The following is a 54,489-nucleotide window of genomic DNA, read 5'->3' as shown; positions in this document are numbered from 1 at the left end:
TGATGCGTAGATACTTGTAGCGCTCATCAATGGTCATTTTCTCTTCGTTAGGCATAGTCCCTCCGGTGATATTATCATTTGAAAGAACTATACCTCTTTAGTGACATTTTAGATAAAAGAACACGAAACCTTGCCAGAATGGGTATTTCGTGGTAATATCCACAATAGTGGCTGCATTCCAGAAGAGGAGGAGATTGTTATGCCCGTATATCAAACACCGGATGAATTGAAACGAGTATTGGCCAAGATGGCTGAGTTGATGCAGTCTGATGCCGCACTCATCCAGGCCAGCAAGGGGAAGAACCTCTCCCTGAGCTACGAGTTCCCCGACCTGGACGTCTTCTTCTACACCCGTTTTTTGGATGGCAAAATCGAAGCGGGATTGGGCGAGCTCGAAGAATCGGACGCACAACTAACGATGGACAGCGACATTTTCGATGGCATGTTCACCGGCAAGGTGAACGCTGCCAAAGCGGCGATGAAAGGGGACCTGGCTTTTTCTGGCAATGTTGCCGCCGCGATGCGTCTGCAAAGCCTCATGGATGATTTTCAACGCATCTACCTGCAAGCAAAATCTGAAATAGGCTCATGAAGATTCTGATCACTGCTCAGTTCGACGAGGAGGCACTAGCCACCCTGCGCCGTTATGGGGAAGTGGAATACAGCAGCTATGGCGAACAGATGCAGGTCCTGGCTGGCTCCAAACTAGTCAAGGCGCTCGAGGGCGTGAACGTCCTGGTTACCGAGGTTGACCAGGTTCGCCGATATATCTTCTCCAAAGCACCTAGCCTGCGGGTTATTTCTTGTTGCCGTGGTGCACCAGTGAACATTGACATTGAAGCTGCTACTGAGTACGGCATCCCCGTGTTAATCACCCCTGGACGCAATGCCGATGCTGTGGCCGATCTGACGTTGCTGTTTATGCTCGCTCTGTTGCGACATTTCTTATCTGTGGCAAGCATTCTGCGTGAACCCGGTGATGGCATGGAGAAATTGGCTCGTGTCTTCACCCAGTACCGTGGCACGGAGCTCTGGGAAAAGACGGTTGGCCTGGTAGGACTAGGAGCAGTCGGGCGGGCTGTAGCAACTCGCTTGCGTGCTTTCGGAGCCCGCGTGGTAGCGTATGACCCCTACGTCGCCCGCGAAGAGGCCCTGGAGTTGGGTGTGACATTGTTGAGCTTGGAAGAACTGTTGCAGTGCTCTGACATCGTTAGTTTGCATGCACCTGTTACAGAGGAAACAACCGGACTGATCGGTGAGCGCGAATTCAGCCTAATGAAAAACGGAGCCTATTTCATCAATACCGCTCGCGCAGATTTGACAGATGAGACAGCTCTCTATCAAGCCCTACGCAATGGGCATCTGGGTGGCGCAGCCCTGGATGTATTCAAGGACGAGCCCCCATCTCCAGAGCATCCATTGCTGAGCCTGGAGAACGTCATCGCCACGCCTCACATTGGCGGAAGCACTGCCGAGGTAGTGACCCACCAATCGCGCATTGCCACAGCGGACTTGGTGCGGCTCTTCGAAGGACAGCGACCGTTGCACTGCGCCAATCCACAGGTGCTGGAGCGCTTCCAGTGGTAGCATGTCCATCTGTCTGAAATGCGCTTGTTGCGGGGTTATCACCACTGTGTGAGGTTGGCCATGAAAACTGATTGTGTAATCGCATTGGACGCCGGCAGCGGCTCTGGACGCAGTGCCATCTTCGACCTACAGGGCAATCTGATCTCTTCAGCAGCAGAGGACTGGTCTCCGCGCACTCCGGCAGATGAACCCCTGGGAGCGGAATTCGATCCTCAAGAGATGTGGGCTATCCTGTGTCGCACCACGAAGCAAGCCATGTCTCAGGCCAGCATCCACCCTCAGGATGTGCTTGGCATCAGTGCTACTAGTCAGCGCGATGGGGTTGTCTTTCTGGACGCAGGAGGTCGCGAACTCCACTGCAGTACCAATCGCGATGCACGCGGTGTCCTGCATGCCGAAGATATTGCCAACCAATTCGGCGAGATAGTTTACCGCATCGCCGGACGCTGGCCATTGGGTCTAGGCGCCGCAGAACGCTTATGGTGGTTTCGGATTCATCGTCCTGAGGTCTACGAGCGGGTCGCACGGGTCTTGATGATCAGTGATTGGCTGATCTATCGCCTCAGTGGTCAAATGTGTACAGAGCCGACGAATGCCAGTTCCTCCATGCTTTTCGATGTTGTGCAATGCACCTGGTCCTCTGAATTGGCTCATTGTTTAGGTTACTCCGAGCAACTCTATCCCCCTTGTCATCAGCCTGGGGAAACCGTAGGCGCATTGACCGCACAAGCAGCAGAGGCATTAGGCTTGCCAAAGGGCATCCCTGTTGCTGCTGGGGCCGGAGATTCGCAAGCTGCCTGCTTGGGTTGTGCTGCTTGGGAGGAAGGCGCAACCACGGTTATCGCGGGAACGACGATGCCAGTGCAAATGGTTCTTTCGCGGCCCGTTTTCGACGAACTGCACCGCTTGCATTTGGGAGCCTATGTCATCCCAGGTCGTTGGGTTTTGGAGAGCAATGCTGGGCTGGCTGGTAGCGCTTATCGTTGGTTTTGCCAGACCTTTGTCGGCGTTGGCAGGGCTGATTATTACAGACTAGAGAACGAAATGCAGCAAGCCCAGCCGGGAGAAGTATTGGCCGTGATAGGCCCACAGATTGCTGACTTCCGCGAACTGGCTTTCCCACCCAAATCCGTTTTTGTCTTCCCATTTCTAGGAGGCACAGAGCATCCGCCAACGCGCGGAGCTTTTGGCCGAGCTATCCTGGAAAACATCGCCTATGCAGTACGCGGCAATGTTGAGCAACTAGAGGCGATCAGTGGACAGAAGCTGAGCTGCTTGAATTTGTGCGGTGGTCTGGCCCATTCGGGCCTCTTTGCGCAGATTGTCGCGGATGTTTGCCAACACCCGGTGCAGGTACCGCGAGTGCACGAAGCTAGCAGTCTTGGTGCGGCAATCTGTGCTGCCGTGGGAGCGGGGCTATACCACGATTTACCTTCAGCCAGTGCAGCTATGGTGCACCAGGAAGCGCTGGTGGAGCCAAATGTCGAGAACGCGCGTGCTTACCGTGCGTTATATCGTAAATGGACTAGGCTATTTGAGCAGGCACGTGCGCTTTAGCATCTGAGCTAACGAAGGGGTTAAAGAGATGGCAACAGAGCAGGAATTGCGTCAGGAAATTGTCAGTGTTGTTGATGAGCTGTTTGCTATGGGGATGATTACGCCCACTGGCGGCAACATTTCGGTGCGTATCCCCGATGAAGAAGATGCCTTCCTCATCACGCCCACCATGCTCTACAAGGGTGGCCTCAAACCCGAAGACATGGTGAAGGTGAATAGCAAAGGCCGACCCTACGAGCGTCGTCAGCGCCCTTCGGTCGAGACCAGGGTGCATCTGGCTGTCTATGCCGCCTACCAGGAGATCGAAGCGGTTATCCACAGCCACGCTAGATTATGCACGGCATTGGGACTGATAAACGGCAGCATTCCACCCATCACAGTAGACGCGGTTCCATTTATCAATACACAGGTCATACCTTACTACGTATCAGGCTCAACGGAGTTATGCGAGGCGGTAGTCGCGGCACTGCAGCATAGCCCGGCGGTTTTGATGCAATGTCATGGCTTGCTGACTGTTGGCTGGACGCTGCGCCAGGCAGCGAACCGCACCATGGCCATCGAGGAGGTGGTTCAGGTTCTGCTAGCCTGCAAGCTTTTCGGCAAAGAGCCAGCTCACCTGCCACCCGAGATGGTGGAAATGTTACAGACAATGGGCATTGGTTAACCCACAGCAAGGGCATATGTTGAACGGATATTGGGGAAAGGTACTATTCGTTGATCTTTCAACTGGGCATCTTGAGGCACAAACGCTTCCAGATGAGATCTATCGCCAGTATCTAGGAGGATACGGACTGGGCGTGCGCGTGCTCTACGAACGCCTCCCAACCCACGCTGACCCTCTAGGCCCTGACAACATATTGGGATTCCTGCCCGGTCTGCTCACTGGCACCAACGCGCCTTTCAGTGGCCGCTTCATGGTGGTGGCCAAGTCGCCGCTCACCGGGGGCTGGGGCGATGCAAATGGCGGAGGCAGATTTGGCCCAGCCTTGCGCGGGGCGGGCTACGATGGCATCTTCGTTCGTGGCATAGCAGAGAGCCCTGTCTATCTCTACGTAGATGACCAGTATGCTGAACTACGCGATGCTGGTGAGCTGTGGGGTCTGGACACAGTCGCGACGGAGGAAGCCATCCGACACGCTACTTCGACAGATGTGCAGGTGGCCTGCATCGGTCCTGCGGGGGAAAAGCGCTCGCTCATCTCCGGGATTGTCAACGATGGCGGTCGGATTGCCGCTCGCTGCGGTTTGGGGGCAGTGATGGGCACCAAGAACTTGAAAGCCGTGGCTGTACGGGGTAAGGCAACGCTATCCCTTGCGCACAAGAACGCCTTTGAACAAAGCGTAAAAGGTTACCGCCAATTGTTCCGCCGGCAACCGGCCCGCTGGATACCCATTGTACCCAAGTTCCTCCATGTCTTTGCTCCTCTTTTGCGCCGTCTCAGTTTCAAACCCACTAGCGGCCCAGTACAGATGATCATTGACACCTATCGCTTGTACGGGACAGCATCAGCAACCGCTTTGCTGGTTGCTCTTGAGGATACCCCTATCCGCAATTGGACGGGTACAAGCGTACGGGACTACCCGGTCAGCATGGCTGAAAACATCAGCGATGAGGCGGTCATCCGCACCAAGATTAAACCATATGCCTGTCACAGTTGCCCGCTCGCATGTGGCGCAACCATCCGATTGCCAGACGGAGGCACTGGTCACCGCCCAGAGTACGAGACACTGGCTGCTTTCGGCCCATTGCTCATGAACGCTGATCTGGATACGGTGGTGGCCTGCAATGAAATCTGTAACCTGGCCGGATTGGATACCATCTCCACAGGCGTGGCTGTGGCTTTTGCCGTCGAGTGCGCTGAGCGTGGCTGTCTGCCGCCTGAACTAGCTGATGAACTTGACCTTCGTTGGGGAGATGGGCAAGCAATCATCGAGCTGACCAGGCGCATTGCTGCTCGTCAGCCAGGACTCGGGGAATGGCTGGCCGACGGTGTACGGCGAGCCGCGGCGAGGCTCGATCCCGCTGCTCAAGAGGCCGCTGTGCACGCTGGTGGCCAGGAACTGCCGATGCACCGCGGACTCTACGAGCCCATCGTTGCCGTTGGTTACCTGCTGGATCCGGCACCGGGTCGTCACACTGCTACTCTTAGCGGGATGACGGCTAATCCCACCATCGCGCGCTATCTCAAACTGAGTGGACTCCAGCCGGCTGACCGCTATGATTACGCTGCCAAGGGAGCAGAAGCGGCCGTGGCCATGCAAGTGGTGCGCGCCTTTGATTCCCTGGGCTTATGTCAATTCAGTTTGTTGATGGGTGAACCACCCGTTCTGGATTGGTTACGAGCTGCTACTGGCTGGGATGTGGACGAACTGGACTTGCTCCGCATCGGAAGGCGCATCCAGGCCCTGCGCCATGCCTTTAATGCCCGCGAGGGCATCTCGCCAAAGCAAGTTACGCTGCCAGCACGCGAGCGCGGAGAACCTCCTCTAGAGGTAGGTCCTCTGGCTGGTGTGACGCTGGATACAGAGGCGATGTCCAAGAGCTACTTCGAGATCATGGGCGTTGACCCAGTCACCGGTTGGCCTCTGCCGGAGACAGTGAAAACGTTGGGATTGAAAGCAGTGCTGTATAACCCCTATCCCTTATAGAAACCCTGGTTTCTTTTATGGCGCGTACCGGAATGGGTGGCGCACCGCTTGTCTCTCGTGTAGCATCTCTTCGAGCGTGGGACGCCCCTCAATGGCTTTGCGAATGGCGGCGCGCATCGCCTTATAGTTGTTCACCTCGATGCGCTTGCGGTTGGCTGCTGCAGGGTGAACGAATGCATTGGCAATCATGACCAGATCGTCCAGCGCCTCTTTAGGCAGGAAGCCATCGGCAATGCTGGCCTCGATAGCCTGCACAATGCCATTGGTGGCCCAAGTGTAAATGTGTTCTGCCTGCTTATCCGTGCGCAAGGTAACAGTTGGCACAAGCAACGTGCGCGGGCGTTCGTAAATGACGCGCACCTCGTGTCCAGGATGCGATACAGTGAGCGCCTGGTCAATAGCCCGGTCCACTGGCCCGCCTCGCTCGCCCAACAGCAGGTCAATATGTGCCAACTCGAAGAAAGGTGGTCCGGCAAAGCCCTCGCCAATCTTCAGAGCAAACCCATTGACCCGGTGCGGCGTTTGGGGTGTGGCAGGAACGGTTGTACGCACCGTTTTGCCGCGCAATTCATATTCCATTACCCGTAGCGGGATCTTGCCCAACTTTTCCAGTTGCCAGCGCAGGTCTTCGCGATCCTCGCGTCGGAAAGCATCGCCAGGCATCATAGGCAAGCGCGCATTGCCCACCTCGAGTCCCATCATCCATAGCCCCTCTTTGACCGCCTGAACAGAACCCTGTCTGGTGATGAGACGCACCAATATCTGGATCTTGGCTTGCAAAGCCTGCGCTTGGGCTAGGTCGCCATTCCGCACGGCAGCGTAAATCTGCTGCCAGACATCCGGGATAAGGTTGGCACTGGCAAGGATAGCGCCATCTGCTCCTGCTGCCAATGCCGCAGTAATGATTTCATCGTGGCCACAGAAAATGCCGACCAGCCCCTTTATTTTCTCAAACAGAGCCATCAAAAACGGCATGTCCCCGCTGGAATCTTTAATGCCAACCACGTTATCCAGTTGTGCCAATCCCTCCGCAGTCCACCATTCGTAATGGGTACCAGCGCATTGGGGGATGTTGTAGAGGATAATCGGCAGGCCGACTTTACTCACCGCCTCATAGTGCTCGTAGATCTCGTTGTAGGTAGGTTTGAGGTAATAAGGTGCCACGACAAGGGCTGCCTGCGCTCCAGCGTCTTTGGCGTAGCGCGTCAGGGCCACGGTATCGCGCGTGCTGGCACAGCCTGTGCCCGCAACCACCGGAACACGCCCTGCCACTTCATCCAGAGCGATGGCAATGGCCTGGCGTTTCTCATCCTCGGTCAAATAGACGAACTCGCCCGTTGTCCCTACCGGCACAACCCCATTCACATAGGGCAGGACAAAGCGAATCAAGGCACGGTACGCTGCCTCATCAATAGCCCTGCCATTTACAAATGGAGTTACCAGAGCCGGAAAGATCCCTTTGAACCACTCTGGTTTCTTGTTCATGTTTGCTCCTTTCACGTCAGAGAAGAAAGCCTCTTAACTCAGATCAGGAAAATGCAATCTCGTAATGAGCACCTCAGTGCTTCCACTCAGCGTTTGTAACACGCGACAAATCGCGCAATAGAGCGATCGTACGTGCGCTCTACCTCTGGCGGGAAAAGGCAGCCAGGTAGTTCACCGTAGCGACGGTGGTAGGCAATGCACTCACAACAGATGCCCTTACGCGGGCATGGTTCATAGGTACAGGTGCAGGTTTGTTTGTTCTTTTCTTGTTTGCATTCCATCTCAGAGTCCTCTATTGTATGCATTGTTCAGTGCCTCGTTCATCGCTCTATAGGCATTCCAATAAATCTGATGGCGGTCCAATGCCTGGGGATGCACGGTAACTTGCGCTAGCATGATCTCTCCCTCCATGGCAGATGTCGGTATCAACCCCGAAGCCAAGCCATCTACAACAGCTTTGCCCACTGCCGTCTGCGTAGGCCCGTAGATCATGTTGGCCTGGCGCAGATCCTTCAGTTCCACGACGGGCACGATGAGCGTAGCCGGGCGCACGGTCAAATTGGGTTCAAGGATGGCAGTCAAAGCCTCGTGCCCTTGGCGCGGGTAGGTGAGTTGCAGCGCATAGGCATCGCCAACTGGGCCATCTTTGGGGCCCGCCACTAGGTCAATCTGTACCCTTTCTACACCTTCGCCAACTACCGCAGTGCCCATGCGCACGCCATTCGATTGCAAGAGGTCGGCTGGCAATCCCAGAGAGGCAAACCGCTCCGGCAAAGGCGCACTCGGAGCCTCGATCTCCACCTCTGTAGCGCTGATCTTGCCCAGTTTTTCCAGCTCCAGGCGTATCTCAGCGCGCACCTCGTTGATGAGCACACCGCCTTGCCGAAGCAACGGACGGCGGGGGCCACCGACTTTGATGCCCATCATGTTCAGCGCTGCTTTGATGGCTACTCCGCCACCGTGCCGGCAGAAGATGCGCGCTAGCTTTTGCACGCTGAGTTGCAGCGTTCGTGCTGTCTCCAGGTCACCTGCCTGGACTGCAGCATACACCTTCTGCCATATCTCAGGAAAGACCTGCGCACTGGCCAGAATCATGCCACTGCAGCCCGCGGCCAGGGCAGGCAGAACCACTTCGTCATGTCCGATAAGCACATCTAGCCTACCCTTGGTCATTTCCAGCACCTCCATGGTATAGGTGAGATTGCCGGAGGAATCCTTCAGCGCGACGATGTTGGGGATATCGGCCAGATCCTCGATTACCGTGCGCGGAAGGTAGGCATCCACAGTCTGGGGGATATTGTACATGATGATGGGCAAGTCCACAGCCTGGGCAATCTCATAGAAGTGCTGATAGATGCCCTTATCAGCGGGATGTAGGAAAAAGGGCGTGACCACCAGGCAGGCATCAGCTTCCGCCTGCTGGGCGGCGCGTGCCAACTGCACCGCCTGCCGGGTCGAGGCAGCACCCGTGCCAGCGATTACTGGCACTCGTCCGGCTACTTCGTCTATCACAATCTCGATAATGCGCCTTTGTTCATCTGGGGTGAGATAGACGAACTCGCCCGTTGTGCCACACGGGACAACGCCATCCACATGGGGCAAGACGTGACGAACCAATGTGCGCAGACCGGCTTCATCCACCTCCTCATCGGCCGTGAAAGGAGTTACTAAAGCGGGCATGACGCCACGTGGTTTGAATGCGACGCTTTTCATTTCATTCTCTCCTTTGAGATAAGTTGGCAAGAGCCGCATCCTGTAGCGTGGTATCAAACTCACAGAAGGATGCGGCTCTTTTGCCCTATGGCTTGGGAATCGCCAAATCCGCCGGACCGATGCCTGACATAGTCGCCTCTGGGAAGTTCTCCTGGATCAGTTCGTGGATGATCTGCGCGTATTTGACCTTTTCGCGCGCTAGGAAAGCCAAGGCATCCACGCTCGTCCATGGTTTGTACAGCGCCCCAGGCCCTGCCGCACAGGCTGGCCCAGGCTCGATCTTGAAGTAGCAGGGAGCACAGAGACGAGCCATCTCAGGTCCTTCGTAGAAGCGGTTGTATCCGCCAAAGGACTCCGCCAGGTAGATGTGCAAATCCAGCGGGATGTTGCAGCCCTGACGGATGGACGCCAACTGTGGCAGCGAGAGATCACCCAAGGGATTGAATGTACTCGCGCCCAGTATCTCCAAGAGTTTGCCACCAGCGGCCGAGGCGTGCCCGGCATAGATAGAGACTTTGAACACCACATCGCGCGGTATGTCCCCGTTCTTCTTCATTTCGTTCAGTAGCCAGAGCAACCCTTCGTCTATGACCAGGAAACCGCGAAAGCCCAGGTCTATGCAGCGCATGATGTCGGCGATGACATAGCGCAACTGGTCAGAGCCGCGGAAGCGCAGGCCGGAAAGGCCACCCTCTGGGGTAACCAATTGGCGTCCTGTATCCCAAGCCGAGCGAGGGCCGGGGGTGAGGATCACCTCCATTTTGGCGTTGGCAGCGATTTGAGCAAAATCGCGCAGTTCCGCCTTGTCCAAGAGGGTGGCGCCCATCACCACGGAAATCAGGCGGTGAATGGGCATCTTGCGTTTTCCCGCTTCATCCACCACGGCTTCAAGCACTTGTGGGCGCTCGACTCCGGACACCTCCATGCGGTACCAAGCACCGTCTGGAAAGCGCTTCGTGCTCGTGGGCAAGTCATAGGCATCACGCCCTGGAATGCCCGCTTTCTCCATAGCTTTGATCACATGGTCGAACTTCATTGTTCTCCTCCTTCTTTGGAATGTGATTAGGCAAAGTACAAGATTCCTACTATTTGCTCCCTTTCACCTTTGCCCAATCTGCCAGGAAGCGCTCTACCCCAATGTCGGTCAGGGGATGTTTGAGCGCTTTCATCAGGACATCATAGGGCACGGTGGCGATGTCCGCGCCAGCCAGCGCTGCCTGCGTGATATGCAGAGGGTGGCGGATGCTGGCAGCGATGACCTGGGTATCTATACCATAGGTCTCGAAGATCTGGACAATATCGGCAACGACCTGCATGCCATCCTCACCGATGTCATCGAGCCGTCCCACGAAGGGCGAGACAAAATCGGCCCCAGCATTGGCGGCGAACAATGCCTGGTTCGGTGAAAAGACCAAAGTGGCGTTGATGCGGATGCCCCACGAAGATGCTAATTCTCGGGCAAGTTCAATGCTCGTGTCGCACTTCCCCAGCCATGGGCAACCTTGGCACAGCCGATCCAGGTCCACTTCCTCGCGGCTGATCATTTTCATTGCCTTGAGACCCTCGGCAATGGTAGGAACCTTGACCACGACGTGTGGCGACCAGGTGGCGATTTCCTTAGCCTCAGCCAACATCCCTTCTGCATCGAGGCTCACCACCTCGGCACTGATGGGATTCTGCACCAGGTAGCAGATCTCGCGTGTAACCTCTCTATAGTCTCCGCGCCCCGCACGCATCATCAGACTGGGATTAGTCGTTACCCCACTAATAATTCCTAGTTTCACTGCTTCGCGAATTTCGTCCAGTTTCGCGGTATCGAGAAAGATTTCCATGGCTCCTCCTTTGGGATGGTAGAGTGAGGAGTGAGGCGTGCTCCGGCTCCCAATCATCACTCATCACTCTTGGTATATTGTATCGCTGCTTCCACAAAGCCACTGAATAGGGGATGCGGTTTGCCCGGTCTCGATCGGAATTCAGGGTGAAATTGGCATCCCACCATCCAGGGATGATCACGCAATTCCACGATCTCCACCAGCCGTCCATCTGGCGAGAGCCCGCTGAACACCATACCCGCACTTGCCAACAAGTCACGGTATTGGTTGTTCAACTCAAAGCGGTGCCGATGCCGTTCGTACACCAGTGGCTCTCCGTATGCGGCAGCCACCTTGGTTCCTGGAACCATCTGGCACGGATAGACCCCCAGGCGCATGGTACCGCCCATATCCGTGATTGCCCGCTGTTCTGGCATCAGATCGATCACCGGATATTTGGTAGATGGGTCAAATTCCGTGCTATTGGGCTCATCACTGCCCAGCACATGGCGCGCCAGTTCGATGACCATCACTTGCATGCCCAAGCACAAACCTAAGTAGGGCTTCTTATGCTCGCGGGCATAACGGGCAGCGATGATCTTGCCTTCGATGCCCCGATAGCCAAAGCCGCCTGGCACGATGATGCCTGCTACCTGCTCCAGGCGCTCCAAGCCGCGCCCCCTCTCCAGGTCCTCCGAACTAATCCATTCGATGCGTGTGCTATAGCCATGAGCAAGCGCTGCATGGAATAAGGCTTCGCGCACGCTGATATAGGCATCCAAGAGCGCTACATACTTGCCTACGATCGCAATGCGTAGCTCGGGCTTAGGGCGCTCGATCTCAGCTACCAGATGACGCCAGAAAGTCAGATCAGGCTCTGAGGGCAAGCCCAGGCGCTCACTGATGAATTGTCCAAGTCCTGCTTCCTCCAGGATAAGGGGCACTTTGTATACGGTCTTGGCCGTAACCAGAGGGATCACGGCACGTTTTTCCACATCGCAGAAGAGGGATATCTTATCCTTCAAGGCCTCGTCTATGTCATAATCAGAGCGGCAGACAATCACATCGGGCTGGATGCCAAAACTGCGCAGTTGCATTACCGAATGCTGGGTGGGCTTGCTCTTCAATTCGCCAGTGGTGCTGATGTAGGGAACGTAAGTGACATGCACATAGAGCACATTTTCACGCCCTACATCTTTGCGCATCTGGCGGATCGCTTCCAGAAAGGGCTGGCCCTCAATATCGCCAACCGTACCCCCTACCTCGACAATAACCACCTCTGCCCCTGTCTCCGCTGCCACGCGGCCAATGCGGCGCTTGATCTCATTGGTAATATGGGGAATCACCTGGATCGTGCCTCCTAAAAAGTCCCCCCGACGCTCCTTGGCGATCACCTCGGAGTAGACCTGCCCTGTAGTCACGTTGCTTGACGCTAGCAGGTTCTCATCAATGAAACGTTCATAGTGGCCTAAATCGAGGTCAGTCTCGCTGCCATCCTGCAGCACAAACACCTCGCCATGTTGGTAGGGACTCAGTGTGCCTGGGTCCACGTTGAGATAGGGGTCCAGCTTCTGAATGGAGACGCTCACGCCGCGGCTCTTGATCAGCCGTCCAATAGAGGCTGCTGTGACGCCTTTGCCCACCGAACTAATCACGCCACCGGTAACAAAAATATACTTAGCCATTTTATCGCTAGTCCATTAGTCGTTTGATCATCGATCTTTTTCCATCGCCTCTCGTCCCGCCAGGAAGGCCCGCTCATTCAAATCGGCAAATCGTTGCGGAACACGCTCACGGACAGATTCCAGCCATACCGCGAGGGGAACATGGGGAAGGAAGTGGGATAAGGCACCCAAAAGCACGACATTGTTCACTCTGGCATTGCCTAGGCTCTCAGCCAACGCAATGGCCGGCACCCAATAATAGCGTGTGGTTACGGCGCTCAAGATCCGTTCGATGCGTGCGTTATCCGGGTAGTCGTCGTTGCCAGAGCTCACCGAAAGGGGCGGGATCGCATAGTCATTGACCAGCACCGTGCCGCCCGGACGCAGCATTTCGATGTGCCGCAGGGCTTCCAGCTTCTCAAAAGCGAGGAAAAAGTCCGCCTCGCCCAGCCCAATCAAGGGGGAATAGACCTTATCCGCCCAGCGCACCTGGCTGGTCACGCTGCCCCCGCGCTGTGCCATGCCATGCACTTCGGATTTCTTCACGTCATGACCGATGGACAAACCGACAGCAGCCAATATATCACTGGCAAGGATAGTGCCCTGGCCGCCTACCCCAGCAAGGAGGAAATTGATCGGAGTCTGCTCTGTGGATCGCTCGCTCATTGTTGCTGCTCCTTGTTCTCAATCAGTTGATGACGGAAAAGGATTGCCCGACGTGTACATACCTGAGCACAAATTTCGCAACCGGTGCATAGCAGTGGGTCAATGCGCGCCTTTGGACGGCCCGTCTTGGCATCCAGCTCGCCGCTCTTGACCACCGCGGGGCAGCCTATGCGAAAACAAAGTCCACAGCCATTACAGCGCTCAGCGTTCACTTGCAAGGGCATCCACTGTTTTCTTGCTTCAGGCATCAGCGCGCACTCGCGTCGAGCAACGATCAAGGCAGGTTCATCAGCCTCTAAGCAGTCCTTGAGCGCTGCCTCTACTGCCTTTAGATCGTAGGCATCCACCGTGTGAACGCGCTGAATGCCCATAGCGTGGGCCAACGCTTCAAATTCTACCTGCACCGTCTCCCTTCCTTGCAGTGTGCGTCCTGTACCTGGATGCTGTTGATGGCCGGTCATAGCTGTGGTGCGATTGTCGAGAATAATGGTGGTGACATTACTGCGGTTGTAAGCCACGTTGAGCAAGGCAGGCATGCCCGTGTGGAAAAAGGTGGAATCGCCTAGAGCAGCGATATTGCGCTGGGCAATGCCAGCTTTCGCCACGCCATGCGCTACGCCAATGCTTGCCCCCATGCAACCGCACGTATGCAGCGCACCCAGCGGTGGTTGAAAAGCCAAGGTATAGCAGCCAATGTCCCCGTTCACCACTAATCCAAGCTTCTTCGCCACATAGAGCGTGCCACGATGCGGGCATCCCGGACATAAAATAGGAGGGCGAGATGGCAGCGGCCCTTTCTCTGGCGTGACAACCGGGACACGCGCAGAAGGAGGCAACAATCCTGCTTTGATGGCACACTCGCGCACCACCTGCTGATCCAACTCACCGCAAATGGGGAAAATGCTCTTCCCCTCCACTGCTATGCCTAACAAACGAATCTCTTCCTCGAGGAATGGATCCAACTCTTCGATCACGATGAGGCGTTCCACCTGAGAAGCAAACTCGCGCAGCATCTTGGCCGGCACGGGGTAGGTCATGCCTAACTTGAGCATCGAGGCTTCTGGGAAGACCTCGCGCGCGTACTGGTAGGCCACGCCATTGGATACAATGCCCAATGCACGGTCCTTGAGTTCCATACGGTTGTAGGGAAATGTCTCAGCGAATTGGGCCAGCTTGGTAACCCGCTCTTCGATCACCGGATGGCGACGTCGTGCGTTGCCAGGCACCATGACGTACTTGGTCGTGTCAATACGGTAAGGTGGCTTTTCCGTACGTGCTGGAGGGCGTACGCCCTGCAATTCCACCAAGCTGCTGGAATGGGAGATGCGGGTGGTCAGGCGCAACATCACCGGCGTGTCGAATTGTTCGCTGATGTCCAAGGCAACGCCTACCAAATCATGGGCTTCCTGGCTATCGCTTGGTTCCAGGCAGGGTATGCGGGCAAATTTGGCATAACGGCGGTTATCCTGTTCGTTCTGCGAGCTGTGCATGAAAGGGTCATCGGCGTTGACGATGACCAAGCCAGCTTCCAGCCCAGTCATAGAAGCATAGAAGAAGCTATCCGCTGCCACGTTCAGTCCGACATGCTTCATCACCGCCATGGCACGGCTGCCGGCATAAGCAGCCCCCACTGCTACGTCGAGTGCGACCTTTTCATTGGGGGACCACTCTGCATATACATCGGGCATCGGCGCAAAGGTCTCCAGGATTTCAGTACTGGGTGTGCCAGGATAGGCAGCCGCCACGTGCACCCCGCTTTCCCATGCCCCCCAGGCTACAGCTTCATTGCCTGACAAGAACCTCTTCAATGCTCGACCTCCTTTGGTATCATTTGCTTACGAGCAGGCCATTCTCCTCCAGTGCCTGCAATACACTCTGAGCAACAAGGCGCTCACCAGCCGCTGTCAGGTGCACGCCATCTTCCGCCAGCAATGAGAGCTGTTCCGACTGATAGTTGCTGAAGATGCTGTGCAAATCCAGCAGGCAAACACCATGCTTTGCTGCGGTCTCTCGGATAATGCGATTGTATTCCTCATAAATGGACAATTGACGTTGATGCTGGACCGCGTCCAGGTAGGCATCGAATGCCTCCGTCACAGGAGTGGTCGTCATAAGGAACAGCGCAGTGCAACCATTTTGCTTTATTCCTTCTATCAGGCGCTCTTGGGCTATGGCAAACCCCTCACGCGAGACCCGTGGCTGGGGTTCACCCTCCATACGCACTTCTGGCAATCGCTCACGCCAGCCCAGCCGCAGCAGCAGGCGCCGGGTTCGGGCGCGAAGAGTCAGCCAAAGATGGCTACGCTGCAAAAGCGCCGCCACTCGTCCCCGCCATCCAGGACTGCCGCGCATCTGGCGTTCGCGAATCGGGTCCAGCGGCCAATAGCCCAACCGCCCATCGTTCAAGCCAAAAGCAATAAGGACGACATGTGGCTTGTACCATAGCACGTCGCGCTCCAGACGAGCCAGTCCTTGTACTGCGGTATGGCCCCGAACGCCGGAATTGATCACCACGACATCGAGGTTGGCATGCCTTTGCCTCAGCAAATCAGCCAGCACAGCGGGATAAGTTTGAGCATAAGGCAGGTCTTCGCCATACGTAATGGAATCCCCCAGGCAAACGATGCGATATTTGTCCTTGATCTCATCCCAGGTCAATGCGCGGGTTTCCTCGCGCAAGTCTATAGGGAGCCTCTGCCTTAACGTCTGCTGGTGGTACACACGAAGCAGAAGTTCACCGGCGAGGAGCACTAGAAGCACACAAAAGATGGCCATACACCTGGACATTATACTCACTCTACCCTCTTTTGACAAAGCCCTTGCAAAGAGCAGGCTCTATCAACGCTTCCCTGACCGCACCTGGCAATGCTGTCCATCTGCAATCACCTCCATGGTTCCTACTTGATCCGTGCGCAGGACCTGTATCCCCGCATGATCTAGGCACGACAAGGTCGTCTCTGCGGGATGACCAAAGCGGTTATCCGCTCCTACAGAGATAATTGCGATGTCAGGATGGATCGTAGCCAACAAAGCCTCGTTGATGGCCTGGTCGCTGCCGTGGTGAGGAACCTTAAGCACAGTGCAGTCCAATGACCACCCTGCATCCTGCAAAGCAAGCAGATGGTCAGCCTCCAGATCGCCCGTGAACAGAAAGGATATCTCTTGCCAGGCTAGGCGAGCGACAAGTGATGTCTGGTCGAGCTTATCGGCATCTCCATTGATAGGAGGCAATACCTCCATGGTTAGACCATCGCCCAGGTCTACTTGCATGGCCTGTTCGACCGTCATCACTGGGATATCCTTTTCTAGGAGGAGCTGCTGCCATTGCTCACACAGTGGCGAATTGCAAGTAGCAGTGCTGATCAACACCTGTCTGACCTGGTACCTTTCCACCACGGGTAGCAGCCCGTACAGATGGTCATCATGCGGGTGTGAAAGCAGGATAAGGTCTATCCGTCGGTCCCAGAAGGGCAATCGCCGTCCAAAAGCTGCAAGCAGCGCAGCGGGACTGGGGCCACCGTCTATCAGCAGGCGGTTGCCCGTTGGCGTTTGCACCAGGATGGCATCACCCTGGCCCACATCCAAGAACACCACGTGGAGTTTGCCATCAGGCAAATGGGCTACTTCCATCCACACTAGAATAGCGACAATGGCCAGGGCCGAGGCAGTCAGTTTGCGTGTCAACCCTTGGTGCAGCAGACGCCTCAGTACTGCCTTTACCGAAGCAAAGAGATTTGTTGCTGGCCTCAAACTGAGGAGAAGCAAAATGGCGTAGTAAGCCAAATAAACCGCAGGATTGACCTGACTTATCGTCCCAGAAATGTGCACCCACTGGGCCATGATCTCCACGACACGGATGGTGTAAGTCAAGAATAACCATGCTGCCCAGCCAAGCCATCTTCCCATAGGTAGCGACAACAGCCCGGCTATGGCAGCAGTGCTGCCGAGGTACATGATAGCAGGCTGCACTGGCAGGATAAGCAGGTTGGCAATCAAACTGAGCGGTGAGAACTGCTGGAAGTGATACATGAGCAGGGGCAAGGTCGTAATCATCGCGGCCAATGTGACCAACAGAGTGTCGTTGAGCAGCCGCGTTACCTGCTGGGCAGTTTCCACAGGGACAAACCGACAGAGTGCGTTTTCAAGCCCTCTTTGGAGCTTTTCAGCGTACACAATCAAGCCCAAGGTGGCGGCGAAAGAGAGCTGAAAAGCAACGTCCCACAAGAGAAATGGCTGCCATGCCGTCATCAACCAGGCTGCAGCGAACAGGCTCGTCAGGGCATGGCTTGGCCGTCCGACGATCAAAGCCAATGCTGCCAGGCCACCCATGATCGCCGCGCGCACCACTGGGGGATCAGCGCCGACCAGAACAGCATAAAGTGCAATCGCGCCTACTGCTATGAACAACGCCACATAGCGCGGCAGCATGCGGGTAAATACTTTGACCAATGCCGCGGAGATGATGGCAATATTGAACCCAGAGATAGCAATAATGTGCGCCGTGCCGGTAGCCTGGAACTTGTCCAGCAAAGAACGCGGGATGCCCTCATCACTGCCAAGCAAAATGCCAATCAGCAAAGACGCCTCTGGCTCAGGAAGAATGCTCGCGATAACGCTTTGCGTGCGCCGCTTTATGGCATAGAGCACAGCCGGCAGGCGCTTGCCTCGATCGCGTGCTAGGAGCGTGATGTGAGGATAGCTGAGCAGCGAATGGATGCCCTTTCTGGCCAGGTAGGTGCGGTAGGAGAAACCATCGGAATCGCTTGGCGTCTGGAGCTTGCCTTGGATCTCTAGTTCGTCGCCATAACGATACGTCTTATAGCTATGGATCTGCACTAGGACCTGATCCTGCATAGGCATCCACAAATCACCAGCCTTGAGCCTGGATACTGAGACTTGCAGCCTAGTTGAACGGTCACGGGCCACCGGCTCATTTACAACAATGCCCTGCAGCACGACCTTTTCACCTTCATTGTAGGCAGCCAGTGGTCCAGGTACCAGGGTGGGACGTGCCAGATCATAGCGCCAAATGCCCAGCAGTAGGATCAAGAAATAGATGCTGGCGAGCTGTATCGCTCTGGTTTGCGAAAGCTGCACACGGATTTGCCTGCGCAGAATAAAAAAGACCGCGAGGCATGCCCCGGCTGCCACTGCAATGCCCCACACGGGAGGGTGAATAAGAGAACTGAGATAAATACCCAGCAGCCAGGCACAGGCAAGGTAGAAAAGGGTCATCACGCCTCACAGGGTCCTTTGCTGGCTTGTTATTCTATCAGGCCTTCCTTACTTTGGCAAACGACAACGTCATCTTTTATGGTACTGCCAGCCGACTGAACGAGTTCTTACGAATATAAGAAGCAGGTTTTGGGTTTCTGTGTACTTGTACAGTATAATCAAGCCGCCAGGGCGGGTTACGAAGAGGCACGCCTGGCTATGAGAAAGAAGCTAGCAATCAAAGTTGAGGTAGGCGTGGAAACGGGCTGCTCTTCGACTTTCCTTATCAGGGATAACAATTAATGCCATATTACTACGCTCTGAGCATTCTTCTCTCTGCTTTTCTCCTCTTTCTGGTTCAGCCTATGATCGGAAAGGTTATTCTGCCCTGGTTTGGTGGCACGCCAACAGTATGGCCTACGGTGTTGCTTTTCTTTCAGGTCGTTTTGACCGGCGGCTATGCCTACGCCTATTGGCTGCTGGGACGACCGCGTAACCGCTTGCAAAGCATGATACACCTGCTTCTGCTGTGCTTGTCACTTGGCCTATTACTGGTTACGACGCTGGTTTGGACTTCTCCCCTTACCCCAGATGCCAGTTGGCGTCTGCAAGGCAATGCTCAGCCTATCCTGGGAATCCTGAAAGTTCTGGCGGTTTCAGTAGGTATCCCCTATTTTCTGCTTTCATCCAACAGCACTCTGATGCAGGGATGGTTCAGCAACGAGTATCGCGATCGAATTCCCTATCGCTTGTATGTACTGTCGAATCTCGGGTCGCTCCTGGCCCTGATCAGTTATCCCATCCTTTTGAACCCCATCTGACTATCCGAGCGCAAGCCTGGCTCTGGTCAGCAGGGTATGTCGGCTTTGTGCTCAGCGCAGCCTATATGGCATGGAGAACCTATCACCGGGTACCAGACATAGTGGCGCAGAAGGATAAGAGCGCTTATCCCGCTGCGGAGACGCGACCTGGCATAGGGTCCACATCCTTTGGATTGGCTTGGCCGCTTGAGCCTCGACTTTGCTGATTTCTGTGACCAGCCAGATTACACAGGAAGTGGCGGTTATCCCCCTCTTATGGATTTTGCCACTGACGATCTACTTACTGAGCTTTATCCTTGCATTTTCAGGAGGACGTTGGTATTCCCGTCGACTATATGGGATTGCCTTCTTTATCCTCAGCTTTGTCAGCCTGTGGATGCTCGTGAAATGGCCCCCATTCAGCATGATGACCCAGATCACTCTTTACGCACTGCTCTTGTTCGTCAGCTGTATGATCTGCCTCGGTGAGTTATTCAGGTTGCGACCACATGCGCGTTTCTTACCCCCGTTCTATCTAATGATTGCTATTGGGAGCGCGATAGGCGGAATTTACGTGAACTTACTTGCGCCGTATCTATTCGCCACCGGATTTTGGGAACTGCAATGGGGGTTGGTCGCTTGCGGGGTACTTCTCGTGATTGTCATGCAAACCGATCACGCGCCGGCACGTGCCAAACCACCAAGCAGAGCACAACGCAGACGGGCAGATAAATCCCAGCGGGCAGGCAGTCCACGGCGCTGGAGTTTGCGGTCAGTCGTCGCGGTCACTTCTCTGCTTATTGTAGTTCTGGTCGGCTTGATTGTCCTCATCATGCGTGCAATTTCGTCAGATGCGCTATTGGCAATGCGCAGTTTCTACGGCGTATCGCGGGTCTGGGAGATTAATGCGGAACATCCAGAACTGCATGCCTACCAACTCACCCATGGCAAGACTGTGCACGGCTTTCAGTTTGAGAATGAAGACTTACGCGATAGGCCAACAACGTTCCATGCTGAGAGCAGTGGGATTGGACTGGCGATCTCGAATCATCCGACTCGCCCTGGGAATTTGCGCATCGGCGCCCTTGGACTGGGCATCGGTGTCATCACCAGCTATGGGCAACCAGGGGATATCTTCCGTTTCTATGAGATTAACCCAGATGTCATTCGCATTGCGCAAGGCAAAGGAGGTTATTTCTCGTTTCTGGCAGACTCGCAAGCGCACATTGACATTATCCCAGGAGACGCACGTGTTTCACTGGAACGCGAATTGGTGGATGGCGGTTCACAGAATTTTGATCTGTTGGTTCTGGATGCGTTCAGCGGCGATGCTGTACCACTGCACCTGCTCACGAAAGAAGCCTTTGTGACCTATTTGAAGCACCTCAAGCAAGATGGTATTATGGCCATCCATGTTTCCAACCGTTACTTTAATCTCCATTGGGCGGTTTATCGAATGGCTGATGAGCTTGAGCACCGCTTTGATCGAGGACAAAGGTGATGGCATTCGTAGCTACGATTCTGTCTGGATGCTGCTTACGCACAAACAAGACTTTCTGGAACTGCCGGCTATTGCAGCGCGTATTTCACAACGCCCGCCCATCCCCACTAGCTTGCGCACATGGACGGATGACTTCAGCAACTTGTGGCAAGTCTTAAGGTAGTTCTGTTGATTGAATTCCCCGCAATATTCAAGGCATGCTTGGCACAGTAGCGCCTCTTATAATCTAGATTTCCGTGTAAGGCTCAGACACTAAAAGTTCACCCACTCTACAACCTACTCCATCAAATCTCCACAACTTCATGTTATGATTGATCAGAGGTGGACCAATTTGCATCTAGGTCACGCCAAATGCATTGCATTCACTGGCGGAACATAAAACAACTGCAATCCAGCGATATTAAAGGCTTGGGCATGAGGAGGATTTGTGATTAATATCCAAGAAATAACCAAAGTCTACAAATTGGGCAAGGTGGAAGTACACGCTCTGCGAGGCGTCTCTCTGCAGGTAGAAGCAGGGGAGATGGTAGCGATTATGGGTCCTTCCGGCTCGGGCAAGTCCACCCTGATGAATATTATCGGCTGTCTGGACCAACCTACGTCAGGCACATATTACCTGGATGGCTTGGAGGTAGGCCGGCTGGGCGACGACCAACTGGCAGAAATCCGCAACCGCAAAGTTGGTTTTGTCTTCCAAACCTACAACTTGCTACCCCGCACCACAGCCCTAGTCAACGTGGAATTGCCCTTGATTTACGCTGGAACCGCAAAGCGGAGGCAGCGAGCTCTAGAAGCTCTAGAGGCTGTAGGCTTGGCTGAGCGGGCCCATCACCACCCAAACGAGTTGTCAGGCGGTGAGCAACAGCGAGTTGCCATTGCGCGCGCTCTGGTCAACGATCCAGAGATCATCCTGGCTGATGAGCCCACTGGTAACTTGGATTCAAAGGCAGGTGCGGAAATCCTGGACATCTTTGAGACCTTGAACCGCGAACGTGGGATCACCGTGGTGATCGTTACCCACGATCCCGAGATAGGTGCACGCGCTCAACGCATCATCCGCTTGCGAGATGGAAAGATCGTCGCGGATTAGCTGAGAGATGAAACGCGCCAACTGAAGAGTGCAAACCAACCCTTTAGCTGGATTTAATCCGAGTACTACATACTCAATTCAGGAGGGAATGGCATGATGAAGAAAGTCGCAATGGCCTTGATCGTAGTGCTAGTTTTGGCTGCGGTGGGTGGCGGTGCTTTCTACGCTGGAACCAAGGTTGGAGAAAACCGCGTGATCCAGAACCCGGCACGCTTCTTTCAACAGCGGATGCGGGGAGAAGGTGGTCAATTCTTTGCTCCGTCCCAGACTCCACAACCTGGGCAAAGAATCACTCAAGGGACAGAGGGTGGCATCGCGGGCACCATCGAGGAGATCCAAGGCACCACTGTGCTCCTCAACACCGGACAGGAAACGATCCGTGTACAAACTACCGATACTACCCTGATTGAGAAATTCATGTCCGTCACTGTAGGTGACCTGAAGGTTGGTGAACGGGTGGTAGTTATGGGCACAAAGAACGATGATGGCTCTTATACCGCCCGCTCCATCCAGTCCATGCGCGCATTCCCATCTACGCCCTCCGGACAATAATAAGCGAGGTAAGAAAATGCAATCTTTCAAGCGTGTGTTCAAGTGGGGTTTGGCTGTAGTCCTAATTGGGATATTGGTTCTGGTGGGATTGCGGTTGAGGCGAGGCCAGAGCCAAGCGACAAGCTATACCCAAGTGGTCACGGTCGAACGAGGCAGCCTGGTAGCAGCCATCACTCCCACAGGTGAGGTCACTGCCAGACGCCAGGCGCAATTGAGTTTCGACGTTAGCCGTATTCCTCTGATTGAGTTGAATGTCACGCCAGGCCAAGAGGTGCGGGAAGGAACCGCCCTGGCGCGCATTGACTCCTCCTCGCTGCAGCGGGCAGTGGATCAGGCGAAGGCGGATTTGCTTTCGGCTGAGGAGGCACTGGAGAAAGCCAAGAACCCCTACACAGAATTAGACCGGCAGAAAGCTGAACTGGATGTGGCCTTAGCAGAAGCTGCCTTGCTGGAGGCCAAACGGGCTACCGCAGGAGAAGCTATACAAGAGGCAGAACGTGCACTGCAACAGACCAAGGGCAAGCTCGCCGCTTTGCAAAACGATCTTTCGACCCAAGAGCAGCTTGAGCGCCTACAGTGGCTGGCCAATGTTGCCGAGGTAGAGCACGGTAAATTATTGGAAGGTCCCATTACCACTGAGGAGGGCAAAGATCGCGAGGTCTTGGCCTACAACCGCATGATGGATGCCAAAGACAACCTTGAGACAGCCAAAGCCCGAGCAGCTCTGGATCTGCTGAATGCACAGAATCAGGTTGCCCAAGCCGAGGAGACGTTGGAACAGCTAAAGGCTGGTCTGGCCCAGGCTCAAGTGCGCAACAAAATCGCGCAAGCCGAGTACAACCTCGCCAAAGCTAAGGATACCCTGGCCAACATCCTCGCCGGCCCAGACCCCAAAACACTGCAACTGGCCCAGGCGCGCTACGACGCCGCCAAAGCCACCCTCGAAAAAGCCCAAGCCGCTCTCGAGGCCGCTACCATGATCGCTCCCTTCGATGGCACAGTCATCTCCGTTGGCGCTGAGGTTGGCGATCTGGTCTCCTCCAACACCACCATCGTAACCCTGGCCGATCTGTCCAATCTGCGCGTCATTGCCACGGTGGACGAGACGGACATCAGCAAAGTCGAAGTGGGTCAGCAGGCAGAAATCACCTTCGATGCCTTTCCGGGGCGCAAGTTTCGTGGCGTAGTGTTGGAGGTGCCTTTGGAGGGGCAGCTTGTACAGAACGTAGTGAGCTACAAGGTGCCGGTGAGTCTGGAGGGAGTGGAAGGAGTGTCACTGCGGCCGGGGATGACTGCGAATGTGAAGATCATCGTGGGGAGGCGTGAGAATGCGTTGTTGATCCCGGTGTTGGCGTTGCGCCAAGGGGAGGATGGCTACGTGGTGATGGTGCGGGATGCGGATGGCACGGCCATGGCGACGCGGGTGGAGGTTGGGTTGAGCGATGGGACGTATGTGGAGGTACTGCGTGGGCTGAACGAGGGAGATCGTGTGGTCATTGAATACCAGACTTCCACGCAACAGACCGGTACCTTCCGTGGCTTCGGTCAGATGATCCCTGGCGGTGGAGTAGTTATTAGGGAGATGAGGCCATGAACGTGGCGGAGGCGGAGGGCTGCCGCCAGAACTACCTGCGACGAGACCATAGGATAGTAGGAGGTCAGGCATGAAACATAGGAGATTTTGGGTGATCGTAGGAGTTATCGCCCTGGCCGGAGCTGTGGTGCTGGTGCTGCGCATGCGCAGCAATGCTGCTCGGGCAACTAGCTACACACAAGTGGTCGCGGTCGAGCGAGGCAGCCTGGTAGCAGCCATCACTCCTACGGGTGAGGTTATCGCCAGACGTCAAGCGCAACTGAGCTTCGATGTCAGCCAGATTCCCTTGATTGAGCTGAACGTTGCACCTGGTCAGGAAGTGCGGCAAGGAACCGTCCTGGCACGCATTGACCCCTCCTCGCTGCAGAGGGCAGTGGATCAGGCGAAGGCGGATTTGCTTTCGGCTGAGGAGGCACTGGAGAAAGCCAAGAACCCCTACACAGAATTAGACCGACAGAAAGCCGAACTGGAGGTGGCCTTAGCAGAAGCTGCCCTGCTGGAAGCAAAACAATCTACTGTAGAGAAAACTTTGCAGCAGGCTGAGCTCGACTTGGAAAGCGCCCGATTGAATTTGCTTATTACCCAGCATAGTTCGACGGTGGGCAAGACAGTACGCGATCTGGAATACACAGTAGCCTGGTATGAGCGTAAATTACGAGACCTCGAAGCACAGCGTCAGCAGGGCAAAGTCGAGCAGGCAGCAGTTGACGAAGCAGCAGAGGCGCTGGCTAAAGCAAGGGCTAAGTTGGAGGCAGCCCGGGCCAATGCCAACGCTGCCCTGACTGCTGCTGAGGACAAGGTTAAGAAAGCCGAGGAGACGTTGGAGCAGTTAAAGGCTGGTCTGGCCCAAGCTCAAGTGCGCAACAAGATCGCTCAAGCCGAGTACAACCTCGCCAAAGCCAAGGATACCCTGGCCAACATCCTTGCCGGACCAGACCCCAAAACACTGCAACTGGCCCAGGCGCGCTACGACGCCGCCAAAGCCACCCTCGAAAAAGCCCAAGCCGCTCTCGAGGCCGCTACCATGATCGCTCCCTTCGATGGCACAGTCATCTCCGTTGGTGCTGAGATCGGCGATCTGGTCTCCTCCAACACCATCATCGTGACCCTGGCAGACCTGTCCAATCTGCGCGTCATTGCCACGGTGGATGAGACAGATATCAGCAAAGTCGAAGTGGGTCAGGAGGCAGAAATCACCTTCGATGCCTTTCCGGGGCGCAAGTTTCGTGGCGTAGTGTTGGAGGTGCCTTTGGAGGGGCAGCTGATACAGAACGTGGTGAGCTACAAGGTGCCGGTGAGTCTGGAGGGAGTGGAAGGAGTGTCACTGCGGCCAGGGATGACTGCGAATGTGAAGATTATCGTGGGGAGGCGTGAGAACGCGTTGTTGCTCCCAGTGTTGGCATTGCAACAGGGGGAGGATGGCTACGTGGTGATGGTGCGGGATGCCGATGGCACGGTCATGGCGACGCGGGTGGAGGTTGGGTTGAGCGATGGGACGTATGTGGAGGTACTGCGTGGGCTGAACGAGGGAGATCGTGTGGTCATTGAATACCAGACTTCCACGCAACAGACCGGTACCTTCCGTGGCTTCGGTCAGATGATCCCTGGCGGTGGAGTAGTTATTAGGGAGATGAGGCCGTGAACGTGATTGAAAGCGTGCGTATAGCGCTGCGCTCTTTGGCAGCCAATAAACTACGTGCTGGGCTAACCATGCTGGGCATCATCATCGGCGTAGGAGCGGTGATCGCTCTAGTAGCAGTCGGCGCTGGAGCCCAAGCCCAGGTGCTGGAACGGTTTCAAAGTCTGGGTTCCAACTTGCTCGTCGTTTCTCCGGCGAGGATGGTCTTCCGTGGTGTTGCCATGACCACCACAGCTCCCAGTCTGACCAATGACGATGTGGAGTCTATCGCGCGATTGGCGACTTCTATAGCTGCTATCGCGCCTGAGTATTCCACCCGCGCTCAAGTGGTTTATGGCAGCAAGAACACGCAAACCACTATCCTAGGGGTCACGCCAGAATACCGTCCGGTGCGCAACTGGCAGGTAGAACGAGGGCGTTTTATTGACGAGTTGGATCTTAGCACGCAGGCCAAGGTGGCGGTATTGGGGTCCTCGGTGGTCGAGGACCTCTTTGGAGGCACGCTCATTGATCCCTTGGGCAAGACAATCAAAATCAACCGCCAGAACTACGAAATTGTGGGTATTCTGGTCAGCAAGGGAGCCGGCATGGACGACCAGCTTTTCATCCCTCTGAGCACGGCTCAACTCAAATTTGGTGGAGCAGGCAACAGAACCTTGAGCTCCATCAACGTGCAAGCCGTCTCGGCAGATAAAATGGATTTGGCTCAAGCAGAGCTGACTGCCATTCTACGGGCTAGCCATGGATTAACAGCCAGCCAATCTAACGACTTTATCATCCAAAACCAAGCGCAGATCGTGGAAATGGTGCAGGAAACATCGCAGACCTTTACGGTGCTTTTGGCCAGTATCGCTGCTATCTCCCTGGTAGTGGGGGGCATTGGCATCATGAACATTATGCTAGTCTCGGTTACAGAACGAACGCGTGAGATTGGTATTCGCAAGGCAGTAGGAGCCAAGCGGCGGGACATTTTGACCCAATTCCTGGTTGAGGCAGTGATACTCAGCCTAGTGGGAGGTATTGTCGGTGTCCTAACTGGCTATGGTGCGGCACGGGTTGTGACTCCACTGCTGGGAGGTACTCGGGCCCTTGTTACCCCTGGAAGCGTGGTCATGGCCCTAAGTGTGTCCATTGCCGTTGGCCTGTTTTTCGGCATCTACCCAGCCAGTCGCGCTGCTGCTCTCAACCCCATTGAGGCGTTGAGGTATGAGTGATCCATTTATCTTTTCATATGTTCTCCAATCTATCTCCATAACTTCTACATAAGTGGCTACTATAATAGCGATAGAAAAATGGAGTGGAATCTATCCACTCTACCAAAAAGGAAGGAGGTTACTATGAGGAAATTTTGGAAGTTTGCGGGCATCGCCGCATTGGTCGTGATCCTTGGAATGACTGCTGTCGGCGTCGTTGCCCTCGCTCAGGAGGGTTCCACAGAGACGTCAGGCTGGAACTTCCGGCAAAAGATGCACGAAGCCATTGCCAGCATCCTGGGCATCAGCGTTGAGAAATACGATGCAGCCGTTGAGTCAGCCAAGGAGCAGGTACTGAAGCAGGCAGTTGAGGATGGCTGGCTGACCCAGCAGCAAGCTGACATGCTCAAGGAACGTTTCGAAATGGAGTGGAAAGGTCCGTGGATAGGCAAGCGCTTTGGCTTCTGGGGCGGCCGGGGATGCGGTGGGATAGCCGGGACATCGCTCCTCTCCATCGCTGCTGACAAACTGGATATGTCGCTGGATGACCTGATTGAAGAATTCAAGCAGGGAAAGAGCATTAGCGATGTGGCTAAGGAGAAGGGGATAGATCCGCAAACCATCGCCGATGAATACCTAGCTAAGTACAAAGGGAAACTGGACGAGGCAGTGAAGGATGAACGCATCACTCAGAAGCAAGCTGACCTGATGTTAAGTCAGATGAAGGAAGCAGTAGCGGAGCAGTTGGATGCTGCTTGTGGTGGCTGCTGGGTCGGTGGTTTCATGGAGCGAGGCGGACGCGGCCGGTTTGGCGGCTTTCCCGGTAGAGGCTTCCCCGGCTGGGGCGAGTTCTAACCCAAAGCTTGTGGAAGTCTCACTTCAATGAGGGGCGAACCGACCGCAGGTTGGTTCGCCCCTCATTATCTGTCTAGAGCGAATGATGCTCAAATCTCTTGACCCTAATCTGTAGTAGAGAGCGCTGTTTATCTGAGCAAGTAGGAGGAATATAACAATGAATAAAATATCGCGAGGATATCAGAGCCTGATTGTCGCTCTTGTCCTGTTGTTTATGGTGGTTGGTTGTAGCCTGCCACGTGCTACAGCAGGGGCAACGGACGTGCCAGTTGCTGCTTTGCCTACTGCCACGCTCGACGTGCCAGTATCGCACTCCTCAGACGAGCAAGCGGCGACGGATGCATCAGCGGCACCACTTGCTGCCTTGCCTACTGCCACAACTGCTGTACCAGTGCCACTTGCCTTGGACGTATTAACAGCAGCTAAAGCCTTGCAGATGCAGTTCATCAGTGTATATGAATTAGCCGCGCCGGCAGTTGTCAATATCACCACACGCACCTATGCCTATGACTGGTTCATGCAGCCCATCCCACAGGAAGGAACCGGCTCGGGCTTTGTCTATGACAGTGATGGTCACATCGTCACCAACTACCATGTAGTTGAGAACGCGCAGGAACTCCTCGTTACCCTCGCTGGAGGGGGAACGTACGAGGCTAAGATCGTGGGGGTGGATCCGACCAATGATCTGGCTGTGATCCGCATAGAGGCTGGTGCAGACCTACCTAAACCACTTATCTTGGGCAATTCAGATCAACTGCGGGTGGGGCAAATTGTCCTCGCCATCGGGAATCCTTTCGGTTTGCAACAGACGCTGACTACAGGGATAATCAGCGCCTTGGGACGGGTGATCCAAAGCCCTGAAGACAATCGCTTTATCGGTGAAGCGATTCAAACTGATGCAGCGATCAACCCTGGGAATTCCGGCGGGCCATTGCTCGACCTGGATGGGTATGTCATCGGCGTAAACTCGCAAATCATCAGTACTAGTGGAGCCTCGGCAGGAGTGGGCTTCGCAATCCCGGTGAATACCGTGCAGCGCGTCGTACCCAAACTCATTTCCCAGGGATATTACCCCCATCCCTGGCTGGGTGTGGAGTTGTTGTCCCTGACCTCCTCAACTGCCAGAATGCTGCGCGAGGCAGGCATGAAATTGCCCGTGGACGCTGGGTTGTTGGTCATCAAGGTAGTGAGCGGTGGACCAGCCGACAATGCAGGAATACGGGGGAGTAGCCGCACCGTTCGTCTGGGTCGTTATCAGGTACCACTAGATGGCGATGTCATTGTGGCAATCAACGGACAGTCGGTCCATAACTTCCAAGATCTGACCGTTTACCTGGAGACCAAAACCACCATCGGTGATACGGTAAGAGTGACCATTCTCCGAGATGGGCAGGAGCGCATAATCGAGGTGCGGGTGGGAGAACAACCTCGAACCTCCTGATGCACTAAATGAACAGAACGAACTTCCGCTGTTGGTATGAGCTTTTGTCACTTCATTGGTATAATAAACCAAAGAACCAGGCCGCAAGGAGAGTTAACGGATGCCCCAACGGATTCTGGTAGTGGATGATGATCCACAGATTGTGCGGTTGCTGCGCGCTTACTTGGAAAAAGAGGGATTCCAAGTTTTCGTCGCCTATGATGGAAACATGGCGTTGCACATCATTCGCAGCGAGCGCCCTGATCTGGTGCTCTTGGATCTGATGCTTCCCAATCGCGATGGCTGGGGAGTGACTCGCGTGGTGCGCGGCGATGCCAACCTGGCGGCTATACCAATCATCATGCTTACTGCCCGTGTTGAAGATGGAGACAAGATTCTCGGTCTGGAACTAGGTGCCGATGACTATGTAACCAAGCCGTTCAATCCGCGCGAAGTGATCGCTCGCGTGCGCGCGGTGTTGCGCCGCGCTCAGGGAGAACCATTCCTCCCTAAAGTGATCCAAACCGGGCCACTGCGCATTGACATAGACCGTCACGAAGTACTGCTAAATGGCCGTCCCATGCACCTAACTCCTACGGAATTCAACCTGCTGCGAGCGTTAGCGGAACACCCTGGCCATGCCTTGACCCGCCTGGAGTTGATTGAGAAAGGTCTGGGCTATAGCTATGAGGGGCTGGATCGCACTGTAGACAGCCATATCAAGAACTTGCGCCGTAAGTTGGACGAGGTAGGTGGCCATGGCATGGGAACAGCATTGATCGAGACAGTATTCGGTGTGGGCTACCGCCTGCATTCGGAACCACGTCAGATGAAGGAAGGATGATTATGAACCGCCTGTGGGTGCGATTGACCCTGGCTTTTACCCTAATTACTCTGCTTACCTTGGGTGTCGTTGCCGTGCTGGCGAATACGCGCGTTGGAGAGGCCTTCCGCTTTTACCTATCTTACCGAGATCCATGGCGATATGAACCCTTAGTGCAAGCTTTAGCCCTCTACTATCAGACTCACGGCACCTGGCAAGGAGTTGAGGTACTGCTGGAGCGCTGGCAGGAAGTGGAAACCATCCTGCAGCAAATGCCAGGCATGTCCCAGCCCATGATGGGAAGGATGCGCAGCATGACCTTTGCTGGGGGCAGCCGAGTACAACTTGTCCTAACGGATGCCAACGGCCGCGTTTTGTATAGCCGCATGCAGCGGCATCCCGGCCGGCAGTTGACCCCTGATGAGGCAGCTGCAGCGATTGATATCGAAGTAGACAGTAGAGTAGTTGGCCGTTTGGTAGTTGCGTTGCCCATCCAATCCGCCATCCTCGGTCCTATTGAACAACGCTTCTTCGAGCGCTTGCGCCAGCTCTTGCTGGCTGGAGCAGTTCTGGCAGGCATACTAGGGGTGTTATTAGGTGTAGCCTTTAGCCGTACCCTCTCCGCCCCTTTGCAGCGACTTGCAGTTGCGGCGCGTGCTGTTGCCAATCGTGATTTCAGTCAACGGGTGGAAGTAGGGGGCAGTACGGAGATAGCTGAGGTATCGCAGGCTTTCAATGAGATGGCTGCCGCGTTGGAGCAAGCCGAACAATTGCGCAAGAACCTCATGGCCGACGTAGCCCATGAACTACGTACTCCGTTGAGTGTGTTGCAGGGCAACTTGCAGGCCATCCTGGATGATGTGTATGCACTAGACAAGGCTGAGATTGCCAGTCTTTATGATCAAACACGCCTGCTCGCACGCCTGGTGGACGACTTGCGCGAGTTAGCCCTGGCCGATGCCGGAAAATTGCAGATGAATCTGGTTCCTACTGATGTGGGGAAAATATTGCTCAATACAAGCGAGTACCTAACCCCCGCTGCGGGGGCTCAAAAGGTAACGCTTACCGTACAGGTACCCGACGATTTGCCTCTCGTGCATGCCGACCCCGACCGAGTAGCTCAGGTATTGCATAACTTGTTGGTCAATGCCCTTCGGCATACACACGAAGGTGGCTCGATTGCGGTCAGCGCATCGACAACGGAGGAAGGCGTAGAAATTGCTGTGTCTGATACTGGTGAGGGCATTGCCCCTGAGGATTTACCCTTTGTTTTCGAGCGCTTCTGGCGCGCTGACCCCTCCCGTTCGCGCAATAAGCATTGGCCAGGAGGGAGTGGATTGGGACTTTCCATCGCCCAAAGCTTGGTCAAAGCCCACGGCGGTCGCATCTGGGCCGAGAGCACGCTAGGAAAAGGTTCAACCTTCCACTTCACGCTGCCCCTAGCCCAGAACGGGGCTGGCTAAAAGTTACTATCTCTGCAGCTGTTCATCATCCTAGCGCGCTTTGCTTCTCTGCAGATAATGTGCTATCCTAGAGTCGCATAGGACTCTATCTTGTCCGTTGCCCAAGGGTTATAACCATCACGACCGGGAAAGGATAGATACGATGCAGTACCGCAAATTCGGCAAACTGGAATGGAAAGTATCCGCATTGGGGTTTGGATGCATGCGCTTGCCTACCAAAAGCCAGAACCCGGCGGATATAGATGAACCAGAAGCAACCCGCATGATCCGTTATGCTATTGACCACGGTGTGAACTACATTGACACCGCCTATCCCTACCATGGTGGAGAGAGCGAGCCTCTGCTAGGTCGTGTGCTGCGGGATGGATACCGGCAAAAAGTGAAGTTAGCTACCAAGTTACCTTGTTGGCTGGTGCAGACCGCCGCCGATTTCGAGTGTTATTTGAACGAGCAGTTACGCAGGTTGCAAACCGATCGCATTGACTTCTATTTGCTGCACTCCCTGAACAAACAGGAATGGGTCAAAGTGCGCGACCTAGGAGTATTGGCATGGGCAGGGAAAGCGATTGCCGATGGACGCATTGGATACCTAGGCTTTTCCTTCCACGATGATTACTCTGTGTTCCAAGAAATTGTGGATGCGTATGACCACTGGACTTTCTGCCAGATACAATACAACTACATGGATATCGAACATCAGGCTGGGACCAAGGGTTTACACTATGCAGCCGCAAAAGGATTGGCAGTGGTGGTCATGGAACCCTTGCTCGGCGGCAGGTTGGCCAATCCCCCAGAGGCCGTGCAGCAAATTTGGGACAGTGCCCCCAAAAAGCGGACGCCAGCGGATTGGGCATTGCAGTGGCTGTGGAACCAACCTGAGGTATCCGTGGTACTTAGCGGGATGAGCACTATGCGACAGGTCAAAGAGAACCTGGTTAGCGCTGACCGTTCTGGGGTTGGCATATTAAGCCAGGAAGAACTGGACATCATCGCGCGCGTGCGTGCCAAGTACAACGAACTGTGTCCTATTCCCTGCACTGCGTGCGGTTATTGTATGCCATGTCCCAGTGGCGTGGACATTCCACGCGTTATTCGCCAATTCAATTACGGAGCAATGTATGGTGACGCGGAGGCAGCGCGGTCTGGTTACAAGGACATACCGGCACAATCCAGGGCGGATCAGTGCACGGAGTGCCAGCAATGTGAAGATCTTTGTCCGCAGCATATCCCCATAAGTCAATGGATGAAGCGCATTGATCAGGTATTGGCGCAGGGCCGCCCTTATGAGGAATGCATGCAATATTGACATCTAAAAACTTTAGAGAGGAGGCAAAGATGCAGAATGTAGCCGTCATGGGCAGTGGCACAATGGGCAGTGGCATTGCCTACGTTACCGCAAGAGCTGGCCTTTCTACTCGCCTGTATGATCCCATCCCTGAGCAATTAGCCAAGGCGCAGGCATACCATCGTAAGCTATTGGACCGAGAAGTAGAAAAGGGCCGTTTGGCGCAAGCCGAAGCAGAAGCAACGAGCGCACGTATCCTGTACACCGGCGATTTAGCGCAGGCTTTGTCCAAGGTGGATTTGGTGATCGAGGCTGCACCAGAGAATATCGAGTTGAAGAAGAAGTTGTTCCATGAGATGGAACAGCACGTGAGCGCTCAGGCCATTTTAGGCAGCAACACGAGCTCGCTGCCCATCACTGAGATCGCCACAGCCGTACAGAAGCGCGACCGTGTGATTGGCATTCACTTTTTCAACCCAGCGCCAGTCATGCAGCTTATCGAGATCATTCAGGCCGTTGAAACCAGCGAGGCTACCGTACAAGCGGTGGTTGAATTCGCTAAGAAGGTGGGTAAGGAGCCAGTGGTGGTGAAGGACTTTCCTGGCTTTGTGACTACCCGCGTGGGATTGATGCTGGTCTCTGAAGCCATCTTCGCTTTGCAGGAGGGCGTGGCTGAGCGCGACGCTCTGGACAAAGCGATGAAACTGGGCTACAACCTGCCTATGGGGCCGCTGGCACTTGCCGATTTGATTGGCCTTGACATTGTGCTGCATGTCCTCGATGCTCTGTATGCGAATTACAAAGATGACCGCTACCGTGCTCCTATCTTGCTGCGTAAGATGGTGCAAGCAGGGCATCTCGGACGCAAGACGGGCAAGGGTTTCTACGACTATCCGTCTTAACCCCAGCGGTGCAGAGAAGGATTTACCCATGTCCTATACCGATATCCTCTATGAGAAAAGCGAAGGCATTGCCACCATCACCATCAACCGGCCTCAAGTTCTCAACGCTTTTCGCACACAGACTATATTGGAAATGACCCAGGCTCTGGAGGATGCCAGCGCGGACCGTTCCATAGGAGTCATCGTGATTACTGGGGCTGGGGAGCGTGCTTTCTGCGTCGGCGGAGATATTACAGAGATGCGCGACCTGACACCCAATAGTGGGCGGCTCTTTCTGCGTCGCTTTACGGATTTGTTGTGGCGCATTCGACAAGCTCCAATGCCGGTCATCGCTGCAGTGCGCGGCTATTGCCTGGGCGGAGGCAACGAAATCAACGTAGCCTGCGATTTGACCTTGGCTGCGGCCAGTGCAATCTTTGGTCAGGTAGGGCCAACAGTGGGCAGTGCTCCCATTTTTGGCGGCACACAATTCTTGCCAGGTCTAGTCGGAGAAAAGCGCGCACGCGAGATCATCTTTCTCTGCCAACGCTACTCTGCGGTTGAAGCAGAACGGCTCGGCTGGTGTAACAAGGTGGTGCCAGATGCACAGTTCGAGGCGGAGCTCAAAGCCTGGACAGATCGCATCCTGGAACTCAGCCCACAAGCCCTGCGCGTATCCAAGCTCGCGCTTAATTACGCCAGCGATTGGCAATACGGTTCTTTCAACCTGGCAATCGAGATGCTATCGGCCATATACGGTACGGAAGAGTTTCATGAGGGAATGACCGCCTTTTTGGAGAAGCGCAAGCCCGATTTCAGTCGCTTCCGATACTGATCGTTCTCGTAAAGGCAAAGAACACATGGCTACGCCGGTATGGTTCGTCGAACTAATCAAAAGGGCCTTCCCCAAGCGTTTTACTGTAGCCCGGCTCACCCGATGGCCTTTGATTGGCAACTTGATGCAACACTGGCTCGCCGAGGGCGACGACCTGATTTATCTGACTCGTGACCAGGTGATCCCCATCCATCAAGCAGTGCAAACAGAGAGCATGGTGCTACCATCCCAAGTGGTGGATTATTTCATTGAAAAAGCGTCTTTCCACTGGATCATGAATTTCTGCATCTGCCGGGAAGCAGAAAAGTGCCAGAATTACCCCAGAGATCTGGGGTGTCTATTCCTTGGCGAGGCTGCTTCGCGCATCAATCCACGACTTGGACGGCGTGTGAGCAAAGAAGAAGCGCTCGAACACGTGCGCCGCTGTCGCGAAGCCGGGCTGGTGCACCTGATTGGCCGCAACAAACTGGATACTGTCTGGCTGGGCGTTGGGCCAGGCGACAAGCTATTGACGATCTGCAATTGCTGTCCTTGCTGCTGCCTGTGGCGTGTGCTGCCCTACGTAGCACCTGCGATGGGCGAACAAATACACCGCATGCCTGGCGTAACCATCACAGTCAGCGAGCGCTGCATAGGCTGCGGCATATGCACCCAGGACGTTTGCTTTGTAAATGCCTTACGCTTAGTGGATGGACGTGCAGTGATCGGAGACGCTTGCCGGGGCTGTGGACGCTGTGTCGGCACGTGTCCTGAGAGGGCGATTGAGATCAGCATAAGCAACGAGCAATTCATTGAAGAGGTGATTCAACGCATCTCTGCGCTGGTTGATATTTCCTAATCTCAGCAACTCAGCCAATGCAGTGCTTCATGCTATCGCGCAGCAAGCACGGAGCGTGTGATTTACTAATCTTTGGCTCGTCTGCAAGTGCAGGAACTTTTTGTCCGTCTAGAGCGATTATGCTATAATAATATTATTCTTGTTTTACGGAGGGTACATGGCTCGAAAAGCTCCGAAGACATCAAGGACAACTAAGACCCGTTGGAAGTGGTTTCTCCCGGGCATACTATTGGTTGTTTTTATAGTTGGTGGTATTTATTCGGGCTATCTCTTTTACACCACAGTCAAAGACTTTGTCGCGCACGCACAGTTAGGCATGCCTGCGCAATCTGGCCTCGAGCAGGGTCGGGCACCTGAAGAGGAATTGCCCGACATTGCCAAAGAGCGTGTGAATATCCTGTTGTTGGGGATAGACAGGCGTGCTAACGAAAAAGGGCCCTGTCGCACGGATACCATGATTGTTGTGACGGTGGACGCGCGAAGCAAGACGGCAGCAATGCTTTCCATACCTCGCGACCTGTGGGTGCCAATCCCTGGCTATTCCGAGAATCGCATCAATACCGCTCATTTTCTCGGTGAGAGGGACAATTACCCCGGAGGAGGGCCAGCACTGGCCAAGAAAACGGTCCAGTATACCCTTGGTGTACCCATACACTATTACATCCGAGTAAACTTTGAGGGTTTCGAAAGACTTGTGGATGCCATCGGCGGCATTACCATCGACGTGAAAGAGCCAATTCACGATGAGAAGTACCCCGATGACAACTATGGGTATATAACTGTTGACATCCCGGCAGGCACGCAGCACATGGATGGCAAAACCGCGCTGCAGTATGCTCGAGTGCGGCATGGCGGCAGTGATTTCATGCGCGCCAGACGGCAGCAGCAGGTTTTGAAAGCCATCCGCGATAAGGTGCTTAGCCTGAATATCCCCCTGACCAAGATACCCGAGATACTCCGCATCGTGGGGGATTCCGTGCAGACCGATCTAAGCCTGAGCGAAATGTATGCTTTGGCTAAACTTGGGCGCGAGATTCCAGGGGAAAACATCAAGAACGCGGTAATCGACGAAACTATGACCACATCCCAAGTAACCCCCGATGGCGCACATGTGTTGATCCCCGATCGTGCTCTTGTGCGCGAACTGGTGGATGAGTTATTTGGCGGTCCTGCTCCGACTGCCGTGGCTGGTCTTTCAGAAAAGGAGTTCATCGCCCAAGAGGCAGCCAGGATCGAAGTGCAGAATGGCACCCTCATGCCTGGCTTGGCGCAGCGCACTGCTGAGTACTTGAAAGGACTAGGTTATAATATAGTCTCCTACAGCAACGCTGACCGCTCTGATTACGCCAAGAGCGTGCTCATAGACTACTCGGGAAAGACCAACACGGTCAACGCCCTAATGCAGCGTTTTCGTATCCAGCCTGAGAATGTGCTTCGCTATACCAATGTTCAAAGCACTGTGGATATACGACTGATATTGGGACAGGATTATGCTGCTTCACCCCTGCAGTAGTCGGAGAGCATTTCTAGGCTTCCCGTTATTGCTCGGCCTTCACCTTTAGCAGTATGATTGCTGATAGCAAGAATAACGCGCCATAGATGCCAAAAATGACCAGGTAGCCCAGCCCTTTCTGATAGGCATTGAAGAAATCGGCCATTGGCCCACCAATACCTGCCCCCACCACACCAGCGCCAGCGCCAGCCAAGTTGGAAACACCTAGATACAAACCAGCCTCTGCGGAAGGCACCAGGTCTGTTCCCAGTGCCCAGTTGACAGTCATGAAAATGCCGGCTGAGAGGCCGATGATCACACCACTAATCGTGACCATGGTCATATTTTGGGCGAGGAGCAGCAGAAAAGTGCCAATGGCAGCAACCACACCAGCCGCGGCAACCAGCGGTTTGCGTCCTACCCTATCTGAGAGCCAGCCACTGGGCAAAGCTGCCAGCAGAAGGAAGATACCAACTACCATCATCAGATCCCCGGTAGCCTTGGGGGGATTGGACACCCGCACTACATCTTGCAGGAAATACAGGGCAAATCCCTGAATAGAGCCCACGGCAGCTAGATAGAGAAGACGGTTGGTCACCCACCAGGTAAAGGAGGGATACTTTTTCGCCCCCTCACCGACACCGACCCGTGCACTCCACCATACCCCCACAATAATTGCACCAGCCATTGCCACCAGACCAGCTATGCCTACTGCGACTAGCTGCGCGGTGCCCTTTCCTGAAAGCACCCTCCCCACCATCCCTACCAGCCCCCCGAAGGCAGTGGTAACGATCGTGAAAATAGCAGTAAGGAGGACAATGCGCATTAGGGCAGGCGAAAGCGGTTCTTTGGGCTTCTCATGCAATGGCTCTTCGCGAACAGCAATTACTGTAATCAGCATTGTGAGCGCAAAGAAAGCCATTACGATCAGTAGCGCTCCCCATACATTTCCCGCCCCAACCAAGCGACCTGTGGTAAAAGAAACCAAAATAACGGGTAGCAGTTCCATCACTGCCTTGACTCCGGAGGCCCGTCCGCGTTGGTCTTCGGGCACCAGGTCTGGGATAATGCCCTGCAGCGCCCCGTGACCTACATTGGACGAAACTTGCAGAAGCAGCACTGCCATGAAAAGTATCCAGTAGTTGCCTGACAGACCAATAAGCGCCAGGAAGATCAGGTCGAACACGGTGCCCAGGAAAATGAAGGGCCTGCGTCGCCCCCAGCGCAACGTACTGCGGTCGCTGAGCAAGCCTGCCGCTGGCTGGACAAGGATGGCTACAATGAGCCCGGCAGAACGCAGTACACCCAGATAGGTACCTTTTACTGCCTCCCCGACAAACCGCGCCACAAGAAACGGCAGGATAATCGGCGTCAGGCTACCAGAAGCCATGCTCAGACCAAGCCAATAGATGTTATAAGTGATGTAATCATACCAGCGCATCCGTTTCATGGTAACCTCCTTAAAAGTGATAAGTAATTCCCTACGTTCTACTTACGCTGCCATAAAGGAGCTTCGCTGACGATGACTCTCCGCATATTGATGTACCACTCTGCAACTGTGCGGAAACGGTCTGCATAATCTTGCATAGGTCCCACACGTACATTTTGCACCCGTTTATCAACGGCATAGTGGTAAACCGGATGATATAGTGGCAATTCAGGCACGTCCTCAGCAAGGATGCGCTGTAATTGGCGATACAGAGCAGCTCTGCGCACGGGATCTGTCGTGCGACGCGCTTCCTCCATAAGCAGATCGGCCTGCTCATTGCTGTAGCCGGTGAAATTCTGTCCCATGCCCAGTTTTTGCGTAGAGTGCCATTGTGGGTAGGGGTCTGGATCCGTCGGGAGTTGTTGCCATTCGTAAAGGATGGCATCATAGTTGCGCGGCATCAAGAAATCACGCACTACGCCAGCTACTCCCACTGCCTGTGGCACGGCCCGTACGCCAATCTCAGCCCATTGGCGCGTGATCTCGTTGATGATTTTGATGCGTGTCTCGTCATCGTTGGTCAGGAGAGCAAACTCCAGACGGAGATCACCCTTTTCCCGCACGCCGTCTCCATCGGCATCAATCCAGCCTGCTTTTTCCAAGAGATTCCTGGCTTTAACTGGGTCATACGCGTATTGGGGAGCGTGAGCTTCGTAAGCCCATGAAAAAGGCATAACTGGCCCATGAGCGAGCACAGCCTGGCCATCCAGAATCTGGTCAATGATCCGTTGCCGATCCAAAGCCCAAAGCAGAGCTTGTCTTACCTCCTTTTCCTGGAAAACGGGGCGATCCAGGTTCAGGAAAACAAGCCCATAACCAGATAGCGGCGCCGAATACAGTTGCAGTTCATCCTCGGCAAGGACCTCTGGTAGGTACTCCAGAGGAACGCGTCCGATGCCATGGATTTCACCCCGTTGGTAAGCAGCAAGCACACTGGGGTAATCGGGATAGAAGAGAAACTCGATTTTGTCCAGGTATGGCCGCCCAGCATAGTAATCCGCGTTAGCCTCAAGGAGGGCATGCTTCGAGGTAACTTCTCCTATCTTGAAAGGGCCAGTGCCTATAGGGTGTAGATTGAAGGGATGGCTGGATAGCTGCTTGATAGGCACATCCTGTAACAGATGCGCTGGCAATAAGCCTATAGTGGTATAGTGCAGAAAAGGCGCAAATGGCTCTGACAAGGTAAAGCGCACTGTATAGCGGTCGGAACGCTCTACTGTAACCATCTGCCATAGTTCGGCTATTTGAGGCTGCCCCTGAAAGTCAGGGGAACGCAATATATTTATGGTAAAAACCACGTCGTCCGCGGTAAAGGGCGTCCCATCGTGCCAGCGTACATTCTGACGCAAGTGAAAGGTATATGTCAAGTTGTCGGGCGAGATTTCCCAGGTATCAGCGAGATCCGGCTGGATTTGCCCATTTTCATCAGCCCTGGTTAAGCCGTTGAAAATAAGGGCAACCAAATCGCGGTCTACGTCGTGGTACGTGCTGAATAAGGGACTGATGTAGCCAGGGTTACCGGCAACACCTTCGCGATAAGTGCCACCATAGTCCGGGATGACGACCGTGGTCATGTAAAAAGCCGTATACCCCGTCAGTGTCAGGATCAGGAGAATAGCCAAGATGGCGATAATGGCTTGCCAGCGCATGTCTCTGTCCAGGTCATCACTCTCAAGAACGCGGCAAAACCTGCCCTCTTCAAAACCTAGGTCTTTTGCCGCATCTCCGTTCATTTCACGCCTGGAATATCACACTGAGCAAAGAAAAGATGAAAAAAGCAACGATGACTACAATGGTGATGTTGAACAGTGTCCGTTCAAATCCACGGCGCGTTCTGTACACCCCAGATTCACCACCGAACATGCGGCTCAGGCTGCCCCCCTTGCTCTGTAGGATGACCAGCACAATGAGCGCCGCGGACAAAATGATCTGCACAACGTTGAAATACTTAGCCAACTGCAAATTCCTCCTTGGTAGTAAGATAAAATGATTATATCATAATTTCACCAGTGGGGAAAAATAAGATGTCCGGATGTAATTGCTACAGGGACGACTTTAGTTACCTACAGGCAGAATTACATCTGCCAACATAGGGTGTTTTGACTTTTATGCCTGCCTGTGCGAAAATACCACTGTGCCTATCATTGATTTTCACACACACATTTTCCCGCCCGAGATGATCGCCAGACGCGCGGTTTATCTGGAGCGCGATGCTTGGTTTCGCCTGTTGTATGCAAATCCTCAGGCGAGGATGGCCACCGTGGATGAACTCGTCGCCGAGATGCACCAGAGCGAGGTGGACATGGCAGTGACCTTTGGTTTTGCGTGGTCCGATCCTGGATTGTGCCGCGAGTCCAATGATTACGTCCTGGAAGCGGTTTCCCACTGGCCGGAGCGCTTGGTCGGTTTTGCGGTGGTTAATCCAGCAGTTGCGGGAGCGAGTGCCGAACTCGAGCGTTGCATGCAAAAGGGGTTGCACGGTCTGGGGGAATTGATGCCAGAGGGTCAGGGATATACCTTAGACGACGCATGTTTGGACGATGTAATGGAGCAAATGGCGCATTGGAAGCGTCCTGTACTCATCCACACCAACGAGCCAGTGGGCCACAGCTATCCTGGCAAGAGCAGGATTGCCCTGCAATCTCTCTACGGACTGGCTTTGCGCCATCCTGAAACAACCATTGTTGCAGCACACTGGGGCGGGGGTCTATTCTTTTACGAACTAATGCCAGAGGTTCAGAAGGCGCTACAGCACGTCTACTACGACACAGCCGCTTCATTGTACCTGTACCGCGCTGAAATCTACCATCTAGCAGCACAGCTCATTCCGGAAAAGATGCTCTTCGCCACAGATTATCCATTAATTGGACAACGGCGATTCTTGCAGCACATTCATGAAGCAGGGCTTGCTACTGACACGCTCGAATCTCTGCTGTATGGCAATGCGGCCCAACTGTTGCGGATTGATCACCGTGACAAATCTTAGCCATTGGACTTGAGCCGTAGGAGGCAATCATGGAGCAGATTCGCACCTTCGTTGCCATTGAACTGGATGATGCCCTAAAAAATGCCCTCCGCCAGGTGCAAGAAGAACTGAAACGCGCACCTGTATCCCGTATTGGCCGCTGGGTATCGCCAGATGGCATTCACCTCACCCTCAAATTCCTAGGCAATGTATCTACAGAGCGTCTGCCGGAGATCATTCAGGCCATGGAACGCGGCTGTCGTTCTACCGCACCGTTCACTATTGCTTTGTCTCAACCCGGTTTCTTTCCCAATACGCGTCGGCTACGCGTGGTCTGGGTCGGATTAACAGGGGATATGGATGCATTGCAGCGGCTACAACGTGCTTTGGAATCTGAGTTGAACGCTCTGGGCTTTCCTCCGGAAAAGCGCGGCTTTCAGCCCCATCTCACTCTGGCACGGATTCGGGATTATGCCCGTCCTAACGAACGAGAGGAGATGGCAAAACGCATTGTAGCAACACAAGTGGAGACCAGCATCTCGATGCTGGTGCGGGAAGTGCATTTGATGCGCAGCGACTTGCGCCCCACAGGGGCAGTTTACACCCGCTTGGCAACAGTACCACTGGGATGAGCCTGGGAGTGAGCAATGTTCATCGCAGTAATTGGTGCTGGCCGTTGTTCTGCAGAGGTCGCGATGCTGGCCGAGGCAGTAGGACGAGAGTTAGCGAAACGCGGGGCCATATTGGTATGTGGTGGATTGGGCGGAGTTATGGAAGCCGCCTGCCGCGGAGCCAAAGCCGCCGGAGGCCTGACCGTGGGCATATTGCCGGGAACCTCACGCCGCGATGCCAATCCATATGTAGATATCCCCATTGTTACAGGCATGGGTGAAGCGCGCAATGTGCTGGTTGTGCAATCTGCTCAAGCCGTGATCGCCATCCATGGCGAGTATGGCACCCTCTCGGAGATTGCCCATGCGCTTAAACTGGGCATACCGGTGATTGGGTTGCACACCTGGCAACTAGCTAAGGAAGGCCACGAAAATCACGCTATTGTCCGCGTGCAGACTGCACTGGAAGCAGTGGAAAAAGCCCTGGCGCTTGCTGTGCCCTAAAGGCTTGCTTGCAAGGAGGCAATCATGCTTTTTCGGGACCGACGTGAAGCTGGACAGCTTCTAGCCAAAGAATTGGCCTCGCTCCGCGGTCAGAAAGATTTGATTGTTCTAGGTATCCCACGTGGCGGTGTAGTGGTCGCTTCCGAGGTAGCCAAGAAATTGGGCGCACCTCTGGATGTGTACATTACGCGTAAAATCGGCGCACCGTATAACCCAGAACTGGCTATTGGAGCTGTGGCTAGCGATGGTACCTTGGTATTGGATTATAATCTCATCGAACGCATTGGCGTACCTGAGGATTATGTACAAAAAGAAACCGAACGCCAACGTCAGGAGATCAAAAGGCGGCTGACCGCATATCGTGGCTCACGGCCTGAACCACAACTGGAGGGAAAAACGGTCATCCTGGTGGATGATGGGGTGGCCACAGGCGCGACGATTTTGGCCAGTTTACGAGCGCTCAGGCAGCGCAAGCCTGCTCGCTTGATCCTAGCGGTACCTGTTGGCCCAGAAGACACCATTCATCTTTTGTCGCGGGAAGCTGACCAGGTTATTTGCCTGTACACTCCGGAGATTTTCTGGGCTGTTGGTGCTTTCTATGCGGTCTTTGATCAGACTTCGGATGAGGAAGTAATCCGCCTGCTTCAGGAACGTCATTGACTCGCTGCATCTTTTCCACAGGAGACGGCTGCTCCTCGGCAGGTACATCAGAAAGTGGCGGAATAGCCGTGGATGATGCACTGGCCATTTCTTCCTCGGCAACGATACTGGCTGGCGTTGTCACTTGCACAGCGGTGACCCGTTGACCCAATGCATGGATCCAAAGCGCCGTTTTCCAAATCATCCAGGGTAAAAGCAGCGCCGCAACGAGGAGCGCACCCAAGCCGGTCAGTTGAGCATATAGCTGAGCCTTTCCTGCAACTTGGTAACCGCTGGCCAATAGCAACCCTGAGATGCCTTGGCCGGGTATACCCAGATACTCACCTACTCCTACGCCATTCCAACCCGCACCCCAACGTCCATCGGCAAATATAGCTACAGCGAGGACACCCCAAATAGCGGGCAACCCAAAAGTCGCTATCGTCCCACTAGGGTCATCCAGCCGTAACCAATGTTCGATGACATACAAGCCCAGCAAGAACAAAAGCCCGCTCGCCATGCCAGTCAAAAGGGCAGCCCAGGCTGGAATAAAAGCGCAGGCCGCACTTACTGCGATGAGACCTGCCACCGTGCCCCGTCCTATCGCTAGGGCATCTGGTTTATCTGTGACAAACCAAGAGTACAGGGAAACGAACAGGGCAGCACCTGCAGCACCGAGCAGTAAGTTCACCATGATGACTGGTGCGGTAACTTGTTCACAGATCAATGGATTGGACAGCACCAATCCGGGCCAGCCTGCCACAGCCAACAATGCACCTAGCACCATCAGCAAGGGGAAATGGATTGGGGGCAATCTAGCTGGGCCTATCTCCGCAACGCGACGCGGCCTGATAAGGAGAAAAACGCTCAGCGCCACGAGCGCTCCTAACAAGAACGTGGTCCCTGCGCCAGCCACTTCCACAAAGCCATGACCTAGACCGAGGTTCAACCCTAGGTTAGCTAGCCATCCTCCGCCCCACACCCAGTTGCCAACCAATGGGTAAATCAAACCTGAAACCAGCAAACCGATTGCAAGCAGATAGATGCGCTTTACGTGGTGGCAAAGTGCCAATAACGTCACTAGTACGGCCGTGGTCACCGCAGCGAGATGCGAGAAGAAAAGCAGGTACACATCGGCATTATAGGCCTCAGCGCTAAGGAAAAATCCGCGCAGACCAATCACACCCCAGCCTGGCCCCCAGGCTACATCCAATGGCGACCATTCAGCGGTCAAGCTTTGCAGCCCCGGCATGCCAGAGACGAAAGCTACGCCACCAAACTGGAAAGCAAAGCCACAAACCAGATAACCAATTGCGGCCGTCGCCAGGGCCAGGAGTGCTGTTGTTGCCACCTCTTCGGCGCGTTCCTCGTGGGCTGCGCCAATGGCTAGGAATGCCAGACCAACGGGCACGAGCATAGCAGCAGCACTCCATAGAATCAGGTTTGCAGTCTGCAAAGCAGGCATGTACCCTCCTTAGGGTGATGTATAGAAAAGATGCACAAGAGCACGAATGACCCAAACGCTTGGGACGCAGCAGCCTGGGAGAGCATCAGCTCTTTCCTTGCTCTACTTCATCCAACATGGACAAGATTCTGGCAGTAACTAACTCCAGTGCGGCCACGTTGTGTCCACCAAGAGGAATAATGACATCCGCATAGCGTTTGGAAGGCTCCACGAATTCCAGATGCATCGGACGCACCGTCGCTAGGTATTGTTCGATGACCGATTCGATGGTGCGGCCGCGCTCAGCGATATCCCGTTTGATGCGGCGTATCAAGCGCAAATCTGCATCTGTATCTACATAGATTTTGAGGTCAATCAACTCACGCAGCGCTGGCTCGGTCAGGATGAGAATGCCCTCTACAATCACAACAGGACACGGATGGACAAGGCGCGTCTGGGGAAGGCGACAATAGGTGGCAAAGTCGTATTCAGGAACTTCAATAGAGTGCCCCTGACGCAGTTCCTTCAAGTGCTGGATTAGCAATGGTGTATCCAAAGCATCGGGATGGTCAAAGTTGAATTGCCGGCGTTCTTCGAGCGGCAGATGACTGAGGTCCTTGTAATAGGAATCGTGCTGGATATGTGCGATCCGCTCGCGACCTACACGGTCGAGAATAGCTTGGACCACCGTTGTCTTGCCAGAAGCAGTGCCTCCAGCAACGCCAATCACTAGGATGGGATTGGTTGCGTTTCGTTCGCGTGCCATATGCAGCCTATATGAAATTGATCCTTGCTCGTAGAGCCAACTAAGGCGCTTTTGGGATCGCTAGAGCTTACCGGAATCCATACTCGCAACGATAAGGCATATTGTAACCTTTCTTGCTGCTCTGTCAATTCAGCGCATCAGAACTTCGGACACAAGTTGGGACATCCCTGCCAGTTTCTGGTCCTTTCATTCCGAGCAGAGCGCCGGGGCAGTGAGGAAACCCTCGCTCCATACTGTTAAGGTGCTTCGGCTTTGTCTCTGTATGGCAAAGGTCTTTTTCAACCATCTCAATGCGCTGCTATAATTCCCAAGGGGCATGAGACAGATGAGGCAGGTTATCTCAGCTTCGCGACGCACAGATATCCCTTTGTACTACGCGCGTTGGCTAGCGGAAGTAGTGCGTCAAGGGTTTGTGGACGTGCCACAGCCATACAATGCGCGTGTAAGGCGCGTTTCTTTGCTGCCTGAAGATGTGCATACGCTGGTTTTGTGGTCGAAAGATTTTCGCCCGCTTTTGCGCAATATGGGCGGCGTTAGGGAAGCCCTGGCACGCTATGACCAAATATTTTGTCATCTGACCATCACCGGGCTAGGGGGTTCGGCATTGGAGCCGGGCATCGCACCCTGGCAGGAAGTGATAGCACAGTTGCCTGAGTTGATTGAATTGACTGGAGATCCCCGCCGTGTCACCGTGCGCTATGACCCTATTGTGCATTGGTATGAAGGACAGGAAGTCAAAAGCAATCTTCCCTTTGCCGAACCCATCCTGCGCGCAGTCAGCAAGATAGGCATCACAGCGGTACGCATATCCTTTGCCACACTCTACAGTAAAGTGCGTAAACGCAGAGGGTGGCGGTGGTATGACCCTACGCCTGCGCAACGCCTGGAGATCACGCAACAACTAGTTGCTTTGGCCCATTCGCTTAGTTTGACGCTCTATGCTTGTAGCCAGAGCGATCTCTGTCTCGCAGAAGCATTACCATCCCGCTGCATAGATGGCGAGCTGCTTTCCATCCTGCATCCATACCGATTGCCAGCACCTATGGGCAAGGATGCTGGCCAACGTCCGGACTGTGGCTGCACGCCGAGCGTGGATATTGGCTCCTACCTAATGCGCTGTCCCAATGGATGTCGCTATTGCTACGCCAATCCGAAGATCCCCTGCCAATAGTGAAAGCCTTACTTCTCCATCCCTCAAACTGGCTCAAAGCGAAAGGGTGGAGCTACCATGCCTCTTGCTCAGTGGCATGGGAACTGCCTCTGCTAGATTTAAGGGCAATAATTGCTTTATAGCGATCAAGTAAAGAAGCCACGTAGCGATATCGCTACGTGGCTTCGCTTCCGAAGGCTAATCCAAGTGATCAGAGACAGAGGTGCATTGGTTGGTAGCATCTCTGCTCCTCACAATCGGACCGTTTTTAGTGCGCTTTTACCTTCCAGTAGAAGATTTCTTCCAACCCACCCTGCTTGCCAAATGTGCGCTCCACATATGGTTTGGTGCAGGTGACGCGGGTGTAGTAGTAAATCGGAGCAATAACCGCTGAATCCACGCACAAGATCTTCTCGGCCTGGAAGTACAGTTCGGCGCGTTTCTTCGGATCGCTTTCCGCTGCGGCCTGCTCGGTCAACCTGGCAAACTCATCCGCATCAGGGCCGGACCACTTAGGATTATTCGCGCCCTTGGTCGGGTGGAAGACCTCCAGCACCCAGTTGTTCTCATCGGGATAGTCTGCGCACCAGCCAAGGCGCCAAATCTGTGGTGGATCCTCGTGTAGTGTTGCCAGGTAGACTTTCCACTCCTGGTTGGCCAGCTTGACCTCGACACCCAGGACCTCCTTCCAATTCGCCTGGAAGAACTCAGCGATCTTCTGGTGGCCGGCGCTGGTATTAAACATGAGCGTGATGTCCGGCAGACCCTTGCCATCTGGATAGCCGGCTTCGGCCAGCAGTGCCCGCGCCTTGTCCGGATTGAAGGTGATGCCCTCGAACTTTGGATCCTCGGCTGGCGAGCCAAAGATGCCGGGGCAGGCAAAGGTCTTGGCAGGCTTCTGCTCGCCCTTCAACACCGTGTCAATCAATTTCTGGCGGTCCATAGCATAGGAGAAGGCTTGGCGGACCTTAGGATTGTCGAATGGTGGCTTGGTGGTGTTGAAGCCATAGTAGTAGGTGCACAGCACGGGGGCGATGTACAGCTCTTTGCTCAGCACCGGATCAGCCTTCACGCGGTCCATATCAGCCAGTGGCACAGCCTCCACATCCAATTCGCCGTTTTCGTACATGGCGAACGCCGTCGAAGCATCTGTGACCATGACCCAGTTGATTTGCTCGATGCTGACATTCTTGGCGTCGAACCAGAAGGGGTTCTTCTTCATAACCATCCTGTTCTCATGTTCCCATACATCCAAGACGTAGGGGCCACAAGTCCAGATATTCCCTGGTTCGGTCCACTTGTCGCCGTACGCTTCGATGGATTCCTTCGGCACGGGATAGTTGGTCCACATGCCAGCGATCGCGGCAAAGTAGCCAGCAGGCTGGGTCAAGGTGAACTCCACGGTATAATCGTCCACTGCTCGCACGCCGATGGACTCCAGGTCTGTGCTCTCACCGGTGTTCACAGCCTCAACGCCCTTGATGATATAGTCCACGTAAGCATAGTCGGAGGCTGTCTCTGGGTTAGCAGCGCGCCTGACGCTATATACGATGTCGTGTGCCGTGACAGGGCGCTTCTTCTCCGCCTTCTGTGTGGCTGGATCCCAACGCACCCAGTAGACATCCTTGCGCATCTTGAAGGTCCAGACCAGCCCATCCGGGGATACCGACCACTCCGTAGCTAGCCACGGCTTGGGCTCGACGGTCTCGATGTCAAGTCTGGTCAACCCCATGAACAAAAGGAAATCGCATTGCACGGAAGTGGTATCCGTGGCCAGGTTCGGGTCCAAAGTAGGCGGCTCGGTACCATGGTTCAAATTGATCTCCTTAGCCAGTTTCACCGCCGGCTTGCAGGAGCTAAGCACCATGGCCAGAGCGAGCAACAGCGTTACCATCACAGCAAATCTTTTTCGAAACATCTCTCTTTTTCCTCCTCAAAGTGGAATAAACTTGTGTATACAGAAAATGGGTCACGAATTGTCAAATAGCCTCGCTATCCCACCTCCTTTCTCATTGCATTACTTGTCATAAGCTGGGCGCTGCACAGCTTCCCGAGGTTTCTGCATTTCGTTAAAGTCTTCTGCATGGTCACTGCGGACGGGTTGCTCCTTTTCCTTCTGCAGGAGCATGTGCCCCCGCAGCATATCCTGATAGGTTTCTTGCAGAACGCTCAACCTATGGGTAGTCGGTGTTACACTCATTACATGAGGGCTTCGAGCCAAGTGTGTGTTGCGTTCGATCTCTAACCCGAAGGCCAACAGAAGCGCGGAAATTACAACGGCCTGTATAAAAGATGTCAGAGGTGATATGGATCGCCTCCTTTGGCGTTGAACAGTGCTGGGAGCATTGATCTCCCTCACTTGTGCCAAGATCTTAGGCCACACATCCGCCGGAGGCTCTGCCACCAAAAGCGAACCCTCGAAGCTCCATCGGATCAGTTCACCAAGGTCATCCTTGGCGGATGCTCCGTCGCCGCTGTCCCCTATATTGCTAGGACGTTCCATAGACCAGCTCCCCTGCCAGGCGTCTATCCTCACGCAGTTTCTTGCGCAAGGCTTTGCATGCATAGTGCAAACGGGACTTGACCGTGCCGACCGGACAATCGAAAATATACGCAATCTCGGACAAACTGAAACCCTGTAAATAAAAGAGCACAATGATCGCGCGATGGGTAAAGCTCAGCGTAGCAATCGCTTCGCGCACGACTTGGCGCAGTTCAAATGTCTCCATGATATGCTCAGGAGAAGCAACTGGGCCAGCGATAAGGCGATCAATCCATTCGTTCAATGGCAATGGCCGATTGCGGTTTATCCAATTGGCGCTCAAATTGATCACGATACGATGCAACCAGGGAGAAAGCGAGGTCGAAACATCCACTCTCTCCAAAGCCATATAAGCCCGCACGAAACAATCTTGCAGAATCTCTTCCGCTGCGCCCTGATCGCCCGTGATTGCTAGTGCTGTTTGATAAAGTGGCCGCTTGTACTTGTGATACAATGCTTCAAAAACATCCAAATTGCCACAGCGAATGCGCGAGACGAGTTCTGCGTCTTCAGTTATCGGCTCATGCATCGGCTATATCCCCAGCTTGAGCACCCATTATATATACAAAGGAGTTGCTCAAAAGGTTCAATTCCTTCCCGCGAATTGGCTCACTGTCAAGTCAGGGTATGGTCAAAACCTGTCCAACCCAGATCCAGTAGGGATCCGATAGGTTGTTCGCTGCAATGATGTCCCAGACATTTTTGCCAAAGCGTGCAGCAATGCCATATAGGGTGTCCCCGGGCTGCACCACGTAAGTAGACCCCGTAGAAGGAGTAGCGGGTGTACTGCTCTGTGGGATAACCAGCTTCTGTCCAACGCGGATATACCAAGGGTTGACAATGCCATTGGCGCGGCTAATCGCTTCTACTGTGGTGTTGTATCGCCGTGCAATGGAGAACAAGGTATCGCCGGGTTGGACAATATATTCTGTGGTCGTACCTGGACTTGGAGGTGTCCCCACTATTTTCAGCACCTGGCCTACTCGGATGAGATTCGGATTCTGCAAGCCATTGAGCGCCATGAGAGCATCCACCGTAGTATTGAAACGGCGAGCCAGGGAGTACAAGGTATCTCCCCATTGCACAGTATATTCGAATTGGCCGGGTACGGTTGTAGCAGTAGGGAACACGGTCGGAATGGCTGTAGGAAGCGGAGTCGGGGAAGCTTCGGCTGCACTGACTACGGTTGGCCCGGGTGGCAAGGAAATAGTCGTGGGAGGAGGCTGAGGCGTCCATACCTGCGTGGGCATGGCAGAAGCAGTGGGAGTTATGACCATGGCCTGCCCTGCGATAGGAGTAGGAGTGGACACCTCTGGTTTGGCGCGCGTGCAACCAGTGGACATCAAGACCGCCAACAGGACACAGGCGCTACAAGCTACCATTATCCTTTTCTTCATGCGCGCTCCTTTCTCAACCAGCGATCTCCCAATGAGAGTTACGGTATTATCATACCATAACAATGTATCATTGTCAAATAAACTAGCCTGTGAGCAAAGAAAGAATTTGATTTAAGAGTTGCTGTCGGTTGGACAGAGTAACGGTGACCACGAATACTCCTGGCAGGTTCTTCAAAGCATCGGCCCATGGATGTTGCTGCCATATTACGGTACCTAACACTGTTTTTGGGCTCTGCACGGCATAGAGTACTGCGGTGCGGAACTTTTGAGATAGCAATTCCATCTTGCCTATCTCATCAATCACCACATAATCTGCTTCTGCTACCGCACGGTACAGTACGGGCACGGCTACCTTGTCCACATTTTCCACATACACGCCATATTTGCCGACCCGCGGAGAGCCAGGCTTATTCACGTGGGCCAGAAGTGCTTGCTGCCCATCTAGGGTGACAATTTCGAAACCCAGCCGGGACTTGGGACCTCGGATTTCCTGCGTGTAGAACCCGCCCCAATGCCCTGGAAGCACCGCGGTTGCTTGTTTGATCAGCGTGGTCTTGCCCACACCTGGTTGTCCGCTCAGCAGTACCGTTCGCCCCATACTGGCCTCTCCTCTGAAGCATAGATCTTGCACCACATGATTATGCTTAATGCCTTGTCAATACAAAGATGTGAAGTGTATAGCGAAACAAAAACCGCCAGAGTCTTTTTCGGCAGCCACTCTGGCGGTTTGCTCTGTTCAACGCAGAAAGCCTATTTCATCCAACGGCCAGTAACGGAACCAGGCGCGCCCAACAACATAGGATATATTCACTTCACCGAAGCTGCGCGAATCGTTGCTGGCACTACGGTTGTCACCAAGGACAAAGACGTGCCCTGGCGCAATGACATGTGGTGCCACATTGCCCAGGGTCGGCTGATCCAGGTAGGGTTCTACTAAGATCTGGCCATTGATATAAACATGGCCGTCTCTGATCTCGATCGTTTCTCCAGGCAGACCGACAACGCGCTTGATCAGCGGGTCCGAGTGCCTGTTTGGAAATTTGATCACGACGATGTCTCCACGACGTGGGGGATGGAAATGATAAGAGACTTTTTCGATGATCAATCTTTGGTTGTTATGCAAGTTGGGTTCCATGCTCTGTCCCTCCACCCGGGTGGCCTGAGCCAGGAACAAGTTGACCACCAAAACGATGAGCAGAGCTGGCAGTATGGTCTCCAGTGTCTCTCGAATCCAGCGTAGGATAATGCGTTGCAAGGGCTCGGGAGTGTGCTCTGGTGGCGTTGAAGCGGGATGCTCACTCATCTAGCAAATCCTCCAGAATTATCGTTGGCTGCGTTGCCTTTGGATACTCCTATTGGGACGGCGGGGAGTAGGTGTGGGGCCACGATGACCGCCTCTTGTTTTGCGGTCACGCTCACGGGCTTCTTCCGCTGTCCAACCTTCCAGGACAGCCTGCCGCGAAAGTTTGATCTTCCCTTCTTGATCAATGTCTATGATCATGACCATGATCTCATCGCCAACCTTGACCACATCCTCGACTTTTGCCACTCGGTAGTCAGCCAGTTGCGAGATATGCACCAGCCCATCGGTACCGGGCAGGATTTCGACGAAAGCTCCAAAGTCCGTGATGCGCACTACTTTGCCCACGTAAATTTTGCCAATTTCCGGTTTTTCGGTCAAGGCTTGGATCATGGCTACCGCTTTTTCACTGCTCGCCTTATCGGTGGAGGCAATATAGACTGTGCCATCATCCTCTACATCAATCTTCGCTCCTGTCTCTTCGATGATGTGGCGGATAGTCTTGCCTCCAGGGCCAATCACTGCTCCGATCTTCTCTGGATCAATTTTGATCAGCGTGATGCGTGGAGCATAGGGCGACAAATCTGGTCGTGCTTTTTGAATCACAGCGAGCATCTTATCCAAAACGAAGAGCCGTGCTTCCTTGGCTTGATCCAAGGCAGAGCATATGATCTCGGCATTGATTCCTCTGACCTTGAGGTCCATTTGTAGGGCAGTGATGCCTTTGGCTGTGCCTGCTACTTTAAAGTCCATGTCGCCCAGAGCGTCTTCCATCCCTAGGATATCCGTCAGTATGGCATGACGCTCTCCCTCTTTGATCAACCCCATCGCAATGCCGGCAACTGGTTCCTTGATGGGCACACCCGCATCCATCAAAGCCAATGTGCTAGCACATACGCTGGCCATCGAGGTGGAACCGTTGGACGAAAGCACCTCCGATACCAGGCGGATGGTGTAGGGGAATTCTTCTTCGGGAGGGATCATGGGCAGCAGAGCTCTCTCTGCCAGTGCACCGTGTCCGATCTCCCTTCGGCCAGGTGGACGGAGCCTTGCTGTTTCCCCGGTGCTGTAAGGAGGAAAATTATAATGGTGGATGTAGCGCTTTGTTTCCTCGGTAGCATCCAGGCTGTCAATGATCTGTTCATCGCTCACTGTGCCCAAGGTGGCAATCGTCAGCACTTGAGTCTCACCGCGAGTGAACAGTCCAGAGCCATGTGTGCGTGGCAATAATCCTACCTCGCAGTAGATGGGACGGATATCCTTCAAGCTGCGGCCATCCGGGCGATAGCCACGCTCAAGCACCGCCGCACGGACCACGCTTTTCAGATAATCCTCAAACGCCGTCAGAATTTCCAACTGGGGATAGGTTTCACCCAGCTCTTGGAGCAATTCGGCACGCAGTTGGTCAAGAGCCTTGTTGCGCTCCTCCTTGTTCTGTGCCTGCTCCAACGCTTGCATTGGACGGTCAGCGAGACGCTCCTGGACAATACGGGCAAGCTCTTGATTCACCTGGGATAGCGGGTATTCCTTCTTAGGCTTGCCAACGGCCTGGCGCATTTCTTCCTGCATGCGGATGACGTCTTGGAATGCCTGGTGCCCTTCCTGCATTGCCTGTAGCAGAATGTCTTCGGGTACCTCATTGGCTCCAGCCTCGACCATGATGATCGCATCTGCAGTTCCAGCCAAGCGCAAGTCCAGAAGGCTGTGCTGCATTTCAGAAGCGGTCGGATTGAACAACAATTTCCCATCGGTATAGCCCATGCGGATTGCACCCAATGGCCCATCAAATGGGATGTCCGAGATAGTCAGAGCTGCCGAGGCACCAATGATGGACAGGATATCCAGATAGTGCTCTTGGTCTGCGGAAAGGGCTGTTACAATAACTTGGACTTCGTTGTGCAGTCCTTTAGGGAAGAGCGGACGCAGTGGTCTGTCCACCAGCCGGCAGAGCAGAATGGCCGCTTCGGACGGTCGTCCCTCACGTTTGAAGAAACCACCAGGGATTTTGCCAGCAGCATATAGCCGCTCCTCGTAATCCACAGTCAGGGGTAGAAATGTGGCACCTTCCAGTGGCGTTTGCGCTGCAGTAGCTGTGGCCAAGATCACCGTATCACCACAGCGCACCGTCACTGCTCCATTGGCCTGTCCTGCTAGTTTGCCCGTCTCCACAATGACTGTTGAATTGCCTAGCTTCGCTTGAAAGCTTTTTACATTATTCATTTTTCGATCCTACCTTTTCTTATTTCATATTTCCGAGATCAGACGGGCAGTCAGGGACTGGGGACTGCGCCGCATGGTGGCGAATCATAACAGCAGAGTTTTTACCCGTTCATGCGAAGCACTCCCCAATTCCTGGACCACCCGTTCCTGATCTCCAATCAATGCCAGCATATCCCTGTATACGACCTAGTAAGGAAACGAGTAGATGAAAACCGCCCATCTACTCGTCCATCCCTTTATATCTCTACAGCGTACTGGCCATACATCGCTATTTACGCAGATCCAGCCGTGCTACAATTTCTTTATAGCGCTTGGCATCTGTGCGGCTCAGATAGGCTAGATGTCGGCGGCGCTGTCCTACTAACTTCAGCAAGCCGCGCCGGGAAGCCTCATCATGCTTGTGGATCTTGAGATGCTCAGTCAGGGCATTGATGCGCTTGGTTAACAGCGCTATCTGCACTTCTGGCGATCCTGTATCGCTTGGATGGACGTGGAATTCCTGGATGATGGCTTCCTTTTCGTCCTTTCTTAAGACCATGCCGCACCTCCTTTCTCGTTACGACATTAATCACGAATAGTAATCTTAACACATTTTGGCGTGAAATGCAAATTTACGCAGTTGAGTAACTGTTCAGATTTGAGGTAAGAAATTTCAGCTTCGAGGTTAAGGGCCTTGAGCAAGCATACTGAAGCACTGCGTAAGGGGATTGAGCCCACGTGCTTTCCACGTCTCAAAGAGACTGGCCAGGGCCAACGTGATCCTGCTACCGCGGCTACTCCGCGTACCCCCGCTGATCTTGCGCGCTACCACCAGCGGACGAAGGCTCCGTTCGGCCAGATTGTTGTCCGCACTCAG

At 54.3% G+C, this 54,489-nt stretch carries 50 protein-coding genes; 26 read left to right on the top strand and 24 right to left on the bottom strand.

Annotated elements, in window-relative coordinates; genetic code table 11:
• Window positions 1-199: 199 nt before the first annotated feature.
• From H5T67_09275 to H5T67_09255, 5 genes are read left to right on the top strand one after another with little or no spacing between them, the layout of a single operon-like run.
• Window positions 200-592, top strand: coding sequence for an SCP2 sterol-binding domain-containing protein (locus H5T67_09275; GenBank protein MBC7245507.1), 393 nt, complete (start codon window positions 200-202; stop codon window positions 590-592).
• Window positions 589-1,587: a hypothetical protein gene (locus H5T67_09270; protein ID MBC7245506.1), complete on the top strand. Its 999-nt coding sequence runs from the start codon at window positions 589-591 to the stop codon at window positions 1,585-1,587. Before H5T67_09275 ends, H5T67_09270 begins: the two co-directional genes overlap by 4 nt.
• A gap of 60 nt (window positions 1,588-1,647) precedes the next feature.
• Window positions 1,648-3,144 (top strand): hypothetical protein, encoded by a 1,497-nt coding sequence (locus H5T67_09265; protein ID MBC7245505.1) that lies wholly within the window; start codon window positions 1,648-1,650, stop codon window positions 3,142-3,144.
• Window positions 3,145-3,172: 28 nt separating this feature from the next.
• Window positions 3,173-3,808, top strand: coding sequence for a class II aldolase/adducin family protein (locus H5T67_09260; GenBank protein MBC7245504.1), 636 nt, complete (start codon window positions 3,173-3,175; stop codon window positions 3,806-3,808).
• Window positions 3,809-3,824: 16 nt separating this feature from the next.
• Window positions 3,825-5,792: an aldehyde ferredoxin oxidoreductase family protein gene (locus H5T67_09255; GenBank protein ID MBC7245503.1), complete on the top strand. Its 1,968-nt coding sequence runs from the start codon at window positions 3,825-3,827 to the stop codon at window positions 5,790-5,792.
• Window positions 5,793-5,807: 15 nt separating this feature from the next.
• Here H5T67_09255 and dapA (H5T67_09250) read toward each other — a convergent pair whose 3' ends face one another.
• The 10 genes from dapA (H5T67_09250) to H5T67_09205 form a co-directional block, all read right to left on the bottom strand.
• Complete coding sequence (gene dapA, locus H5T67_09250; protein MBC7245502.1) at window positions 5,808-7,277, bottom strand: 4-hydroxy-tetrahydrodipicolinate synthase; 1,470 nt, start codon at window positions 7,275-7,277, stop codon at window positions 5,808-5,810.
• A gap of 86 nt (window positions 7,278-7,363) precedes the next feature.
• Window positions 7,364-7,558, bottom strand: coding sequence for a hypothetical protein (locus H5T67_09245; protein ID MBC7245501.1), 195 nt, complete (start codon window positions 7,556-7,558; stop codon window positions 7,364-7,366).
• A 1-nt stretch (window position 7,559) separates the two neighbouring features.
• On the bottom strand, window positions 7,560-8,990 hold the full coding sequence (gene dapA / locus H5T67_09240) for a 4-hydroxy-tetrahydrodipicolinate synthase (GenBank protein MBC7245500.1): 1,431 nt from the start codon (window positions 8,988-8,990) through the stop codon (window positions 7,560-7,562).
• 85 nt (window positions 8,991-9,075) lie between these two features.
• On the bottom strand, window positions 9,076-10,026 hold the full coding sequence (locus H5T67_09235; protein ID MBC7245499.1) for a hypothetical protein: 951 nt from the start codon (window positions 10,024-10,026) through the stop codon (window positions 9,076-9,078).
• Between the two features lie 49 nt (window positions 10,027-10,075).
• Window positions 10,076-10,822 carry a transaldolase family protein gene (locus tag H5T67_09230; protein MBC7245498.1) on the bottom strand — a complete coding sequence of 249 codons (747 nt, stop codon included), beginning with the start codon at window positions 10,820-10,822 and terminating at the stop codon, window positions 10,076-10,078.
• Window positions 10,823-10,878: 56 nt separating this feature from the next.
• On the bottom strand, window positions 10,879-12,486 hold the full coding sequence (locus H5T67_09225; protein MBC7245497.1) for a CTP synthase: 1,608 nt from the start codon (window positions 12,484-12,486) through the stop codon (window positions 10,879-10,881).
• Between the two features lie 27 nt (window positions 12,487-12,513).
• Window positions 12,514-13,131, bottom strand: a complete 618-nt coding sequence (locus tag H5T67_09220) for an indolepyruvate oxidoreductase subunit beta (GenBank protein ID MBC7245496.1) — start codon at window positions 13,129-13,131, stop codon at window positions 12,514-12,516.
• Window positions 13,128-14,939, bottom strand: coding sequence for an indolepyruvate ferredoxin oxidoreductase subunit alpha (iorA, locus tag H5T67_09215; protein ID MBC7245495.1), 1,812 nt, complete (start codon window positions 14,937-14,939; stop codon window positions 13,128-13,130). The genes H5T67_09220 and iorA overlap by 4 nt, the downstream gene beginning before the upstream one ends.
• Before the next feature lie 19 nt (window positions 14,940-14,958).
• Window positions 14,959-15,918, bottom strand: a complete 960-nt coding sequence (locus tag H5T67_09210) for a hypothetical protein (GenBank protein ID MBC7245494.1) — start codon at window positions 15,916-15,918, stop codon at window positions 14,959-14,961.
• 51 nt (window positions 15,919-15,969) lie between these two features.
• Window positions 15,970-18,366, bottom strand: coding sequence for a DNA internalization-related competence protein ComEC/Rec2 (locus H5T67_09205; GenBank protein ID MBC7245493.1), 2,397 nt, complete (start codon window positions 18,364-18,366; stop codon window positions 15,970-15,972).
• A 281-nt stretch (window positions 18,367-18,647) separates the two neighbouring features.
• Here H5T67_09205 and H5T67_09200 point away from each other — a divergent pair, with 281 nt between their 5' ends.
• The 16 genes from H5T67_09200 to H5T67_09125 all read left to right on the top strand — a co-directional run bounded on the left by H5T67_09200 (window position 18,648) and on the right by H5T67_09125 (window position 36,627).
• Window positions 18,648-19,166 (top strand): hypothetical protein, encoded by a 519-nt coding sequence (locus H5T67_09200; GenBank protein MBC7245492.1) that lies wholly within the window; start codon window positions 18,648-18,650, stop codon window positions 19,164-19,166.
• Between the two features lie 553 nt (window positions 19,167-19,719).
• A complete protein-coding gene (locus tag H5T67_09195) occupies window positions 19,720-20,646 on the top strand; it encodes a fused MFS/spermidine synthase (protein MBC7245491.1) in 927 nt (308 codons plus the stop codon).
• Between the two features lie 427 nt (window positions 20,647-21,073).
• Window positions 21,074-21,736, top strand: a complete 663-nt coding sequence (locus tag H5T67_09190) for an ABC transporter ATP-binding protein (protein MBC7245490.1) — start codon at window positions 21,074-21,076, stop codon at window positions 21,734-21,736.
• 93 nt (window positions 21,737-21,829) lie between these two features.
• Complete coding sequence (locus tag H5T67_09185) at window positions 21,830-22,288, top strand: hypothetical protein (protein ID MBC7245489.1); 459 nt, start codon at window positions 21,830-21,832, stop codon at window positions 22,286-22,288.
• Window positions 22,289-22,304: 16 nt separating this feature from the next.
• Window positions 22,305-23,882: an efflux RND transporter periplasmic adaptor subunit gene (locus H5T67_09180; protein MBC7245488.1), complete on the top strand. Its 1,578-nt coding sequence runs from the start codon at window positions 22,305-22,307 to the stop codon at window positions 23,880-23,882.
• A gap of 70 nt (window positions 23,883-23,952) precedes the next feature.
• Complete coding sequence (locus tag H5T67_09175; GenBank protein MBC7245487.1) at window positions 23,953-25,524, top strand: efflux RND transporter periplasmic adaptor subunit; 1,572 nt, start codon at window positions 23,953-23,955, stop codon at window positions 25,522-25,524.
• Window positions 25,521-26,735 carry an ABC transporter permease gene (locus H5T67_09170; protein MBC7245486.1) on the top strand — a complete coding sequence of 405 codons (1,215 nt, stop codon included), beginning with the start codon at window positions 25,521-25,523 and terminating at the stop codon, window positions 26,733-26,735. The genes H5T67_09175 and H5T67_09170 overlap by 4 nt, the downstream gene beginning before the upstream one ends.
• A 123-nt stretch (window positions 26,736-26,858) precedes the next feature.
• Window positions 26,859-27,569 (top strand): hypothetical protein, encoded by a 711-nt coding sequence (locus H5T67_09165; protein MBC7245485.1) that lies wholly within the window; start codon window positions 26,859-26,861, stop codon window positions 27,567-27,569.
• A gap of 214 nt (window positions 27,570-27,783) precedes the next feature.
• Window positions 27,784-29,010 (top strand): trypsin-like peptidase domain-containing protein, encoded by a 1,227-nt coding sequence (locus H5T67_09160; GenBank protein ID MBC7245484.1) that lies wholly within the window; start codon window positions 27,784-27,786, stop codon window positions 29,008-29,010.
• Window positions 29,011-29,110: 100 nt separating this feature from the next.
• Complete coding sequence (locus H5T67_09155; protein ID MBC7245483.1) at window positions 29,111-29,833, top strand: response regulator transcription factor; 723 nt, start codon at window positions 29,111-29,113, stop codon at window positions 29,831-29,833.
• Window positions 29,834-29,835: 2 nt separating this feature from the next.
• A complete protein-coding gene (locus H5T67_09150) occupies window positions 29,836-31,275 on the top strand; it encodes a HAMP domain-containing protein (GenBank protein ID MBC7245482.1) in 1,440 nt (479 codons plus the stop codon).
• Window positions 31,276-31,417: 142 nt separating this feature from the next.
• Complete coding sequence (locus H5T67_09145; GenBank protein MBC7245481.1) at window positions 31,418-32,581, top strand: aldo/keto reductase; 1,164 nt, start codon at window positions 31,418-31,420, stop codon at window positions 32,579-32,581.
• Between the two features lie 29 nt (window positions 32,582-32,610).
• Window positions 32,611-33,462, top strand: a complete 852-nt coding sequence (locus H5T67_09140; protein ID MBC7245480.1) for a 3-hydroxyacyl-CoA dehydrogenase family protein — start codon at window positions 32,611-32,613, stop codon at window positions 33,460-33,462.
• A gap of 28 nt (window positions 33,463-33,490) precedes the next feature.
• Window positions 33,491-34,276 (top strand): enoyl-CoA hydratase/isomerase family protein, encoded by a 786-nt coding sequence (locus H5T67_09135; protein MBC7245479.1) that lies wholly within the window; start codon window positions 33,491-33,493, stop codon window positions 34,274-34,276.
• A gap of 25 nt (window positions 34,277-34,301) precedes the next feature.
• Window positions 34,302-35,114: a 4Fe-4S ferredoxin gene (locus H5T67_09130; protein MBC7245478.1), complete on the top strand. Its 813-nt coding sequence runs from the start codon at window positions 34,302-34,304 to the stop codon at window positions 35,112-35,114.
• A gap of 157 nt (window positions 35,115-35,271) precedes the next feature.
• Entirely contained in the window at window positions 35,272-36,627 is a 1,356-nt protein-coding gene (locus H5T67_09125) for an LCP family protein (GenBank protein MBC7245477.1), read from the top strand.
• Window positions 36,628-36,652: 25 nt separating this feature from the next.
• On the opposite strand, the gene H5T67_09120 is transcribed toward H5T67_09125, so the two are convergent.
• The 3 genes from H5T67_09120 to secG are packed head-to-tail and all read right to left on the bottom strand — an operon-like array spanning window position 36,653 to window position 40,051.
• Complete coding sequence (locus H5T67_09120) at window positions 36,653-38,056, bottom strand: MFS transporter (GenBank protein MBC7245476.1); 1,404 nt, start codon at window positions 38,054-38,056, stop codon at window positions 36,653-36,655.
• Window positions 38,057-38,094: 38 nt separating this feature from the next.
• Window positions 38,095-39,828 carry a peptide ABC transporter substrate-binding protein gene (locus tag H5T67_09115; protein MBC7245475.1) on the bottom strand — a complete coding sequence of 578 codons (1,734 nt, stop codon included), beginning with the start codon at window positions 39,826-39,828 and terminating at the stop codon, window positions 38,095-38,097.
• Window position 39,829: 1 nt separating this feature from the next.
• Complete coding sequence (secG, locus tag H5T67_09110; protein ID MBC7245474.1) at window positions 39,830-40,051, bottom strand: preprotein translocase subunit SecG; 222 nt, start codon at window positions 40,049-40,051, stop codon at window positions 39,830-39,832.
• Between the two features lie 178 nt (window positions 40,052-40,229).
• On the opposite strand from secG, the gene H5T67_09105 reads away from it, so the two are divergent.
• From H5T67_09105 to H5T67_09090, 4 genes are read left to right on the top strand one after another with little or no spacing between them, the layout of a single operon-like run.
• Window positions 40,230-41,081, top strand: coding sequence for an amidohydrolase family protein (locus H5T67_09105; GenBank protein ID MBC7245473.1), 852 nt, complete (start codon window positions 40,230-40,232; stop codon window positions 41,079-41,081).
• A 29-nt stretch (window positions 41,082-41,110) separates the two neighbouring features.
• Complete coding sequence (gene thpR, locus H5T67_09100; GenBank protein MBC7245472.1) at window positions 41,111-41,692, top strand: RNA 2',3'-cyclic phosphodiesterase; 582 nt, start codon at window positions 41,111-41,113, stop codon at window positions 41,690-41,692.
• A 15-nt stretch (window positions 41,693-41,707) separates the two neighbouring features.
• Window positions 41,708-42,175, top strand: coding sequence for a TIGR00725 family protein (locus H5T67_09095; protein ID MBC7245471.1), 468 nt, complete (start codon window positions 41,708-41,710; stop codon window positions 42,173-42,175).
• A gap of 24 nt (window positions 42,176-42,199) precedes the next feature.
• Complete coding sequence (locus H5T67_09090; protein ID MBC7245470.1) at window positions 42,200-42,835, top strand: phosphoribosyltransferase; 636 nt, start codon at window positions 42,200-42,202, stop codon at window positions 42,833-42,835.
• On the opposite strand, the gene H5T67_09085 is transcribed toward H5T67_09090, so the two are convergent.
• Window positions 42,726-44,279 carry a hypothetical protein gene (locus H5T67_09085; GenBank protein ID MBC7245469.1) on the bottom strand — a complete coding sequence of 518 codons (1,554 nt, stop codon included), beginning with the start codon at window positions 44,277-44,279 and terminating at the stop codon, window positions 42,726-42,728. The two genes, H5T67_09090 and H5T67_09085, sit on opposite strands and share 110 nt — an antisense overlap.
• Window positions 44,280-44,364: 85 nt before the next feature.
• Entirely contained in the window at window positions 44,365-45,024 is a 660-nt protein-coding gene (gene udk, locus H5T67_09080; protein ID MBC7245468.1) for a uridine kinase, read from the bottom strand.
• 316 nt (window positions 45,025-45,340) lie between these two features.
• On the opposite strand from udk, the gene H5T67_09075 reads away from it, so the two are divergent.
• Window positions 45,341-46,195, top strand: a complete 855-nt coding sequence (locus H5T67_09075; GenBank protein ID MBC7245467.1) for a DUF1848 family protein — start codon at window positions 45,341-45,343, stop codon at window positions 46,193-46,195.
• Window positions 46,196-46,442: 247 nt separating this feature from the next.
• On the opposite strand, the gene H5T67_09070 is transcribed toward H5T67_09075, so the two are convergent.
• From H5T67_09070 to H5T67_09030, 9 genes are all read right to left on the bottom strand, one after another.
• Window positions 46,443-48,092 (bottom strand): peptide ABC transporter substrate-binding protein, encoded by a 1,650-nt coding sequence (locus H5T67_09070; GenBank protein MBC7245466.1) that lies wholly within the window; start codon window positions 48,090-48,092, stop codon window positions 46,443-46,445.
• A gap of 99 nt (window positions 48,093-48,191) precedes the next feature.
• Window positions 48,192-48,677 (bottom strand): hypothetical protein, encoded by a 486-nt coding sequence (locus H5T67_09065; GenBank protein ID MBC7245465.1) that lies wholly within the window; start codon window positions 48,675-48,677, stop codon window positions 48,192-48,194.
• Window positions 48,664-49,245, bottom strand: a complete 582-nt coding sequence (locus tag H5T67_09060; protein MBC7245464.1) for a sigma-70 family RNA polymerase sigma factor — start codon at window positions 49,243-49,245, stop codon at window positions 48,664-48,666. Before H5T67_09060 ends, H5T67_09065 begins: the two co-directional genes overlap by 14 nt.
• Window positions 49,246-49,336: 91 nt before the next feature.
• Window positions 49,337-50,113 (bottom strand): LysM peptidoglycan-binding domain-containing protein, encoded by a 777-nt coding sequence (locus H5T67_09055; GenBank protein ID MBC7245463.1) that lies wholly within the window; start codon window positions 50,111-50,113, stop codon window positions 49,337-49,339.
• 82 nt (window positions 50,114-50,195) lie between these two features.
• Window positions 50,196-50,711, bottom strand: a complete 516-nt coding sequence (locus tag H5T67_09050; GenBank protein MBC7245462.1) for an NTPase — start codon at window positions 50,709-50,711, stop codon at window positions 50,196-50,198.
• Between the two features lie 138 nt (window positions 50,712-50,849).
• The gene (gene lepB / locus H5T67_09045; protein ID MBC7245461.1) at window positions 50,850-51,416 is read right to left on the bottom strand and encodes a signal peptidase I; all 567 of its coding nucleotides are present in this window, start codon (window positions 51,414-51,416) and stop codon (window positions 50,850-50,852) included.
• Window positions 51,417-51,434: 18 nt separating this feature from the next.
• Window positions 51,435-53,633: a polyribonucleotide nucleotidyltransferase gene (locus tag H5T67_09040; protein MBC7245460.1), complete on the bottom strand. Its 2,199-nt coding sequence runs from the start codon at window positions 53,631-53,633 to the stop codon at window positions 51,435-51,437.
• Between the two features lie 268 nt (window positions 53,634-53,901).
• Window positions 53,902-54,171, bottom strand: a complete 270-nt coding sequence (rpsO, locus tag H5T67_09035) for a 30S ribosomal protein S15 (protein MBC7245459.1) — start codon at window positions 54,169-54,171, stop codon at window positions 53,902-53,904.
• Between the two features lie 126 nt (window positions 54,172-54,297).
• The coding region (locus H5T67_09030; protein ID MBC7245458.1) for a transposase at window positions 54,298-54,489 on the bottom strand (192 nt) is incomplete at its 5' end.

This window comes from Chloroflexota bacterium (assembly GCA_014360905.1).
GTDB lineage: Bacteria > Chloroflexota > Anaerolineae > UBA2200 > UBA2200 > JACIWX01.
The sequence above is the reverse complement of the archived record's forward strand: the minus strand, read 5'-3'. Positions and strand labels throughout refer to the sequence as shown.

What these genes read in the sequence shown, in the direction of transcription:
- H5T67_09275 (MBC7245507.1), top strand. Translation starts at nt 200, where the DNA reads ATGCCCGTATATCAAACACCGGATGAATTGAAACGAGTATTGGCCAAG.
- H5T67_09270 (MBC7245506.1), top strand. Translation starts at nt 589, where the DNA reads ATGAAGATTCTGATCACTGCTCAGTTCGACGAGGAGGCACTAGCCACC.
- H5T67_09265 (MBC7245505.1), top strand. Translation starts at nt 1,648, where the DNA reads ATGAAAACTGATTGTGTAATCGCATTGGACGCCGGCAGCGGCTCTGGA.
- H5T67_09260 (MBC7245504.1), top strand. Translation starts at nt 3,173, where the DNA reads ATGGCAACAGAGCAGGAATTGCGTCAGGAAATTGTCAGTGTTGTTGAT.
- H5T67_09255 (MBC7245503.1), top strand. Translation starts at nt 3,825, where the DNA reads ATGTTGAACGGATATTGGGGAAAGGTACTATTCGTTGATCTTTCAACT.
- dapA (MBC7245502.1), bottom strand. Translation starts at nt 7,277, where the DNA reads ATGAACAAGAAACCAGAGTGGTTCAAAGGGATCTTTCCGGCTCTGGTA.
- H5T67_09245 (MBC7245501.1), bottom strand. Translation starts at nt 7,558, where the DNA reads ATGGAATGCAAACAAGAAAAGAACAAACAAACCTGCACCTGTACCTAT.
- dapA (MBC7245500.1), bottom strand. Translation starts at nt 8,990, where the DNA reads ATGAAAAGCGTCGCATTCAAACCACGTGGCGTCATGCCCGCTTTAGTA.
- H5T67_09235 (MBC7245499.1), bottom strand. Translation starts at nt 10,026, where the DNA reads ATGAAGTTCGACCATGTGATCAAAGCTATGGAGAAAGCGGGCATTCCA.
- H5T67_09230 (MBC7245498.1), bottom strand. Translation starts at nt 10,822, where the DNA reads ATGGAAATCTTTCTCGATACCGCGAAACTGGACGAAATTCGCGAAGCA.
- H5T67_09225 (MBC7245497.1), bottom strand. Translation starts at nt 12,486, where the DNA reads ATGGCTAAGTATATTTTTGTTACCGGTGGCGTGATTAGTTCGGTGGGC.
- H5T67_09220 (MBC7245496.1), bottom strand. Translation starts at nt 13,131, where the DNA reads ATGAGCGAGCGATCCACAGAGCAGACTCCGATCAATTTCCTCCTTGCT.
- H5T67_09210 (MBC7245494.1), bottom strand. Translation starts at nt 15,918, where the DNA reads ATGTCCAGGTGTATGGCCATCTTTTGTGTGCTTCTAGTGCTCCTCGCC.
- H5T67_09205 (MBC7245493.1), bottom strand. Translation starts at nt 18,366, where the DNA reads ATGACCCTTTTCTACCTTGCCTGTGCCTGGCTGCTGGGTATTTATCTC.
- H5T67_09200 (MBC7245492.1), top strand. Translation starts at nt 18,648, where the DNA reads ATGCCATATTACTACGCTCTGAGCATTCTTCTCTCTGCTTTTCTCCTC.
- H5T67_09185 (MBC7245489.1), top strand. Translation starts at nt 21,830, where the DNA reads ATGATGAAGAAAGTCGCAATGGCCTTGATCGTAGTGCTAGTTTTGGCT.
- H5T67_09180 (MBC7245488.1), top strand. Translation starts at nt 22,305, where the DNA reads ATGCAATCTTTCAAGCGTGTGTTCAAGTGGGGTTTGGCTGTAGTCCTA.
- H5T67_09175 (MBC7245487.1), top strand. Translation starts at nt 23,953, where the DNA reads ATGAAACATAGGAGATTTTGGGTGATCGTAGGAGTTATCGCCCTGGCC.
- H5T67_09165 (MBC7245485.1), top strand. Translation starts at nt 26,859, where the DNA reads ATGAGGAAATTTTGGAAGTTTGCGGGCATCGCCGCATTGGTCGTGATC.
- H5T67_09160 (MBC7245484.1), top strand. Translation starts at nt 27,784, where the DNA reads ATGGTGGTTGGTTGTAGCCTGCCACGTGCTACAGCAGGGGCAACGGAC.
- H5T67_09155 (MBC7245483.1), top strand. Translation starts at nt 29,111, where the DNA reads ATGCCCCAACGGATTCTGGTAGTGGATGATGATCCACAGATTGTGCGG.
- H5T67_09150 (MBC7245482.1), top strand. Translation starts at nt 29,836, where the DNA reads ATGAACCGCCTGTGGGTGCGATTGACCCTGGCTTTTACCCTAATTACT.
- H5T67_09145 (MBC7245481.1), top strand. Translation starts at nt 31,418, where the DNA reads ATGCAGTACCGCAAATTCGGCAAACTGGAATGGAAAGTATCCGCATTG.
- H5T67_09140 (MBC7245480.1), top strand. Translation starts at nt 32,611, where the DNA reads ATGCAGAATGTAGCCGTCATGGGCAGTGGCACAATGGGCAGTGGCATT.
- H5T67_09135 (MBC7245479.1), top strand. Translation starts at nt 33,491, where the DNA reads ATGTCCTATACCGATATCCTCTATGAGAAAAGCGAAGGCATTGCCACC.
- H5T67_09130 (MBC7245478.1), top strand. Translation starts at nt 34,302, where the DNA reads ATGGCTACGCCGGTATGGTTCGTCGAACTAATCAAAAGGGCCTTCCCC.
- H5T67_09125 (MBC7245477.1), top strand. Translation starts at nt 35,272, where the DNA reads ATGGCTCGAAAAGCTCCGAAGACATCAAGGACAACTAAGACCCGTTGG.
- H5T67_09120 (MBC7245476.1), bottom strand. Translation starts at nt 38,056, where the DNA reads ATGAAACGGATGCGCTGGTATGATTACATCACTTATAACATCTATTGG.
- H5T67_09115 (MBC7245475.1), bottom strand. Translation starts at nt 39,828, where the DNA reads ATGAACGGAGATGCGGCAAAAGACCTAGGTTTTGAAGAGGGCAGGTTT.
- thpR (MBC7245472.1), top strand. Translation starts at nt 41,111, where the DNA reads ATGGAGCAGATTCGCACCTTCGTTGCCATTGAACTGGATGATGCCCTA.
- H5T67_09095 (MBC7245471.1), top strand. Translation starts at nt 41,708, where the DNA reads ATGTTCATCGCAGTAATTGGTGCTGGCCGTTGTTCTGCAGAGGTCGCG.
- H5T67_09090 (MBC7245470.1), top strand. Translation starts at nt 42,200, where the DNA reads ATGCTTTTTCGGGACCGACGTGAAGCTGGACAGCTTCTAGCCAAAGAA.
- H5T67_09085 (MBC7245469.1), bottom strand. Translation starts at nt 44,279, where the DNA reads ATGCCTGCTTTGCAGACTGCAAACCTGATTCTATGGAGTGCTGCTGCT.
- udk (MBC7245468.1), bottom strand. Translation starts at nt 45,024, where the DNA reads ATGGCACGCGAACGAAACGCAACCAATCCCATCCTAGTGATTGGCGTT.
- H5T67_09075 (MBC7245467.1), top strand. Translation starts at nt 45,341, where the DNA reads ATGAGACAGATGAGGCAGGTTATCTCAGCTTCGCGACGCACAGATATC.
- H5T67_09070 (MBC7245466.1), bottom strand. Translation starts at nt 48,092, where the DNA reads ATGTTTCGAAAAAGATTTGCTGTGATGGTAACGCTGTTGCTCGCTCTG.
- H5T67_09065 (MBC7245465.1), bottom strand. Translation starts at nt 48,677, where the DNA reads ATGGAACGTCCTAGCAATATAGGGGACAGCGGCGACGGAGCATCCGCC.
- H5T67_09060 (MBC7245464.1), bottom strand. Translation starts at nt 49,245, where the DNA reads ATGCATGAGCCGATAACTGAAGACGCAGAACTCGTCTCGCGCATTCGC.
- H5T67_09055 (MBC7245463.1), bottom strand. Translation starts at nt 50,113, where the DNA reads ATGAAGAAAAGGATAATGGTAGCTTGTAGCGCCTGTGTCCTGTTGGCG.
- H5T67_09050 (MBC7245462.1), bottom strand. Translation starts at nt 50,711, where the DNA reads ATGGGGCGAACGGTACTGCTGAGCGGACAACCAGGTGTGGGCAAGACC.
- lepB (MBC7245461.1), bottom strand. Translation starts at nt 51,416, where the DNA reads ATGAGTGAGCATCCCGCTTCAACGCCACCAGAGCACACTCCCGAGCCC.
- H5T67_09040 (MBC7245460.1), bottom strand. Translation starts at nt 53,633, where the DNA reads ATGAATAATGTAAAAAGCTTTCAAGCGAAGCTAGGCAATTCAACAGTC.
- rpsO (MBC7245459.1), bottom strand. Translation starts at nt 54,171, where the DNA reads ATGGTCTTAAGAAAGGACGAAAAGGAAGCCATCATCCAGGAATTCCAC.